This is a genomic window from Anaerovorax odorimutans DSM 5092 (genome assembly GCF_000426305.1).
Classification (GTDB): Bacteria; Bacillota; Clostridia; order Peptostreptococcales; family Anaerovoracaceae; genus Anaerovorax; species Anaerovorax odorimutans.
This window is the reverse complement of the sequence record NZ_AUFC01000019.1, coordinates 1-57,671: the sequence shown is the minus strand read 5'-3', so window position 1 is coordinate 57,671 and position 57,671 is coordinate 1. Positions and strand designations below refer to the sequence as shown.

Here is a 57,671-nt window from a genome sequence, read left to right as displayed (position 1 = left end):
TTATAGATCAATCTTCACAGGTTATTGTAATGGGACATAAGAGGCCTGACATGGATTCTTTTGGTGCAGCATTAGGCATAAGTAGAATTGCAAGAAACAGAAATAAGGAATCTGTTATAGTTATTAATTCTTATAATGACTCTCTTACACAAATGTATAACAGAGCTGTAACGGAAGGTGAATATAAATTTGTTAATAGTGAAAATGCTCTAACTTTGGTAGATAAAGATACGTTGATTGTAGTAGTGGATTGCCATAGACCAAGTCTTGTGGAATGTTCAGATCTTTTGAATAAATCTGATAAACTTGTTGTTATAGATCATCACAGAAAGACAGAAGGATTTATAGATAATGCTACATTAACATATATGGAAGCATATGCATCATCCACATGTGAACTTGTTACAGAGATTTTGCAATACGTTGGAGACAAGAAAGAAATTGATAAACTAGAAGCAGAAGCACTTTTAGCAGGTATTACAGTTGATACAAACAGATTTTCAATCAAAACAGGGGTAAGAACTTTTGAAGCAGCTTCTTGGCTTAGAAGAATGGGAGCTGATACAGCAACTGTAAGGCAATTTTTCCAAACGGATTTAGATGATTTTAAGAAAAGAGCAGAGATTATTTCCAATGCTATCTTATTACCAAATGGGATTGCCATATCAAATAGCACAAGCAGGCAAGTTGACGTTCAAGTACTTAATTCACAAGCAGCAGATGAAATATTAAATATTAAAGGTATTAGAGCTAGCTTTGTGGCAGGTCAAAATGAAGAAGGTATTACTGTTATAAGTGCGAGATCATTAGGTGAAATTAATGTTCAAACTATTATGGAAAAATTGGGCGGAGGCGGAAATTTAACAAAGGCCGGAGCACAAGTAGATATTAGTGTAGAAGAAACTTTAATTAGATTACAAGAAATTATAGAAGAAATAGATTAAAGAAAAAATTAAGCTTAGGAAATTAAGACATAGGAGGTAACAATATGATCGTTATATTACAAAAAGCTGTAAAAGGTGTTGGAAAAGCAGGAGATGTTGTAAAAGTAAGTGATGGATATGCAAGAAATTTATTACTTCCAAAAGGTCTTGCTACAGAAGCTACGGAAGGAAATATTAAAAGCTTAGAAAAAGTAAAAGCTTTAAACGAAGAAAAGAGACAAGCTGAATTAGCAGAAGCAAAAAAACTTTCAGAAAAAATTGGAACTTTAAAAGTTGTTATTAAAACAAAATCAGGAGATGGGGGAAGATTATTTGGATCTATTACCACAAAAGATATTGCGGCTGCATTAGAGTCTCAGCATAAAATCAGTATAGATAAAAGAAAATTTGTTCTAGATAGTCCTATTAAGCAGATTGGTGAATTTCAAATAGATGTTAAAGTATATCCTGAAGTATCAGCTAAACTTAAGGTTGTAATTGAAGTTTAAATTACGGGGTAAGAGCAATGAATGAAAGAGTTCCACCACATAACGATGATGCAGAGAAATCTGTTATAGGTTCTGTAATACTTGATAAAGAAGCTCTTTTTGATGTTATGGAAATATTAAAACCCGAAGATTTTTATAATGAAATGCATAAAGAGATATTTGCTGCTATTTTAGAGATTTATCGAAGAAATGAACCTGTTGATACGCTTACACTTTCTGAAGAACTAAAAAAAAGGAAATCATTGGAAATGGTAGGAGGAAGAGCATATATTGCATTACTTTCATCTATGGTTCCTTCAACATCAAATGCTTCGTATTATGCTAAAATTGTAGGAGAAAAAGCTGTTTTACGAAGACTTATTGGCACTGCATCTGATATAATAGAAAAAGGCTATCAAGAAAAAATGGAGCCTGAAGAAGTTTTGGATTATGCAGAGCGGGGAATTTTTGAAATTGCTCAAACAAGACAAACAAAAGATTATCAGAATATAAAAGACGTTCTTTGGAAAAATATTAGTAAAATAGATGAACTTTCTAAAATAGAAGGAAGTTTAACAGGGTTGACTACAGGGTTTATAGATTTAGATTCAAAGACAGCAGGTCTTCAAAAATCCGATTTAATTATGTTGGCAGCAAGGCCAAGTATGGGAAAGACTGCTTTTGCATTGAATATTGCGCAGCATGCAGCAATTAAAAGTGGTGCGAAAGTTCTTATTTTTAGTTTGGAAATGGCCGCAGAACAATTAGGGCAGAGATTACTTAGTATGGAATCCAAAATTGAGATGCAGAAACTTAGAGTAGGTAATATTGAGAGGAAAGACTGGGATCAAATTAATATAGCTTTAGATACATTATCAAAAGCAAATATAAATATAGATGATACACCTGGAATTTCAGTAATGGAAATGAAAAATAAATGCAGAAGATTAAAAGCAGAAGTAGGTTTAGACTTAATTATAATTGATTATCTACAGCTTATGGCGTTAGAAGGACGAACAGAAAGTAGACAACAGGAGGTAAGTACTATTTCAAGGCTTTTAAAACAGCTTGCAAGAGAAATGGATTGTCCCGTTATAGTGCTTTCACAGTTGTCTCGTGCACCTGAACAGAGAGCAGATCATAGACCTATTCTTTCAGATTTAAGAGAATCAGGTTCTATTGAGCAAGATGCGGATATTGTAATGTTTTTATACAGAGATGAATATTATAATCCAGAGACTACTGATAAACCAAATATTTGTGAAGTAATTATTGCTAAGCAAAGAGGAGGTGAAACAGGTATTGTAGAGCTCACTTGGCTTGGAAAGTATACTCGTTTCGCAGATAAAAGTAGGATTAATTCTTAGAGGAGGGAAAGTAATGTTAATTAATGAAAACATGCTTGTAAGCGAAGTTCTTGATATGAATCCTGATATTACAGAAATATTTATTCGTCATGGTTTAAACTGTTTAGGCTGTCCAGGCTCTTATAATGAGAGTTTAAAAGAGGCTGCAGATGCACATAGTGTAAATTTAGAAAACCTAGTTAAAGATTTAGATAATTATTTAGAAAATAAAAAATAGATAATAAATTTTACAAATGAAAAGGAGTGAAATATCATGCCAAGTTTAGCAGTTGTTGGTTCTCAATGGGGTGATGAAGGAAAAGGAAAGATTATAGATTATCTTGCTAATAAGGCAGATATGGTAGTAAGAGGACAAGGTGGAAATAATGCAGGGCATACAGTTGTATTAGGTGATAAAAAATATGCATTGCATTTAATTCCTTCTGGTATATTAAACGATAATGCAGTGAACATTATTGGAAATGGCGTAGTTTTTGATCCGGAAGGGTTTTTTAATGAAATTGAAGGACTTGAAAAGGATGGTATTGATGTAAGTAAGATTTATGTCAGTGACAGAGCGCATATTGTTTTTTCATATCATAAGGTATTAGATGCACTTTATGAATCTGCAAGAGGCAAGGATGATATAGGAACAACAAAAAAAGGAATTGGTCCTTGCTATATGGATAAGATTGAAAGAAGTGGAATAAGAGTTTGCGATATGCTTGATGAAAAAAGTTTTAAAGATAAACTTTCTGCTCAAATAGATAGAAAAAATCAAGTAATAACAAAGCTTTTTGGTCAAGATCCTTTGAATAAAGAAGAAATAATTGAAAAGTACACAGCATATGCAAAGATGTTAAAACCGTATATTAAAGACACAGGTGTTATGGTTTATGAAAGCATTAAATCAGGGAAAAAAGTACTTTTTGAGGGAGCACAGGGTTCCTTATTGGATGTTGATTTAGGTACTTATCCGTATGTAACAAGTTCACATCCTACATCAGGTGGATTTACTTCAGGATCTGGTATTGGTGCTGGATCAATAGATGCAGTGCTTGGTATTACAAAAGCATATACAACCAGAGTAGGAAAAGGACCTTTTGTTACAGAAGAGGATAATGAAACAGGAAACAAAATAAGAGAACTGGGACATGAATATGGTGTAACTACTGGAAGACCAAGGAGATGTGGATGGTTTGATGGTGTTGTTGTAAAATATTCTGCAAGAATTAATGGTATGACAGGTATTTCATTAATGCTTTTAGATGTACTTGATCAGTTTGATACAATAAAGCTTTGCTATAAATATGAGAGGAACGGAGAAATTATAGAGAACTTTCCGGCAAGTCTTGATATATTGGAAGAATGTAATCCGGTATATAAAGAATTACCTGGATGGAAATGTGACATTTCTCAATGCAGAAATTACGATGATCTTCCAAATGAAGCCAAAAATTATATAAAAGAAATTGAAAATACTGTAGGCGTCCCCGTTAAAATTATTTCGGTAGGACCTAGAAGAGATCAAACAATAATAAGAGAAGAAATATTCTAGCCTTTGGCTAGAGTTTTCTCTTTATAATAGAATTTTTTCTTATTATTAGAAAAAATTCTAAAAACAAGAAAAATAATAAAGCTTTAAAGATAAGGAAAATAAAAATGAATTTTATAAGAGAACAAATAAATGATTATTATTTACGTGATACACATGTGGAAAATATATTTATTAATGAATATATGGCGGGTGCACCAGGAGATTATGTCAAAGTATATTTATTTGCATTAATGTATGCAGGTCATGATATGCATATGAATAATGAAGCTATAGCAAAGCAATTAAATATGGCAATCGAGGATGTTTTAAAAGCATGGTCATACTGGGAGAATATGGGCGTAATAAAAAAGCATTATGAAAAACCAACGGATAAGTTACATTATAAAATTGAATTTTTAAGTTTAAAAGACAGAATCTACATAAAAGGGCTAAAAGATAAAAAGTCTGATGAAAATTTACCTGAAGATATAAAAGATTTCCTCGGAAATGATGAAATAAAAAGTATGTATAAGGAGATAGAAAGAATCACTGGCAGAATGTTTGAAGGAAAAGAATTGACAGAAATTTTAGCGTGGATTAATGATTATAACGTATCTCCTGAGATTATTATTTATGCTTATGCATATTGTGTAAAAAAAAGAAAACACAGTAATCATAAATATATAGCAGCCATAGTTAAAAAATGGGCTGATGAAGGACTTAAAAATGTTGAGCAGGTGGAGGCATATTTAGAGGAAACGGATAATAGACATTATTTATACAAAAGAGTCCTTAAAGCTTTAGGTTTTATGCGTAATCCAACTGAAGGAGAAAAAGCCATAATTGATAGTTGGTTGGATGAAATGAATTTTGGAATAGAAAAAATTTTAGAAGCATGTAATAAAACAACAGGAATATCTAATCCTAATTTGAATTATATTAATAGTATATTAAAAGCATGGCATAGTGGTAATACTAAGCCTATAGTACAGAATGAAAATAGCAGAGTTGAGTCAAAACCAAATAATATTAGTTTGGTTATGAAATCATATGAGGAAACAAGAGAAAGAAATAAGGCAAGGGCAAATGCTAGGCGTGAAGAAGTATATTTCTTAATTCCAGAAATTAAAGAAATTGAAGAAGAAAGCAGAGAGATTGGAATTCAAATTTCAAAAGTTATGCTTTCAGGTGCTTTTGATACAAAATCAAAAATTAAATCTTTAAAACAAAAGGCTGAGAATTTAAATAATGAGAAAGCGTATTTATTAACAGAAAATAATTTTAAAATAGATTATATGGATATAGAATATGATTGTGATATGTGTAAAGACACAGGAATAAAAGATACAGGAGAAAGATGTAGTTGTTTTTCTAAGAGACTGGATGAAATTCAAAAAATGTTTTGATAAAATTATAAAAATTTAGTATAATAATTAATGGTTAGTCATAACAAACACATATGGAAGATACCTCATTAAAGATGGTATGGAGGTAACATATGCAGGGTAATTATAAAAAAATTTTAGATAGATTGATAAATATATTTAATAAAAAAAATAAAACTGATATTACAAAAGAAAAAGAGACAAGGGATATGAGCCAGACTCATGTCCCTAATTTTGATATAAAAAATAAAGTTTTCAAAGAGCATCCTGAATGGGAAGGTATAACTAAAGAACGTCTTAAAGCAGAGATTGAAAAAGATATTGAAGAAAAGATAAAACGTATTTCTGATATAAAGTATTCTGACGAAGTAATGAAAATTGAAAGCAGATTAAATAAAAATGAAAATATAGAAATTAAGATAAAGGAAAGAAGAAAAAAAAGAAAAAATAATTCTGTTAAAGAGCCTAGTGTAATTTTGGACCAACGGATAGATAGAATTTTTAATGTATTTGAAAAAGCTAAAAATATTATTTTAAATTCTTATAATAAAGCTTCCATAAGCTCAGCCAAATTTGTGACGAAAATATCAAAGACTAAAAGATGTAAAATTACTTTAAAGAATATAACTAAAATTTACTATAAATTAAGTAAAAAAGAGAAATTCATATCAAGTAAACTAGCTAACTTTATAGAAAAAGCAGATATTAATATTAATAAGCTGGAAGATTTTTTATCATTAAAGTACGATTTCATTTTATGGCAGATTGAAAGAGGTATATATTATGCCGAAAATCATAAAAGAAAAGTAATAATGTATACTGTAACAGGAATTGTATGCGTTATATCAATTACTTCATTAATTGGGAGCCTGACTGCTTATGAATACATGTATAATGGTAAAATTCTTGGAGTTGTTAAAAATCAAGAAGATGTTTACAAAACTATTGATGCCATTGGGAATAAACTAAATTTTGAACATAATGCAGAAATAAAAATAGATAAAAATGAGGATATTACTTTTAATAAAGTTTTTTTATTGGGAAAGGAAATAGATGATAAAGAAGACGTTCTTAACAGATTGACATATATGAAGGACATGAAAGTTAAAGGGTATTCTATTTGTATTAATGATAAGAAGATTGTAATATTACAAAGCAAAAAGCTAATCGAAGATGTTTTAAATACAATAGAAAATATGTATGTATCACAAGATGAAAATATTGAATATGAAAATATTGGATTTAAAGAAAATGTTACAATAAAAAAAGTAAATACAAATTTAGGAGAACTACAAAATAAAAAAGAAGTCTTAAATTATCTTTTAACAGGACAAAAGGAAAAGAAAATACATGTGGTAGAACAAGGTCAGACTATATCTGGAATTGCTAAAATTTATGGATTAAAGCAAAAAGATTTATTAGCATCAAATCCTGATATAGATCCAGAAAAAATATTTATTGGCCAGGAGATTACATTAACGCAGAATAAACCTTTATTAACAGTACAAACACAAGAAGTGGTTACCTATAATGAAGCTATACCTTATGAAATAGCATATGAAGATGTATCTACCAAATATGAAGGTGAGAATACAGTAAAAATGCAAGGTTCAAATGGTGAAAAAGAAGTGGTAGCCAGAATAATAAAAAATAATGGCGTAGAAGTTGATAAAAAAGAGATAAGTTCAAGTATTATAAAAGAACCTGTATCACAGATAGTGTTAAGGGGAACTAAAAAATTACCTCCACTTGTAGGAACAGGGACTTTTATTTATCCAGTAAGAGGAACAATTACATCAAGATTTGGCCCTAGATGGGGTGGATTTCATCCTGCAATAGATATTGGTGCATCCACAGGTACACCTATTAAAGCTTCAGATGGAGGTAAAGTAATTTTTTCAGGTTACAGCGGATCTTACGGATATATGATAAAAATCGATCATGGGGGTAATAAAGTTACTCTTTATGCTCATTGCAGTAAGATTTTTGTAAAAGTTGGTGATAGAGTTTATCAAGGTCAGCATATTGCAAATGTGGGAAGTACAGGAAACAGTACAGGACCTCATGTGCATTTTGAAGTACAAATTAACGGGCAGCAAAAAAATCCATTAAATTATTTATAAACTACTTTAATCAGATTGAGTGATAATTAAACTTCCTAAGTGTTTATCATCTTTTATAATAACTTCACCGCGTCTTGTAAGATAAGTTATTACATTAAATTTATCTAATAATTTAATTGTACTGTGAATAGGTGTTTGAAGATAGGCACAAGTAATAACAGCATAAGTTGGTTTTGTAGATATAAGTAAAGGTTTGAGATATTCATTAGGTATACCATGATGTGGTATTTTTACTACGTCATAAATGGTGTTATTCTCTTTAATAAATTCTTTTAGGCGTTCGCTTTCAGCATCGCCTGTAAATAAAAAACAGCAGCCTAAATATTGCAATTTTGTAATTATGGAATAATCATTTGATTTTTTATAATGTTGTTTTTTAGGAGCTAAAAGAGTAAAAATAGCAGGCTTAATATAGATGGTCATATTATGATGCAATAGTATAGGTTCTTTTTTCATTTCTTTTAAAGTTTCTTGATAAGCTTTATATTGTGGAGTGTTTACTTTATAGTCGGGTTGAATTATTATTTCAACGGGAATTCTTTTTATTATTTCAGAGGCTCCGCCTATGTGATCACGATCCATATGAGTTAAGATTAAATAGTTAATACAACTTATACCTTTGTCCTGAAGTAATTCACAAATATAATCTCCGTTTTCCGTAAAGCTTGTATCAATCATAATTATTTTTCCGTTTATTTCAATAAGAATACAATCTGATTTACCCAAATCGAAAAAAGTAATTTTCATATTAAAGTCTCCTTTAAAAAAGTTTGTATTACACATACTATGAAAAACTATGAGACGTGTGAATAATAAAAAAAGCCAGAAGAATCCGGCTTTTTTTTGATCTAAAATTGTAATTATGAATTATTTAAAAATATTTCGTAATTTAAAAGCCCATGGCCTTGAGAATTACGGCTTTCTTTTTTTAAAGGTAAACATTTTTTCATCAATATTTTTTTTACTTCATGTGGTTTTAAATAAGGCATTGAAGAATACAGACAAGCTGCTACTCCGCTTACTATTGGTGTAGCCATGGATGTTCCTGATTGAACCGCATAACCTTTCGGATTTTTATTGCTTAATGATGTAATATCAACGCCTGGAGCTACTAAATCGGGTTTAATATATCCCGCATGTGTAGGTCCTTTACTTGAAAATTTGGCTACAGCAGGTGGAAATCCTGTGGCACCTACAGTAATTACATAAGGGCTTATTCCAGGTGAATTGATAGTGCATTTTTCAGGGCCGTTATTACCTGCTGCCGCAATAACTGTTATACCATGTTTTACAGCGGCTTCAGCACCTTTTACTAAAGGATCATCTTCACAGTTTTCATCTACTGTAATGCCTAAGGATAAATTTATTACCTTTATATTATAACGTTTTCGGTTATTTATTACCCATTGTAAACCGGCCAAAATATCAGAAGCAGTTCCATTTCCCATGTCATCTAGTGCTTTTACGGCAATTAAATTAGCACAAGGTGAAGTACCAATATATTTCCTTGATGAATATCCATTTCCTAATGCAATTCCTGCTACGTGAGTTCCATGACCATCATCATCATAAGGTATTTCTTTTTTTCCTATAAAATCCTTAAAAGCAATAATTCGGTTTATAGGCTTTATTAAATCATAGTGAGGGGCTACTCCTGTGTCAATTATGGCTATTCCGACACCTTTACCTCTTGAAGAGTAGAAGGTTGAAGCAGAATTTCCTTGTGAAATGTCTTGCTTAAGTTTGTAAATCGGTGTTTTTGATACAGCTACATCATCATATATTCTGCTGATCATTTTATTATGGGCAATATTTTTGCGATTTTCCTGTGGAATTTCCACAGCAACTGCATTAATAAAAGGTAATTCATATTTAATATGACCATAATATTTAGCAATACAGTCCTTTATTTCTGATATAGTTCTATTTGAATATATAATAACGGAAGTAAAATTCGTTTCATTTTCTGACATTATAATCACTCCAATATATAAATTAATCTATATTATGCAAATAATTAATATATCGTGAAAAGGGATTTTATCTGAATTTTTGACTAATTGGTTTTAGTTTGATATAATGGCACGTAGGGTATTATTCAGCAAACAGGGGAGGTTAATATGGACTTAAAAAAAGTACTAATAATAGAAGATGAAAAATCTATATCAGATATAATAAAATTTAATTTAATAAAAGAAGGATTTGAAGTTGAAACTTCTTATGATGGTAAAGATGGTCTTAACAAAGCAGAAACTTTAAATCCTGATTTGATTTTATTGGATGTTATGCTGCCTATGCTTGATGGATTTCAAGTTTGTAAAAAAGTAAGACAAACAAGTTCTGTACCAATTTTAATGCTTACGGCAAAAGAAGAAGAAGTGGATAAAGTACTGGGGCTTGAACTTGGTGCTGATGATTATATAACGAAGCCATTTGGTATGAGAGAATTGGTAGCAAGAATAAAAGCTAATATAAGGCGTACGGATTTAATTGATAAGCTTAAAAAAGAGCCTTCTAATATTAAAGATTTCGGCACTCTCGCAATAGATTTAAATAGATATGAAGTTAGAAAAAATGATTTGCCGCTTGAGCTGACACTTAGAGAGTTTGAACTTTTAAAGTACTTAGCAGAAAGAGAAAATAAAGTTTTTTCAAGAGAACAATTGCTTGAAGAAGTTTGGGGTTATGAATACTATGGAGATATTCGTACTGTAGATGTTACAGTACGAAGACTTAGAGAAAAATTAGAAGATGATTCTAGTGATCCTAAGTATATTATGACAAAAAGAGGAATTGGATACTACTTTAGGAGGCCATAACGCATGATTTGGAAAAAAACATGGAGTAGTATTCGATGGAAAATTGTTTTTATATATTTTCTTCTTGTTTTTATTGCTACAACTATAATAGGAATATTCATTATGAACCAGCTGGAATCTTATTATATGGATTCGGTAAGAGATAATTTGACAAGGATAGTTCATAAAAGCGGAATGATTACTTCACTGAGTGAGTATGATGATCTTAATAAACATAAAGATGAAATTCAAGATAATATTGATGCTTGGACAAAAGGGTTTGAGGGAGAAATTTTTGTTGTAAACGATGATTACCAAATTATAGCATCCAATAACGAAAATGTTATAGAAAGCAATGCAATTGATCTACTAGATAAAAATGTTGTTGTGCAGGGTCTAAATGGTGAAAAAGCGGAATCTAATGGCTTGACTACAACACAAAAACAAACAAAAAATTTAGGATTTCCCATATCAAACTTAGATACAAAAGGAGTTTTATATCTTAGATCTGATTTAACAAGTATTTATAAAACAATTAACAGGTCAAAAGAAATATTTGTTAAAGCAATGGTATTGGCCCTTTTTATTACAGTTGTATTAGGTTTTATTATCGCTAAGAGTATTACTGTACCTATCAATGATGTAACAGAAAAAGCAGAAAAGATGGCGCAGGGTGATTTCAGTCAGGAGGTTAGTGTTAAATCTGATGATGAAATAGGCCGCCTTGCGGAGATGTTTAATTTTCTCAGGATGCAGCTTACTCTTACACTTTCAGAGATTTCAAATGAAAAAACTAAACTTGAAACAATATTAAGATATATGACAGATGGTCTTATTGCTGTTAGTTTAACAGGTAATATTATTCATGCAAATCCGGCAGCAATGAAAATGCTGCATATTAGCGAAGATGATATAAAAAATAAAAATTATGATGATATAATTAAAGATTACAATAGTAATTTAATTTTGGAAAATCTTATGAAAAACAGTGAAGGCAGCGGAAGCGAGGAGAATTTTGATTATACTGGATGTACCTTCGCAGTAAGATACGGTAAATTTAAAGATGAAAATGATCTTGATGTAGGAATTATTATGATGATACAGGATATTACAGCAAGGCAGAAATTAGAAAATATGCAAATGGATTTTGTTGCCAATGTATCACATGAATTAAAAACACCTCTGACATCTATTAAAAGTTATACTGAAACACTAATGGATGGTGGTGTTGAGGATAAAGAAATAGCACAAAGTTTTTTGAAAATTATAGATGTAGAAGCGGATCGAATGAATCGCTTAGTGAAAGATTTATTACAGCTTTCAAGATTGGATTATCAACAGGAAAAACTGTTTAAAAAGGATAGTAATCTTATTAGTTTACTAAAATCTGTTGTTACAAAAGTAGAACTTACTGTAAAAAACAAAAACCAACACTTAAACTGTATTTTTGATATTAATTCCAAAGTTATGGTTGTAATTGATAAAGATAGAATGGAACAAGTATTTTTAAATGTATTGAGCAATGCTATTAAATATACTCAAGACGGTGGAAGAATAGATATAGATGTTATAAAAAAGGATTCTAAAGCTGAAATAATTATAACCGATAATGGAATCGGAATTTCTGAAGCAGAAATTCCTCGTGTCTTTGAACGTTTTTACAGAGTTGATAAAGCTCGCTCCAGAGCAATGGGAGGAACCGGATTGGGACTTGCTATTTCAAAACAAATAGTAGAAGAACATAATGGAGGAATTACAATAGAAAGTAAAGAAGGAAAAGGTACTAAAGCTATAATTATTTTACCCCTTGCACCTATGAGAGGAATTCGAAATATAGAATAAATTAATACACCTCCTAATATATTAGAAAAAAGGAGGTGTTTTTTATGGAAAATCATATAGTCAGCATAGATAATAGAGAAAGAATTACCATAACAGAAGTTTCGGATGTAGAGAGTTTTAATGAGCAAAGTATTTTAGTTTTATTAGAAAGTGGTGGAATTTTAATTAAAGGGGAAGGGTTGCATATACAAAAGTTGGATTTAGAAGAGGGTAAGGCAATTATTACAGGCAGTATTATGTCGGCCGTATATACAGAGAAAAAGGATAAACAGGATAAAGGATTCCTGAGAAAAATATTAAAATGACAGGCATAAATAAACTCATTATAGATCAAGTTTTTGAATTTTTAATTATGTTATATGCAGGAATGACTATAATGATATTTTATGAAATTTTTGATTGGATAAAATATAAAACAAAGCCTCGTAAAGTAGTATTATTTATTGAAGATATATTATTTTGGATTTTTGCGGCTTTAATCATTTCTTCATTTCTATATTATTGTAGTTATGGCAAAATAAGTATTCATGCTTTTATTGCTTTTGGAGTAGGTGTATTCTTGTGGAAAAAGTGTTTTTATGGTATAATAAAACATTAAAATGATCATGATTGATTATTCATAGGAGATAAGTAATTTATGCTAACACGAAAGAAAAGACGTAGCCGTGAATTTAAAGATACAAGTAGAGTTATTGACATGGCTGAAGCTCGTGAAGACAGACGGCGTAAAAGAAAAGAACTTTCAAAGACAAAAGCAAAAGGCAAGAATAAAAAATACGTAAAAACAGGACGTGCAGCTGTTAAAACAGCAAGGAAAAGGTTAATTTATACTGTTATTTTCATTTTGATAATAACAGTAGTTGGAATGTCTGCATATAGTTTAATTTCTTTAAGAATGAATGAAGCACAATTGAAAGCGGAAAATAAAAAACTAAATAAAGAAAAAGATAAACTTGAATACGAGTTGTCTCAGATAGACAGTGATGAATATATTGAACAACAGGCAAGGCAAATGTTAAGAATGATAAAACCGGGAGAAATTTTATATGTTATTCCCGATAATACAAAAAAATCTACAAGCAGCGGAATTATACCGGAATAGGAGCTTTAATGATAAAAGAAGTAATTATTGTAGAAGGAAGAGATGATGAGGCCTCTATCAGTAGAGCAGTTGAAGCTACTACGATTGCAACTCATGGATTTGGTATAAAAAAAGAAACATTTGATTTAATAGAAAAAGCATATATTGAAAGAGGTCTTATTATATTTACAGATCCTGATTTTGCAGGAGAAAAGATAAGGAAAAGGTTACAAGAAAAGTTCCCTAAAAGTAAACATGCATATTTAACTCGAAATGAAGCTAATAAAAATGGAGATATTGGAATTGAAAATGCAACTGCAGAGAGTATTATTGAAGCTCTTTCAAAAGCGAGATGTACAATTATTGAAAATAAAATTGAATTTACAATGCAGGATATGATAAAATATAAGCTTGCAGGAGCGTCTGAAGCTTCAAAAAATCGAGAGGGGATAGGTAAAATTTTAGGTATTGGATATGGCAATGCTAAAGAATTTGTTAATAGATTAAATCAATATGGGGTAAAAAGAGAGGAATTTGAGAAAATATGGACAAGCTTTATGCACCAAAAACCATAAAAGCAATAAAAGATAAGCATGGATTTAAACTCTCTAAAAGTTTAGGTCAAAATTTTTTAACTGATAAAAATATAATTGAAAAAATAATAGAAGGTTCTTTAATTTGTGATAAAGATCTAGTGATTGAAATCGGGCCAGGAGTAGGAGTATTGACTACTTTCGCTGCTAAAGAAGCGGCCAAAGTAATTGCGGTTGAAATTGATAAAAATCTTATTCCTATTTTAAAAGAAACATTAAAAGAATATGATAATATTGAAGTTATCAATAAAGATATATTAAAGACTAATTTATCAGAAATAATAGAAGAAAATAAAAATCAAAGTATCAGTGGTGTAAAAATAATCGGTAATTTACCTTATTATATTACAACGCCTATTATTATGAAAATATTAGAAGATGGAGTAGAAGCAGACAGCATTACAATAATGCTTCAAAAAGAAGTTGCAGAGCGTATTAAGGCTGCACCGGGTTCAAGAATATATGGAGCTATTTCTGTAGCAGTTCAATATTACTGCAGTGTTTCTCATATAGCAAATGTGCCTAAGGAGGTATTTATACCTCAGCCAAAGGTAGATTCTTCTGTAATTCGTTTAGATATAAGAAAGGAAAAACCGGTTAATTTAATAAGTGAGAAAACGTTTTTTAATGTAATTAAGTCAGGGTTCGGTCAGAGAAGAAAGACACTTCTTAATTCTTTAACAGGCATTTATGGTATGTCAAAAGAAGAAATTTTACAAATTTTAAAAGCCTCAGATATAGAACCAAGCAGAAGAGCAGAAACTTTGAATATTACAGAATTTGCAAATATTGCGAATGAAATAGATAAAAAATGTAAATCATTTACAGACTAATTAAAATAGAAAAGGTGATAAAATGAAAAGGTTTTTTGAAAAGTATTTGCACAATTCAATTGCTTTATGTATAGTATTAGCAATTGTTTTAAATTTTTTAATAGAAACAATAAGCAGACATTCAGCATTAAAGTGTTTAGAATATATTATTGGATCTCCCATGACCTTTTTCTTCAATTCTTTTATTATATTTGTAACATTTTCTGTTGCATTTTTAGTGAAAAGAAGGATTTTTATATATGTGATTGTTTCTACAATATGGATGGGTCTTGGCATTACAAACGGAGTGATTTTAGATACGAGAATGACACCTTTTACGGTTAAAGACCTTGCTTTAGCTGATGCAGGGCTGGCTTTAATTACGAATTATTTGAGTGTATCTGAGATAATTACAATAATAGCCAGTTTTGTGGCAGTTGCAATTATCTTAATACTTATATATATTTTTGCACCAAAACATAAGCAAAAGATTGATTTTAGAAAATCCATAGCAGGAATATTTGCTCTTGTTATTTTAATGGCCGGAGCTACTAATCTAGCAATTGATAGAAATTGGGTTTCTATATACTTTGGAAATTTAGGCTATGCATACAGAGATTATGGTTTTCCGTATTGTTTTGTAAACACTTGGTTAAATACCGGAATTGATTCACCAAAAGGTTACTCATCTGATACAATTTTAAGTATATTTGATCCTGATGAACTTTCTATGAATCAAACTAAGGAAAATAATAATGACAGTAAAGATTTCCCCAATATTATAATGTTACAGCTGGAATCTTTCTTTGATCCTACATACGAAAAGAATTTGACTTTCTCTCAAGATCCTGTTCCGTATTTCAGGGAATTAAAAGAGAAATATTCATCAGGATTTTTAACGGTACCATCTATTGGAGCAGGCACTGCTAATACAGAATTTGAAGTATTATCAGGGATGAGAGTAAGATTCTTTGGTCCCGGAGAATATCCGTATAAATCTATATTAAAAAAATCAACTTGCGAAACCCTTTGTTATGATTTGAAAAATTTAGGATATTCAGCACATGCTATTCATAACCACAGAGGTGCTTTTTACGGAAGAAATATAGTCTTTCCAAAGATGGGATTTGATACATTTACTTCTCTTGAATATATGAATAATGTTTCTAAAACTGCTAAAAATTGGGCAAAGGACGATGTTTTAACAGGAGAAATAAAATCGGCATTAGATTCTACGGAGGGTAAAGATTTTATATATACTATATCAGTACAAGGACATGGCCAGTATCCAACAAAAAAAATGATAGATAATCCATCAGTTACTGTTTCAGGAATAAAGACAAAAGGAGAAACTTATGCTTATGAATATTATTTAGAACAGATACATGAGATGGATCAATTTATAAAACAATTAACGGATATGCTGTCAAATTATAATGAAAAGACAGTTTTAGTAATGTACGGAGACCATCTTCCACCGCTTACTATTTCAGATAATGATTTAAAAAACGGTAATGTTTATCAGACCCAATATGTTATTTGGAGTAATTTTAATATGAAGGCCATAGATAAAGATCTTTATGCATATCAGCTTGGTTCGGAAGTTTTAAACAGGCTTTCCATACATGAAGGTGTTTTAACTAAATATCATCAAAATCATAAAGAAGATAAAGATTATATGGAAAATTTAAAAGCTTTGCAATATGATATGCTTTATGGTAAACATTATATATACGGTGGAGAAAATCCATTTAAACCCACTGATCTAAAAATGGGTGTAAATGATATAAAGATTGATGAAGTTGTGGAAATTGGCGGAAAATACTATATAAGAGGTCAATATTTTACTCCTTTCAGTAAAATCTCAATGGACGGAGAAGTATTAGATACAATATTCTTAGGTCCAACTATATTAGGATTATTAGAAGACGTGGATCCAGATGACGTAAGTAAAATGAAAGTCAGTCAAGTAGAAAAGAATAAAGAGATTTTAAGTACAACAGAATAAAATATTAATAAAAATAAGCAAGCAAAATATTTGCTTGCTTATTTAAGTTAAAGAAATACACTTATATTAAATTAAAAATTTCATATAAAAAAGCGTCATTCAAATTTTTTTGTTGCATCTAAATATTTCATTAAGATTCCAATATTAGCATAATATATGGAATATTTATCATCTTTTTTTACTTCTATAAGACCTGCCTGTACAAGCTTTTTTATGTGTTGGGAAATAGTAGCCTGGGAGTAATCAAAGGCAGCAACAACATCTTTATTACATACTCTTGTTCTTTCTCTGTTACATTTCATAATAAATCTGTATATTTTTATTCTTGCGGGATGTGCTAAGGCATCAGATACTTTTGCAACTAGCAGTATTTCTTCTTCCTGCATATCATCAGCTTCTTTTCTAAGTCTCATTTTTTGCTCCTTTTTTATAATTTAAATAATCGTTTATTGCCGATTTACTTTTAAATTATAAAATATATTACATTTTTCGTCAAGAATCTCTACTTAGAAAAAATAATCTCTGCTTTTTCTCCAGGTTTTAATTTAGTATCTTTAGAAAGAAGTAATTTTATTTTTACGCTTTCTTTATTTTTATTGGCAGTAGTTTGAAAATCTTTAGGAGTATACTCACTTGTAACATCAATATATCTTACCTTAGATTTTTGAATTTTTCCTGAGTATTTAAAAGATATATTTTGATCATATTGTATTTTATTAATAAGTTCTTTTGGTAAATAAAAGACAAGGTATTTTTCATCATCCACTGAAATATCAGCTAAATTATATCCCGGTGAAATAATATCACCTAACACGTAATTTTTAGACATAACAATACCGCTTTTTGCTGCTGTTATAGTATATTTTTCTAATTTTTCTTGTGCTTGTTGAATTTGATTTTCAATATTTTCAATATCTAATTGCATTGTTGATTCAGATAAATTGTTTTCGGCATTATTAAGTTTTGCTTTTGCTGTATCAACAGAATAAGAAGCTAAGTCTGAAGAAAGTTTCGCATTTTCTAATTCGTTTTTTGAAATGGCTCCATCATTATAAAGAGATAATGCTCGTTCATAATCTTCCTGTGCTTTTTCTGCTTCAGCATTGGCAGTATTATAATTGGAATTTGCTATATTTATTTCATTTTGTGCGCTATTATTTTCATTAGTATTTTTTTTCATATCATTAAGAGATAGTATTGTTTTTTCTAAATTTATTTTAAGCTGTTTAAGAGAGTATTCATAATCAGCTTTATCTATAATTGCAATAATATCACCCTTATTAATATTTTGTCCCAGTTCTATAGGCATTTCTATAATCTTACCTGATACTTCCGATGTACTAGGAAGCATGGTTGCTTCCACTTCAGCTGTCAATTTAATATTGTTTTTATTTAAAAAGAGTACTATTAATATAGCAATTACAATTAATAGAACAATTAAAATAAATATCTTTTTTTTCATTTCGATACCTCCATTTAAATTCTTCGATATTTTTTTAAGAGTAAAGTATTCATTATAATAAATACAGAACTGAAACCTATTAGTATTAAAATATCTAATGTAATATAAGAAAAACCATTACCATTAATCATTACTTGATTTAGAGCGTCTGCCACATAATAAAGGGGCATAAATTTACCGATAAAACTCCAAGTGGGGGAAAGATCAAATAAACCTGAAAAAAATATTTGAGGAACAATAATTATAGGAATAAATTGAACCATTTGAAATTCACTAGCAGCAGCTGTGGAAATTAAAATCCCTAAAGTTAAAGCTGTCATAGCAGACAATAATGTAATTAACAGAACAAGCCAGATTGATCCTACCATCATAACATCTAAAATATATACTACAAATAGAGTAATTAAAAGCGATTGAAATATTGTAAGTATACCAAAGCCTATTGCGTAACCACATACAATTTCAAATCGTTTAATAGGTGTAGATAAAAGTTTCTCTAAAGTTCCGGTAGTTCTTTCTTTAAGAAATGATATCCCCGAAATCAAAAATACAAAAAAGAAAACTAAAATTCCTATTAATGCTCCTCCGAAGTTATCAAACATAGCTAGATCTGATGAGCCATATACATAATTAACTTCTGTTTTCAAGTCAGGTCTGTTTTGAGTTTGATTCAATTTTGAAGCTTCTAAAATTGTAAGAACAGCATTTGATTTCTGAGAATTACTTCCATCAATATTAATATTTAATTTTCCGCTGATCATATTGACTGTGGCTATAATATCTCCATTTTCTAAGGCTTTCTGGCTTGAATTTTCATTATATCTAATTGTTTTTATATTATTTTTATATAAATTTTCAACATAATTTTGGGGTGCATTAATTATACCCACTGTAAAATCTGTATCAGACGTATCTAAAATGAGGTATACGAGAGTTAACATGAGAAGAGGTGCTGCCAATACTAGCATTAAAGTTCTTTTATCATGTTTAAGCTGAGTTAATATACGTATCGCGATGATTTTACTCTTCAATTTCTCCACCTCCATAATAAATAAAGGCTTCTTCAATACTTTTCACCCCTATTTGTTTTTGCAATTCTGCAGGTGATCCTTGTGCAATTAAAAGACCATCTCTCATCATGGCTAATTGATGGCATTTTTCTGCTTCATCCATAACATGGGTTGTGACTAGTATAGTAACACCGGCAGATGTCATTTTATATAATTCATTCCAAATACTTTTACGTAATAGTGGATCAATACCAACAGTTGGTTCATCTAAAATCAGTACTTTAGGATTGTGAATAATGGACATAGCAAGAGAAAGCCGTCTTTTCATTCCTCCTGAAAAGGCCTTTACAGGTTTATTCATGTGGTCCGAAAGATTTACTAAATCCATCACTTCTATTAATCTTTTTTTTACTTCTTTAGAATCCATGTTGTAGAGAGAAGCAAAAAAAGCTAAGTTTTCCGCAGCAGACATATCCGAATATAATGCATCTGATTGTGCCATATAACCAATTTTATTCATTAATAAAAGCTTTGGCATTTTTTCCCCGAGAACAAATGTATCTCCGCTACTTGATTCTGTAATTCCAGATATTATTTTTACCGTTGTAGTTTTTCCACATCCAGAAGGACCAAGAAGCCCAAATATACAGCCGTAAGGAACATTAAAAGAGATATTCTTCAATACTTGTTTATTTCCAAAATATTTATTTACTTTATCTAAAACAATACAATCAGAATTATTCATAAATTATATAGTCCTTTCTTTTAAAATACCCCTTGATAACCAACAACATATTGTAATAATATTAGAATATCCTAAAAAGCATAAAATTAAAATAAACAATAATATAAAATATGTTGGATGTAAATGAAAATAAAGGAAAGAAGGTGTTATTTTACAGATGGATTCACAAAAAGTGGTAATTACTAAAAATAAAATAAAAAATGCTTTTTTTCAAATTTATGAAGATAAAAAATTAGAAAAAATAAGTATTAAGGAAATAACAGATTTAGCAAATTTAAATAGAGGAACTTTTTATGTTTATTATAAAGATATTTATGATTTATTAGAAAAGATAGAAAATGAATACTTTGAAGAAATAAAAAAGAGAGCGGATTTTATAATATCTGCATTAATCAGTGGAGATGAGATTAAAATTCCTGATTTTAAATTTTTGCAAAAAAATAAGAAATATATTAAAATTTTATTAGGTAAAAGCGGCTCACTTATGAATTATAAGATAAAGACATTAGCAAAAAATATATTAAAAGAAAAAGTTTCTTACACAGATAAAGACAAAGGAACAAAATTAGATTATGTATTGGAATATATCGCTTCTGCACAAATTGGGTTAATAATTTATTGGATACAAAATGACTTAGAATTTCCAATTGAAGACTTAATATTGCTTGTAAGAAAAGTAAGCTTAAATGGGCCGATTACATATGTAAAGCAATTAAATTGATTTTATAAAAATAGAAAGGTATAAAATGAAAAATAAAATAAGGAAAAAACTTACAGAATTAGTTGATGAAAAATATAAAAAATTTCATAGTGGTTTAATCCCTGGAATTAATAATCTTTTAGGAGTACGTATACCTGATCAAAGAAAAATTGCGAAAGAAATGGTTAAAGGTGATTGGAAAATTTATTTAGATAAAAATTTAATAGATTATAAGGATGAATATTATGAAGAAATTATGATACAAGGTCTTATAATTGGAAATGCCAAAATGACTATTGGAGAAATGCTGAAATATACTGCTGATTTTATTCCTAAGATAAATAATTGGGGTATATGTGACAGCTTTTGCAGCAGTTTGAAAAAAACTAAGAAACACAGAAAAGAAGTATGGGAATTCTTACAGCCCTATTTGAAATCAAATAAAATCTTTGAAATCCGTTTTGGTGTTGTTATGCTATTAGATTATTATATAGTTGATGATTATATAGATCAGGTATTGATTACATTAGATATAATAAAAAATGATGGATATTATGTAAAAATGGCAGTTGCATGGGCACTTTCAGTTTGTTATGTAAAATATCCAGAGAAAACTATTATATATTTAAATAATAATAATTTAGATGATTTTACGTATAATAAAGCTTTGCAAAAAATAATTGAATCTTTACGGGTGGATAAAGATTCAAAAGATTTAATCAGAAGTATGAAAAGAAGCTAAAATTTATTTGTATTTTTTTTCTAGATTCAACAGATAACTTTTTATATGTAATCCACCGGCATATCCGATTAATGAACCATTTGAACCGATAACACGATGACACGGAATAATAATAGCTATAGGATTTCTGTTATTTGCCATGCCAACAGCACGGCAGGCTTTTGGTTTGCCAATCATAGCAGCAATTTCTTTATAGCTCCTTGTTTCTCCATATGGAATTTGTAAAAGAGCTTGCCAATCTTTTTTCATAAACTCAGTACCAGCTGGAGCTAAAGGTAAATCAAACTCCTTTCGCTTCCCGGAAAAGTATTCTTCAAGTTGTTTTTTAGCTTCTTTTAATAATGGAGTTTCGTTTATTATATATTCATTATTAATATCAAGATCTTGAAAAAAAAGATTATCTATATAACCATTTGATTCTGTGATACCAATATTACCTAATGGTGAATTATAAAAAATAATATTTCCCATAAAATACCTCTCTGATTTTAATAATTAAGTATCTAATTTTGCGAAACGCTGTAAAGCATGCTTCATGTTATCATGAGTTGTAATAGTAATTAAATGTACTAATTCTTCAGGCGACTCTTTCATTCCATCACGTAACCAATTTTCCACTAAACCTGCGAAAGCAACAGTATAAAAATGAGCAATAAAATTTTTATGGTAATCAGACACAGTTAATCCTTCAGCTAATTCATTAACAATAGTTAATGAAAAGCTGTAAATATCATTATAAAAAAATTGTTTTAAATGGTCATGACCTAGTGAATTTAAAGTACAAAGAGCAATAGCTTCATTTTTTTGAATATATCTTAAAAGTAGAATAAGACCATCATCCCATGTCAAGCAGCTATCATTTTGTTTTAAAAGAATAAGAGCTTCTTGATGATACATCCACGCAAGAAGATCATAAATATCATGAAAATGATAATAAAAAGTTTGACGATTTACACCACAATCATCAGTAATCTCTTTTATGCTGATTTTATTTAAAGGCTTTGTCGCCATTAATTTTTTTAATGACTCAGCCATTATTTTTTTTGTCATTTCAGTTAAAACAGAACTTGCCACAATACACCTCCTAATTTATTAATACTATTAATTTTAAATCTTCATGTAATAGTATAAAGAATATCAATATTATTGTAAAGATAATCGTTAATTGTTAGACAATTCATATTAAATGTTTAAGTTTTAGACAGCCATAAAACACTGTAGATTTCAATAATTACTATAAAAACATATAATAAAAAAGTGCTTATAAGACATCAGAAAAAGGAGACGAAAATTAATGAAAAGAATATTATGTGCAGGTATAGCAACTCTCTTAATTTTCAGTAGCAGTTCTATGGTTTTTTCATTAGAACCTAAAACTGAGACCACAGAAACTTCTACAGAAAATAGTACAGAAGATAACACAGAAAATACCTCGAAGAGTGCCATTACCTATAACTTAGATTTTAGTGAAGATGAAACTAAATTGTCATTAGATGAAGCAAAGAAATTAATGATAACAAGCAGTTCGGGAATTGAGACGGCAAAGATAAATTTAGCAGGAGATAAGGCAAAAACGGAAAATTATTACCATACCATATCCAATATACGAAGACTTGAAAACGCATATAATGGGCTAGATTATGCATTATCTAAGATGGCAGTTCAAATGTCACAGCCGGGGTATACTCCTACAGTGGAACAACAAATTGGATATATAACCGCAAAGCAGAAATATGATGAATTATATTCACCATCCAAAACGCAGAAAGATATGGCTAGATTGGCGGCAACCTTTGCAAAAGATCAAAGTCAGCGAAATTATGAAGCGGCTTTAAATTCTATTGAATCAGAAACTATTAAGACTTACTTTCAAACATTACAGGCAAAAGATGCATTAAGAATTTATAAGGATAATGTAAGTGTACAAGAAACAATTTTAAAAAATACAAAAATACAAAAAGAAGTAGGCACTTTAGCTAAACAAGATGTATTATCAGCAGAAGTTGCTTTAGATCAAGCTAAGCTTGACTGTGCAAATATGGAAAAAACTTATTCCTTAGCAAGAATGTCGCTTAATAAATACTTTGGATTTGATTTAATGAAAAATGTTACATTAATTGATAATTTAAGCAACGTAACGCCAAGTGAGATTCCTTTAGATACTGCAATAAAAGATGCAGAAAAGAATAGAAATGAAATTTTGGCAGCAGATTTTTTAAAGGAATTAAAGACACTTAATTTAAAAGAAGTAGGTAGTAATTACTCACAAAGTGGTCCTGATTATTTACAAGCAAAAGCAGAACTTATGTCTGCTGAAAAAACAAGCAAGGATGCACCTCTTCTTATTGAAATGGATGTAAAAAATAAATATATGACTATGAAAAATGGAGCGAAACAAATTGAAGTTGGAAAGTTGAATGTTGATAAGGCTAAGGAAACATTTCGATTGGCACAACTTACTTATAATGCAGGTATGCTGACATTGCCAGATATGCAATCGGCACAGTTAGGTGCTTTCAAAGCAGAATTAGAATATTCAAAGAGCCTTCTTGAATATCAGCTTGCAATCATGGATTATGAAAAATCAATGACAGTGGGAACTTATACTGTACCGTTATAAATTATTAAAAAAGTAACCTTAGAAGGAGATAGGGGATAAAGATGATTGATGGTTTATATAAAATTACATTAAAAAGTCCATTGGGATTAAAATACGGAAAAATGATTATAGAATCACAAGATAATGAATTAAGTGGTACTTTAGAAATATTGAATAATATAAATCAAATTAAAGGTAGGATACTTTCCGTAGATGATTTTGAGATTTATGGTGAAATAAAAACTCCTGTAGGTCATGTCAATTATAAATTAGAAGGTAAAATGATTAAAGAGGATTTTAAAGGTATAGTAAAATCTTCAAAAGGATTAATGAAATTAAAAGGCGATAAACAAGGAAAGGAATAACATATATGGGAAATAGTGATGTAAGCAAAGTAAAATCGTTTAATAAAAAGAAGTTATTTATTTTTAGTATTATTGTTTTAGTTATTGCTTTATGTTTGGTTTATTTTTTAACAAATAAAGATATATCAGAAGATGAAGAATTAATTGTACAAGGCAGTTTAGAAACCACAGAGACTGATTTAAATTCAAAATTAGCAGGTATTGTTGATCAGGTACTGGTTCAAGAAGGTGACAAAGTAAAGAAGGGAGACACACTTATAGTTATTTCCAGCGATACTATTGAAGCTAAGAAAAAACAAGCTGAAGCAGCAAAGCTCGCAGCAGAGGCACAAGCCGAGAAAGCAGCAAATGGTGCGAGAAGTCAAGAAGTTGCACAAGCAAAAGCAGCATATGATTATGCAGAAAAAACTTATAACAGGATAAAAACACTTTATGATGAAGATGCCATACCTGCGGCTAAATATGATGAAATATATGCACAATATATTTCTGCAAAACAAACATATGATATGGCTGTTCAGGGTGCAAGAGAGGAAGATAAATTGGCAGCAAATGCACAAGTTGCACAAGCAGATGCTGCAATTGCGGAGGTGAACTCATATCTAGAAGATGCAGTAATCAAAGCCTCTATGGACGGAACGGTAACTTCTTTAAATGTAAATCAAGGAAATCTTATCTCTACAGGAATGCCCTTGTTAACGTTAACAAGCGATGAGAAGCCTTGGGTAGAAATAAATGTAAAAGAAACAGATCTTTCAATGGTTAAGGAAGGAAAAGAAGTAAAAGTGACATTGACAGCTTATCCCGGTGAGGAATTTAAAGGAGTAGTAAAAAACATTAATAAAAATCCGGACTTTGCAACGAAAAGAGCTACAAATAATAATGGAGATTTTGATATACTTTCTTATGGTGTAAAAATTGAACTTTCAGATATGGAACAAGAAGTATATCCAGGGTTAACTGCAATGGTTGATCTAGGGAAAAAGACCGGTGAATAACAATGAATAATAAAATTGATAATATACGAAAATATTTTTATCTTTATAAGAAAAGGCATCCTAGACTGGTTATGACAATTCTTATGTTTATTATTATTCCTCTTGCTACAGGTACTATATTAGGATATGAAATGAGTGATAATGTGGCATCTTCCATACCTACTGTAGTAGTTGATCATGATAATTCTGATTTTAGCAGAGATTATTTAAGATATATAGACGAAAGTGAATCTTTTAATATTATAGAATATGCACAAAAAGATGAAAGAGTAGAGCAATTGATAGAAGAAAGCAAAGCTTTTGTAGGAGTTATAATACCCCAAAATTTTTATTCAGATATGATAGAAGGAAAAGCACCTAAAATTCTTAATATATATGATGGTTCCACAATGGCGGTTGTTGGTGTATCGAAACCATCTATGACGGAAATTGTTATGACGGTAAAAGCTGCTTATATGAAGAAAATTTATGAAGGAAAACAATCCGTTGTACCTACACAAGTTATGAATCAGGTTGTTCCAATTCAAGTTACTTATAGAGAATTGTACAATCCTACTAGAAATTTCAGAAACTTTTTGCTTCCGGGGATGTTAGTGGGATTAATTCAAGTAGGGATTGCCATAATGGGATCGGAAAGAGGTTTTGAAAATCAAAGGAAAGAAATCTCTTTTTTATCTAATATTAAATTAATTATTGGTTGGGGTTTTATGGGAGCAATTTCAATTTTCCTATGCCTAATAGTTCAATTCTTATTTTACGATATGCCGTATAAAGGAACTTTAGCTGGAGGAGTTTTATTAACTATATTGTTTTCTATATGTATCACAGCATTAGGATATATTGTAGGATCTTTTCTCAGCGATAGAACTTTTGCTACTCAAGTTTCAGCTTTAACTGTACTGCCTACTACGTTTTTAGGAGGGTATACTTGGCCGGTTATAGGTATGCCAGTAGCATTTCAATGGATATCAAAATTTCTTCCCTTTACTTATTATGGTGATGCGGTAAGAGAATTATGTTTAAGGCCCATGGAATTTCATCATTTATTACCTGATATGATTTTTATGGTAAAATTTATAATAGCAGAATTACTCATACTGTATCTGGTTAAACGTTTTACAACCCACAAAGAAGAAATGGAAGAAGATGAGTGGGGGGTAGTATTATGATTATGTTTGATAATTTTAAAGAATGGTTTAAACGTGTAAAACCATATTTCATTTTACTTTTTATACCAATATTATTTACACTTTTATTTGGTGAGGCTATGAGTCCAATTTTTGTAGAGGATATTCCTATAGGAATTTATGATATGGATAATTCTCCTTCATCAAAGGATGTGATAGATCAATTTTATGATTGTCCTGTTTTTGATATTGAAAAAAATTATGACGATATGAAAAAGTTGGAAGAAGATTTAATGATGAGTCGTATAAGAGGAGCTGTAGTTATTCCAAAAGAATTTGGCGAAGATTTAAAAGGTAAAAAGGGAGCAGAAGCATTAGTTTTAATTGATTCTACTAATATTGTTATAGGTAATAATCTTAAAGCTTTTGCAGTTACTGTTTTTTCTACCATAAATGCAGGTATACAGCTTAAAACCCTTGAAGCGGGGGAAATGGTTCCATATCAGGCGGAGCAGAATATATATACTTTAAGTGTTGTAGATAGAACACTTTATAATCCTCAAGTGGGTTATCTTTATTATTTATATGCAGGATTTTTAGCAATTTTAATTCAGCAGTCATTTCTATCAGTAACACCTTCAATTTTACTAATGGAGAAATCTAGATTAAAAAAATTACCTGAGGATCCGAGAGTCAAAAAAGTACAAGTGGCCAGAATGTCAAGAGTAATAGGAATGTATGCTGTTGTAAGCATGATTAGTATGCTGGCTTGTTTGTTAATCGTAAATAAACTATATAGTTATCCATTGTATGGAAGCTTATGGCTTACTTTATTATTACATGTGATCTTTATTGCTTGTTTGGTAGGTGTTTCTTTAGTAATAGCGGCTATTTTTGATGATGTTACCCATTGTGCGCAATTTACCATGTTTCTCACTATTCCTACTCTTTTAAGCTGTGGTTACAGCTGGCCTGAATATATGATGGCAAAGGGTTTTGCGCCTGCTATGAAAGCTTTATGGCCGTTGTATTATTATAGTAATCCCTTAAAGGATATAATGTTAAAAGGCGTAGACTTTGAAGTAATAGGACATTATGTTATTGGTAGTATTATTTTTGCTGCTGTTTGGATTCCTGTAGGTTTATTGTTCTATAATCATAAGTTAAAAATTATAAGACAAATCGAGAGAAAAATATAATTTAATTATCATTTTTCACATAATATTTATCAAAAGTTATTACAGCAAAATACTTTGGATTGATGTCTTTTATCTTTTTTTCAAGAGTTTCCTTCAATTCCAATTGTGTTAATTTGCATTTTGAGGATATAACCACATCAAAGACAATATTTGTATGAGTATAGCCAGATACAATTCTAAGATCATGTATATCAAGGACTCCCACAATGGGCTCAATTATATTTTTAATTTTTTCTTTAAGTTCAAACACTAGGGGGTCTTTGGTATCTACAGGATCCATATGGGCAACAAGGTTGATCTTCAAATCCTTATTTACACTTTTTTCAATATTATCTATAATATCATGACTGGCGATAAGATCACCGTATGCATCTACTTCAACGTGAACAGAGGCAAATATTCTGCCGGGTCCATAATCGTGAACTGCTAAATCATGTATTCCCAATACTTCATCATAGGAATTAATTCTTTTTTCTATTTCATTAACGAGTTCTGAATCAGGAGCCTGACCGAGAAGGGGACTGGAAGTTTCTTTAATAAGCTGTATACCTGAATACATTATAAATAAGGCTACAAGACAGCCCATATATCCATCTAGTTGAAGATTTGTGAGCCTGGCGATAATAATACTGATCAATACAGCACTGGTGGCAATTACATCATTTTTACTGTCAGTACCTGTTGCTTTTAAAGCAGAGGAGTTAATTTCTTTTCCTGTTTTAATATTAAACAAACATTGCCAAATTTTAATCAAGATAGATATTATTAAAATTATAACAGTAATAATACTAAATTTTAGAGGGTCAGGATGTAATATTTTATCAAAAGATGATGTTAAAAGTTTAAATCCTAAAATTATTATTATAAAAGATATAAAAAGTCCTGTTAAATATTCTATTCTTGCATGACCGTAGGGATGTTCCTCATCTTCAGGCATCGCTGCCAATTTAAAACCTATTAACGTAATTATTGAAGAAGAAGCATCAGCTAAATTATTAATACCATCTGCAATGATAGCTATACTACTTACAAAAAATCCAATTGATAGCTTCATTATACATAAAAGTAAATTAGAAAAAATACCAACGGCACCAGCAAGTTTTCCATAGCTTTCTCTGACTTTAGGATCTTTAACATTTTCATAATTTTTTATAAAAGTTTTTATTAATAACTTTCTCATAAATCCTCCTTTTAAATACCTAAATTTTCATTTATTGTTTAATTGTAACATACTTTTTATTTTGTATGAAATATTGCTTTAGAATATTGATGGATATTAATAGTCAATAGCATTAAGAATATCAAATTACCAATATATGAAATTAGAAAGCTTTAATTTCGTAATTTAATCTTTTTTATTCCTGTTTAACCCATTATAAAAATATGATAAAATAAAAGTATAAGATTAGCATAAGCTGATTTGTTTCTACCATATTATTATGACTAGATAAAGTACGATAATAATTTGCACTTTTTTATAAAATATATTAAGCAATTATTTAAAAAATTAATAGATAATAAGACGATTGGAGTAAAGTATTAGAAATGGATACATACAAAATGAAATTTAATACTATAATCTTTGATTTGGACGGTACACTTCTTAATACAATAGATGATTTAGTGGAAAATGTTAATCTAGTTTTAAAACAGCAAGGCTATCCTGTAAGGACATTTACAGAGATTAAAAGTTTTATAGGTGATGGAATTTTTATGTTAATCACAAGAGCTTTGCCTAAAGATTCAACTAGGCAGGAAATTCTAAGATGCTTTGATATATTCACAAATTATTATTTAACAAATATGTATAATCATTCAAAACCTTATGATGGAATTATTGAACTGTTAAAAGAATTAAAATTACGCAATATTAAAACAGCTGTTGTTTCTAATAAATTAGATCAAGCAACCCAAAAAATGTGTCAACATTATTTTGGAGATTTAATCTCTGTTGCTATTGGAGATAATAAAGAAAGAAAAAGGAAACCGGAACCGGATAATGTACTGGAAGCCTTAAAACAGATTGGATCGACTCAAGAAGAATCTGTTTATGTTGGTGATACAAAAATAGATGTGGAAACAGCAAGAAATTCAAAATTACCTGTAGTAGGTGTATCATGGGGATATAGGGGAAGAGATGAGTTGTCAGAAGCCAAGGCAGACTATATTATTGATGAGCCATGGCAGTTATTAGAATATATGATAAACTAAATAAGACAAGTGTTATTACTTGTCCTGTTTAGATATTTCGTTTAAAGCCCTTGCAAATTGATCTGGACATGAAGTTGATTTATGACCACAGGTTATTCCTGATAATTTTTCTTTAATTTCATCCATTGTCATTCCTTCAGTTAATTTTGCAATTCCTTTTAGATTCCCGTTGCATCCGCCTTTAAAACTTACATTCTTCACTACTTTTCCATCAAGTTCAAATTGGATATAAGAAGAGCAAGTTCCTTTGGTTTTATATGTGTAAGTCATTTTTATTCCTTTCCTTAAAAATACTTATAGATCAATTAAAACTAGTCTATTATTATATACCATGAATATTTTTGACATAAACAGTTTTTAAATTAATTATTCTATAATTAAGAATTCATTTATTCTTAAAATCATAAAATAAATGTTAGGAGCTGAAAATAATATTTTTTAACAGGGAAGGGAGAACATTATGGAATGTAAAGAAATAGCATATGAACCGTTACCTTATGCTTATAATGCATTAGAACCATATTTAAGTGAGGAATTGTTAAGAGAACATCATGATGTGTTATATAAAAAGTATGTAGACAATTTAAATAAGGTTATAAAGAACAATCCTGAGCTGTGTGGGTTATCAAGTGAGCAGTTAATATTGATGCTGCCTAATTTACCTGCTGACATTTCCAAGGCAATATATAATTTTGCTGGTGGAGTATATAATCATCAACAATATTTTGAAATGATGACTCCACCTCCAAATGAAAGACCGACGGGAGAGTTAATGGCAGTAATAAATAAACATTTTGGAAGTTTTGATAATTTTCAGGAAGCTTTTAAACGTAAAGCTATGCAAGTATTTGGATCAGGATGGACGTGGCTTGCAGTAAACCAATCAGGTGAATTGGAAATTGTAAATACTACAAATCAAGGAACTCCATTTTCTCTGAATATGGCACCCATTATAGGAATTGATATTTGGGAACATGCGTATTGTATTCAATATAAAGCAAATAGATCAGATTATATTGGTGCCTGGCTTAAAGTAGCAAACTGGAAAAAAGCTTCAGAAATGTTTGCCGGGTATTAATTAAAAAAATATAGAAGAATAAATTTAGAGGTTTATAATGAGAGAAGATGAAATATTAACGGCATTGATAGAAGATAAAATAGAACAATGTGGTGACTATTATATGGTCACCAATTCTTCTTTTTTAGATATAAGGCAAAGAAGTTTAGCTGAAACTGTATGCAGAAAATACAAAAATCAGAATTATATTTTCTACGGAGGATATATTGAGGCAGAAAGATGTATTGCTATGTTTCTTCCTGAGTATATTGATGCTTTTAATGAAGAGGAATTAAATAATTATTTTAAAGAAGAAAAAGAGAGTAATCCTCTTACAGTTCTAAGAATAACACATAATAGTTACAAACAGCTTTCACATAGGGATTATTTAGGATCTTTATTAGGGCTTGGTATTAAACGTGAAATGATTGGAGATATATTGGTAAATGAAAGTGGAGCAGATGTAATTGTATTAAAAGAAATCAGCAATTTTTTATTAATAAATTTTAATAAAACAGGAAATATAAATGTTGAACTGGAATTAATTTCAGCAGAAGATATAAATATTCCAAAAGCGAGAATCGAAGAAAAAAAGGACACCGTAGCATCCTTACGTTTAGATAATGTTATAGCATCAGCTTTTAATTTAAATCGCACAAAATCATGTGAGGCAATTAAAAGCGGTATAGTATTTATAAATGGTCTCCAAATTAATAAGCCTGACCGTATCATTAAAGAAGGGGACAAGCTGGTATTACGCGGAAAGGGAAAAGTAATTTTAAAAAGTATAAGCGGGGTCACCAGAAAAAATAGAATTTTAATTGTTATTAAAAAATATATTTAATTCTTATTATTTTTTCTTATTCTTCATCTACAGTCATTCTAATTGCGCTTAATACAATAGTTGCTGCACCTACACATGTTGAAACTACTCCAAGGACAAAGGTTGCTCTTGCTAATGCTTTCATTTGTAATTCCTCCTTTATATTTTGTGAATTTATATACATGTATATATTATAACATGTATATATGGAAGTTAAAAGAAATTCTGGCAACATAGATTTCATTATTTAGAATTATAAATTTATTTTTCTTTTACATATATTAATTTAATATTTGAACCGCTAACTTTATCTGCTCTTATTTCAAATAAATCTAATGATTTGATAAAAGGTGTAAATTTAGTATAACCAAAATTTCTAACATCAAAATCAGGATATCTTTTCTGAAGCTTATTTCCAATATCCCCTATAAACATCCATTCGTCTTCATCGGAATTTTCTTTGACTATAGTAATAATTGAATTCTTTATTTCATCAAAACGCTTTCTCTTATAATCTTCCGAGTTATTTGACAGAGGTTTTTTAGATGTTAATTTTGGTTCATTTGCTAAAGATATTAAATCTAAATATTTAAATTTATTACAAGCAGAAATAAAAGCTTTTGGAGTTTTACTTTCACCCATTCCAACTACATTCATGCCAGATTCTCTTAATCTGGAAGCTAATCTTGTAAAATCACTGTCACTGGAAACTAGGCAAAATCCTTCTACATTCCCTGAATATAGTATATCCATAGCATCTATAATCATTGCAGAATCGGTAGCATTTTTTCCTGTGGTATAACCGTATTGTTGAATTGGCGTTATAGAATGCTCCAATAATACTTTTTTCCATGTGGAAAAACATGGTTTTGTCCAATCTCCGTAAATTCTTTTATAAGTTGCTACCCCATCGTTGGAAATCTCATCTAAGATAATTTTTACATATCTATCTGAGATGTTATCTGCATCAATTAAGACAGCATATCTTTTGTCATTTTGCATATTATCAATTACTTCTCCTTTAATCCAATAAATGTTATTATAAAATAACTATAACATGAGTTTGTTATTTTAACAAATGTCATCTTTCAATTATTTAAGTAATCTTTCAATTATATTACATTATTAAGGCAATATTGTAAAAATAGTAGACAAACTATGATAAAAAGTCATAAAATATACTAATAAACGTTAATAATTGTCAAAGGGAAAAGGGTCGATTGAAAATGAATAAAAAAAGGATTATACTAACTGTAATAGTTTTAGCGGTACTTTTAATAGCCAGCTGTATAAGTGTATATGCACAAGATAATTCTATAATATTGCAAATTGATGGGGAAAAAATTACTACGGATGTAGCACCTGTAATAAAAAGTGACAGAACATTAGTCCCTGCCAGAGCTGTTTTTGAAGCAATAGGAGGAACTGTATATTGGGAGAAAGAAAAACCCTCAGATATTGGAATTGAATATAAACAAAAACGTGTTGATTTAAAAATAAATTCAAATATTGCATATGTAGATGGGGAAAAAAAGATTTTAGATGTACCGGCACAGCTAGTTAATGATAGAACTTTGATACCAGTACGTTTTGTTTCTGAATCATTAAAGTTTGATGTGGAATGGGATGGTAAAACCAGAACGGTTTCTCTTATATCACCATCAGAAGGAAAAGAAAATGAACAAAAAGACAATGAAGATAAATCTAATGAGTTATTGGGAGAAATCACGGGAATTAATTTTGCAGAGAATGATAATAAACATAGAATTACAATAACGGCAAATGAACCTATTTTACAATATTCACAAGACACCCTGACAAATCCAAATAGATTTTTTATAGATATTTCTAACTTTGGATTGAATACCAAAGTTACAGATATAACAGTTGATAATGCAATTTCTGTTATAAAAAATGTTCGTTCCGGCTTTGATGAAAATGAAGGGAGAACTCGTATTGTTGTTGATCTAAAGGAACTGACAAATCCGGTTATATCTTTTTCCCAAGATAAAAAAAGTATATATTTGGATTTTGCAAAATTAAAATTTGACCCTATGGGAGACGGTAAATTAGTTGTTATGCTTGATCCGGGACATGGGAAATCAACAGCAGGCAAGAGAAGCTGTGATGAATCACTTATGGAATATGAATTTAACCGTGATATAGCAAATCGAATACGTCCGCTTTTAGAAGCTGAGGGGATAGAAGTATTATTTACAGTAGAAGATGATACAGATCCATCTTTAAAAGACAGGTGTTCAGTTGCAAATACTTCTGATGCAGATATATATGTAAGTATTCATGCAAATGCTTTTGGAAATGGTGATTGGAATAAAGTAAAAGGTTGGGAAATTTATGTTTATAAAAAGGGTGGTATTGCTGAGGAACTAGCAAAATCAATTCAAGATGAAACTATTAAAAGTGTAGATATACAAAACAGGGGTCTTAAAGAAGCAGAGTTTTATGTCATAAAATATACTGATATGCCGGCCGTACTCATAGAACATGGTTTTTATACAAATTTGGAAGAAGTAGAATTATTAAAATCTCCGGAATTTAGACAGAAATTGGCAGAAGCTGATGCTAATGGAATTATTAATTTCTTTAAACCTTATAAAGAATAAAACTAAATTAAATTTATTAATAAATTACATAATATAAAAGTCTCGCTATTAGTAACGAGACTTTTTGTTTTTTATAATAAAATGTTTTTAAGCATTAAATGTTTGATTAACTGATAGAGGTTCGATTAATTCTATATCATTAAATCGTTCAACAAAATAGTTTAGTGTAAATTGATTAGCAAATAAAATAAGAGGTCTTTCAAAATGGTCGAAAACTAACATGCAGCGAGAGTCTAATTTACTTTTTAATGCTTTTAGATCGTCTGTTTTAACCCAACGAGCTATGGTGAAGTCTAAACTATTCATACGAATATCAGCATTGTATTCATTTTTTAGACGATATTCAAAAACTTCAAATTGCAGAGCACCTACAGCACCAAGTATTACTTCATTATATTCATTTTTATAAACTTGAATAGCACCTTCTTGTGCCAGCTGTGATACACCCTTTTGAAAATGTTTAGCCTTTAATGAATTAATAGGGCTTACAAGGGAAAACAATTCGGCAGGGAAGGTTGGAAGTGGTTCAAAAAATATTTTTTCTTTACTTGTTGTTAATGTGTCACCAATTTGATAAGTTCCTGTATCATATATTCCTATTATATCACCTGCATAAGCTTTATCTATTGTTTCACGCTCATTAGCCATAAGATGTGTTGATTGAGTAAGCTTTATAGGTTTTCCTGTTCTTGTGAGTGTTACTGTCATACCACGCTCAAAAGTTCCTGAACAAATACGTAAAAATGCAAGTCTGTCTCTATGTGCAGGATTCATATTGGCTTGTATTTTAAAAATAAATCCATTAAAAGTATCATCGCCAGGATCAACTTCGCCCGTTAATGTTTTTCGCATGCCAGGAGCAGGAGATATATCAAGAAAATGATTTAAAAATGTTGTTACTCCAAAATCTGCTAATGCAGAACCAAAGAAGACAGGAGAGAGCTTTCCTTCTTTTATCTTATCTAGATCATACGTATTGCCTGCACCATCAATCAATTCAATTTCATTTCTCAAATTATCCAAGTTATTAGAGTATAAAAGTTCGTCCAATTCTTTGCTGAAAACACCTTCTTCTCCAAGTTTTATTGATTTATTTTTACGAAATAGATGAATTTCATTTGTTAAACGATCATAAATGCCTTCAAAATCAGGACCATTGCCTATCGGCCATGTTACTGCAACAGAAGGCAGACCTAGTACTTCTTCCAATTCTTCCATAGATTCCAATGGATCTTTTGATAAGCGATCAAGCTTATTTATAAAAGTAAAGATTGGGATACCACGCATACTACATACTTTAAACAGCTTTTTTGTTTGAGCCTCAATTCCCTTCGCCGCATCAATAACCATAACAGCACTATCTACAGAAGTCAAAATACGATAAGTATCTTCTCCGAAATCGTTATGACCGGGAGTATCCATGATTGATATTACTTTATCTTTATAGTTAAACTGCATTACAGAGGAAGTTACTGAGATTCCACGTTGTTTTTCTATTTCCATCCAATCAGATGTGGCGGATTTTGAGTTTTTTCGAGCTTTAACCGTACCTGCCTCGCGAATAGCTCCGCCATGCAGTAATAGCTTTTCCGTAAGTGTGGTTTTTCCTGCATCTGGGTGGGAGATAATACCAAAAATACGGCGTTTTTGATATGCAGATATTAAATCTTGATTTATCATTTATTTTTTTATTATCCTTTCTAATACAGATTATATTATTTTAACAGAAAAGAGTTTTTTATGCAATAAATGTAATTATTGATATTCTCATTCCATATTTATTATAATTTTATTAAAATTATTGACAGTGTATTATAACATATAGTACACTTTGACTGTTAAGCAAATAATAAAAAGAGATTTGGGAAAACTATTTCGTAGTAAGGGGATTAATGATATGAGAAAATTTAAACAGTTACAAATAACTAATAGCTTAAATATAATTGCAGTAATTTATGCTGTTTTAATCATTTGGCTGGGAGATTACATATTATTTGTTCTTGCAGGGGATAATTATAATTTTATAGCTGAGTTTATTCCTAGAGTAGTAAAAACATTTTTAATATATTTACCTTTTGGTTTATTTTTTAAATTTACTAAGAATACTTTAAAAATAAAAGATATATTTCACGGACTAATTCCGTCATGCTTAGTAGGATGGATTGTTTCAATTTTTCTTTGGGGATGTTATTATTATGAAAATTTTACTTACATCATTTATGATAAGATTGGTGAAGTAAATATAGGCATGGAAATTTTATTATTAATCTCTCCAATTATTGTTACTTTATTAATGTTTGGGGTTTATTTTATAAGTAATAAAATTTATAGAAATATATATGAATGAGTTTCTTTTTATGAATAAATTTATACTGTGAATTTTTTATGAATTTTTTTTAATATTACATAATTATAAAATTAAAAAAACCTTGAAATCATGTAGTTTCAAGGTTTTTTATTTGGTACACCATCAGGGGTTCGAACCCTGGACACCCTGATTAAGAGTCAGGTGCTCTACCAACTGAGCTAATGATGCATAATATCCTGCTTTTAGGAACATTTAAAATAATAACATATAGAGTATAAGCTGTCAACAAATATTTTCAATAACAATAGCAAAAAAATACAACTTTAAAATATTAAAAGATAAATAAAAAATTAAACAGGAAAATATAAAATTTTTTTATTATATACCTTTATCCAACAATATATTATATACCTTTTTAAATTCTAAAGTATTTTAATAGTGCAAAAAAAATAAGACAAAATATTTGTCTTATTTTTGTAACATTATATAATACTCACAATTTATAAAAAACTATTTATCCCAAAGTTTGTCTGCAATTTTTTCCCAATTATTTGCAGTTTCAATACATTTATTTGTTAATTCATCAACATCCTCAGGATTTTGAAGGTCAGTAGATGAAGCACCTGATTTATGTACCATATCAGCTAGTCTTCCCACATTATCTAAAAGAGGGCACGGTCTTAAATGATTTTCATTAAAAGGCTGGTTTTGTCTATACTGCATAAATAATGGAGATTGTAGAGCTTCAAGTAAAGTTTTTTCTTTAATATTAGAGTCTGCATAATGGATAAATGCGCATGGCTCAATATCCCCATTTGCATTTATATGTAAATAGCAGCGCCCTCCAGCAATGCATCCATCTACGTATTCTCCGTCATTCCAAAAATCCATTGTAAAAATTGGTTTTTTACTTCGAAAGTCTCTTACTTGGTGGTACATGTATTCACGTTGCTCGGCAGTTGCCATTAAATCAGTAACAGCATCTGTACCTACAGGCATATATGTAAAAATCCATCCGAATTTGCAGCCTCTTTTTATCATTTCATCAAAATAAGCTTCACTTCCAATTATTTCAGCATTTTGTCTATGATAACAAGTAGAAAACCCAAACGGAAGTTTCTTAGCTTTTAATATATCCATGGCTTTAATAACTTTTGCATAGGTGCCTTTTCCTCTTCTCATATCGGTTTCTTTTTCAAAACCTTCTACACTGATTGCAGGAATAAAATTCTTAACCCTAAGCATTTCATCAGCAAAAGCTTCATCAATTAAAGTTCCATTAGTAAATGACAAAAAAACGCTGTCATTATGTTTTTCACACAGTTTTATAACAATATCTTTACGAACCAGTGGTTCGCCTCCTGTAAATATAAACATATGCATGCCAAGTTCTTTACCTTGCGTTATAATATCGTCAAGCATATCAAAGTCCATGGAAAGTTTATCACCATATTCAGCAGCCCAACAACCTGTGCAGTGTAAATTGCAAGCAGAAGTAGGATCCATAAGTAAAGTCCATGGAACATTACAATTATATTCTTTTTCAGCTTCATGTTTTCTTCGGCAGCCTAAAACTACAGAATTTACAATAAAATTTTCAAAAAGCTTTTTTCTAACGTCTTTATCTATATCAGTAAAAAGACTTTTCATAAGAATATTCCAATTATTATCAGGATCTGCTAAAGCTTTTCGAACAAGTTTCTCGGCAGAGGCAAAGCTTTTGTCCTTGTCAAGTTTTTCTACCCAATTTAATATTTTGGGGATATTTTCTTCTGGATTGTTATCCAAATAACCAATTATTTTTTTTAATCCAAATGCTTCAATTTTTTCTTTTACCTTTACCTTACTCACGAGAAATTCCTCCTTCTTTTTAGCTCATTACATCATATTCACTATTATTAATATTATCATTGATTAGACAAAAAATATTTAGACAAAGATAAAAATATGTATAAAAATTCCTAATTTTTCCTAGAATATATAAAATAGCATTGAACAAAATAATGATTAAGGAGGGATGAGAAATGAAAAAGAATAAAAAACAAAATACTGAAATGACAAATTCAACAAACAAATCTGAAGGAAAGAGCAGAAAAAACGCTAAGTCAAAAGCTACTAACAATGTACAGAATTGTGAAAACATGACTAATTCAGATTATTAGAATTATGAATTAATATCATTTAGTAAAATTAATAGCATGGAAACCTCGTAAAATTAAAAGCGCCAACTTTGGTTGGCGTCATGCTATTATATATTTTAAATCTCTCTTATAATATAGAGGGCGGGTTTTTCCCCGCTCTTTTTATTTATTAAAAAAATAGGAAATGTAAATTCAAAATTGATTCAATAATAAAAAATTTAGAATAAAAGCTGAAATACAAATAAAAATCTTTTGTATGATATATTCTTTGAGAATATTGTAAAAACATATCAAAATTAACTTTGAATTAACTTAATTAGTACTGAAAATACTTAAGATAGGGTTTTTTTGTTTTGATTTTATTTGTTATGATTGATATTAAGCTTTATGTGTATTATAATTATGAAAAGTGAATGAATTTTAGAAATTCGGGTACTACATATGGGCGAAAAAACAAATATTTTCATAAGTATAATTGAATATTTTAAAAATTTAGGCGTTCCATTATCAATTTTGATATTGATCGCTATTTTCATATTGATTATATTAGTTGGTTTTTTTTGGGTTATATTAAGACAAGCTAGACTGTGGTATTGGAAAGTAAATACACAGGTAGAAATTTTAAAAAATATAGAAGAAAAGGTAAATAGTGTAGAGTTAAAAGTATGTAATAAAGAAATACTACAGAAAATAGAACAAATATTGGAAAAACAACAGTATAAAAAAGAGATAAAATCAAATAAAGAATTTCTTGATATAGAAAATTATGACAATGAAAATGATTATATTGTTAAAAAAACAAAGGTAAAGCAGGTATTTCCTTCTAAAAAAGCAGAAAATATGGGAAAATCAGGCAGAGTTTATACAATAGAAGAATTGGAAAAACAAATAAAAGAATAAAGTTAGATAATGGAGGATAATTATATGTATTGTAAAAAGTGTAATAATTTACTTGACGATACAGACCAATTTTGTAAAATATGCGGTTTAAAAGTAACAAGAGAAAAATTGGATACAGAAGATACAGACTCAGAAGAAGAAATCAGCGTTAATCCTTCATATAATAAATTCGAAAACGAAGATAATATAATTGAAGAGCCAGATAAAGAAGATGAGCTGCAAAAACAAAATATAGAAAAAGAAGAATCAAGTTTACCTAAAGAAGAGGCTGATGGAGCAGTTGAAAAAATTAGACCAGAAGATGAATTTTCTTGGAATATATATGATTTCCCAAAACCAAAGAAAACAGAGGCAATTGATTTTAAATGGGGACCGGATCCGTATGAAAATATAAGAGCAAAAAAAATAGAACCGGAAAATAAAGAAAATGAATCAAATAATGATTTTTTATTTTTTGTGGATGAGAATGAGAATTCAAAAGATAAATATGATATAGAAAAGGATAGTACAAAAGAAATAAACGGTATTTATAATGATATACATATAAAAGACACAGAAGAAAAGAACAGAAAAGTTGAAGAAACAGAATTATTATCTAGTGAAGAAAATGATACAAATTTAATTAATAATGAAGCTAAAAGCAGTAAAGATACTATAAAAATAGAAAAAGAATTGATAAAAAAAGAAATAAAGGCACATAATGACATTTCAGAAATAAAAATGCATAAAGATAAAAATATATTTTTTAATAATCAAAAAGAAGAATTGAAAAATATAAATGAAAATGAATTTTTTACATTTAATAAAAAAAATGAAGAATTTCAAAAACTTTTAGATAAAGAATATGAAAGAATAAGAAAGAATTCAGAACATAGATATAAGGAACATAATTCAAATATACTTGCAAGTAATACAATAGAAAATATTAATTATGAAACTTTTAATATTTCACCAGATATTTTAAATGAAAATGAATCAATTAATAATAACACAAATAATAAAATTAAAGACAGTAAAAAAGAAATGATAGAAGAAGATTTAGATTCTTCTGATATTGAATTTAAATTACATAATTTTGATAATGAATCTTTAGAAGAAATGAAGATGGCAAGAGAAAATTTCTTTAGAAGTTTTGAAACAGAAGAAACAAAAGAAACAGAAGAATTGTTAGAAGTTAATAAAACGGTTAAGGATAATATAAATAAAACAACAGATGAAATTCTTGTAAAAGAAGAAAATGAAAAGAAGAAAAATGAAATACTAAATAATGAAATAAATGATAAAAAGGCAGACAATGAAAATAGTGAAACCGTAATTAATAAAGAGAATGAACCTGGCAATTTATCAGGCAATACAATTAAAAATAATATTGAAACAGAAGAAACAGAAAAAAGTAAAAAAGGAAATATTTTTTTAAAAATACTTCTAGTAATAATTATTTTAATTTTAATTTTAGAAATTTCATTTTTAGGAATTAAATTTATTGCTCCAAATAGTAAAGCTTCAAAATTTATAACAGAAAAAGAATTGAAGGTAGTTCAATTTATTTCTGATTTAGGGAATAATACAAAAAATGAAACGGATAATAAAACAAATGAAGAAGATGATTCTCAAATAAATAATGAAGGTAATACTACTAAGCAGGATAGCGAATCAGAATTAGATTCTAGTCCTGAAGCAGATAAATCCGTTTTGATTGAAAATCAAAAAGATAAAAACCAAAATATTCTTGAAGTTAAGGCGAATGACTCTTTAAAGTATATCTCAGGAACAGACTATGGCCTCTCAGATATAAATAATTCAAAACCTATTGAAAATAATATATGGATGAAATCTGAGAATGGAAAAGATCTTTATTATGATAATGAAATCGTAGGGACTTTGATACAATTTGACTCTAAATGGGTAGATTATTTAAATAATGCAAATAATGAAGTCTTTGAATTAATAAAAAGTGGTAGTCAAGCAGAGGAAAATGCAAGAACCTTTTCTAAAGTGGGTAAAGTTAAAGAAACTTTTAACTTATTGGAAATCGGAGAGATTAGAAAAGGAGAAAATGGTTATTATACATGGTGTCATGAAGAAATTGAAATTCAAGAAAATGGAAACTTAAATTCTAAAAGTTATAATTGGATATACCATTTAGAAGTAGTAGGGGACAAGATTCAAATAGTAAATTATTATAAATTTTAATTAATAATATAAAAGGAGAGAGGAATATGTCAACCAAATCAAGATTTCAAAGAGATCAAATAACTACAGGAAACCCTGCGTTTTCCATGTCAAGATCCACCCTTGAAACTGCATTTTATGGAAATAATGTAAGGAAAGTTATAGACTTAAAAGAAGTTTATGAAATGGCTAAAAATACATGTGGAACTATAATCACGGATATGCCTGTATATTGTCCCGAAAAAATTGGTTTACCTGACGATGCAAAAATTTTACTTTTTAATGATGGAACTACAGTCGGTAGATTTGCTGGAGCTAGGGTAATTCTTGGAGAAAAGGGAGTAGACGAGGCTGAAATAGCAAAGGTGTTGAGAGAAGCGGTTTATAACACGAGATATAAAAATATGTTACATACCGAATCTTATATTGGGTTAGATACAGATTTTATTGTAAAGGCAAACTTGCTTATTCCGGAAACTTATGAAAATACACTATATAACTGGTTATTAAATTTTCAATATATAAATGATTTTTATAATGATATGTTCGCAAACTCCAAGCCAGTTGGAAATGAACCGGATATTTTTATACTTTCTGATCCTGATTTTTCCCATCCAAAATTTCCTGACGGTTTAGCGTATTTTGATCCGGAACATAATTGTGCCTGCTTATTAGGGTTGAGATATTTTGGCGAACATAAAAAAGGAACTTTGACTTTAGCTTGGAGTATAGCAAATAGAAATGGATATGCATCATGCCATGGTGGATTAAAAAGAATGATAAGAAAAGATGGCCAAAAACATGTTATGGGTGTTTTTGGGCTATCAGGTTCGGGAAAATCAACGATAACACATGCAAAGCATAATGGTAAATATGATGTTACCGTATTACATGATGATGCTTATATTATTTCTAGTGAAAATGGATCAACAGTAGCGCTTGAACCATCTTATTTTGATAAAACTCAAGATTATCCTCTTACTTCAGAAGATAACAAGTATCTTATTACAGCGCAAAATTGCGGAGCTACAATTGATGCAGACGGTAAATTAGTACTTGTAACAGAAGACATCAGAAATGGTAATGGAAGAGCTATTAAATCAAAGTTATGGGCTGCTAACAGAGTTGACAAAATGGATGAACCCATTAATACTATTGTTTGGCTAATGAAGGATAATACCCTTCCTCCTGTTATTAAAATTGAAGATCCAACATTAGCTTCGGTAATGGGAGCAACACTTGCAACAAAGAGAACAAGTGCGGAAAAAATAGCTGAAGGTGTAGATAAGAATGCGTTAGTATTCGAACCTTATGCAAACCCGTTTAGAACTTATGCTCTTTCTGAGGATTATGAAAAATTTAAATACTTATTTGAAAAAAGAGGAGTACAGTGTTTCATTATTAATACAGGATTTTTCCTTGATAAAAAAATTCCTAAAGAAGTGACAATAGAAATAATAGAAAATATTGTTGATGAAACTGCTGAATTTAAGGAGTTTGGCCCGTTTACCGGATTTAAAACTATGGATGTGGAAGGATTTAGCCCAGATTTTAGTAATAAAGAGTATACAGAGCTTGTAATTAAAAGCATGAATAACAGGTTGAATTATTTAGATTCATTAGAAGAAGTAAAAGGTGGAAGAGATGCACTTCCTGAGGCTGCAAAGAAGGCTATAGAAAACGTTATTAAATAAGGATAAAAGGTTAATGAGGTGATTCTTTGAAAAAGAAAAAATTTGGTTTAGGTATAGCCATAATAATATTATTTGTTATTCTGTCTGGATTTGGTGGTTTAGTTAGATTTTTAACAGATTATATGTGGTTTAAAGAATTAGGCTATACAAGTGTATTTTTTAAACAGTTATTTACACAATTAAAGATTGGGATTCCAAGCTTTATAATTATTTCCATATTAACGTATATTTATTTAAGAGCTTTAAAAAAGGGATATTATAAAAAGGTTGATACTGTAGAGTCTACTTCAGTAAGTGAAAAAGCTTTAAATAGAATTACATTAGGATTTGGAGCTATTTTTGGTATTTTTGTAACATTAGCTACAGTAACCAGACTTTGGTTTGAAATATTAAAATTCTATAACAGTACATCTTTTAATATTGCAGATCCTATTTTCAATATGGATGTATCATTTTATATTTTTAAATTAGAATTTATAAGGCAAATCAATCAAATTTCAATTGGAATTGTAGTAGCGTTTGTATTACTGACTGTAGTTTATTACTTTATATTACTTTCATTAAGACGTCCAAAAATATTTGATCCGCAAAATGATAATTCGTATGAATATGAAGAGCAAGAAGATGCGGCTAGAAGATATAATTCTTTTGGAGGTGTATTTGGAGATGCTTTTGATAAATTTGGTCAAGCAATGAATGGAGGCCTTGGACAAAAACCTAAAAAGCATTTTAATGACAATAACTTAAAAGAACTTTTTAATATTGCATCATCGCAGCTCACCGTACTGGGGATTATATTTTTTATTATGGTTGGCGCAAACTTTTATTTAAAGCAATATAATTTATTATATTCACAAACCGGTGTTCTTTACGGTGCGGGATATACTGATATAAATATTACTCTATGGGTATACAGACTTCTTATGGTTCTTTCCTTTATAGCAGCGGTAATGTTTGTAGTAGGTGTTAAAAAAAGAAAGTTTAGAACTATTTTAGTTGTTCCTGTAATAATGATTTTAATTGGAGCAGTAGGCTCAGGAGCAGCATTGTTAGTACAAAACTTGATAGTTTCACCTGATGAAATAAATAAAGAAGGTCAATATTTAGAAAATAATATACACTTTACTCAGTCCGCCTATGACTTGCAAGATGTAGTTGTAAAAGCCTTTGCTGCTGATAATACACTTACCAAACAAGATATTCAAAACAATATGGGTACAATTTCTAATATCCGTATTAATGATTATGAACCTGCTAAAAAATTCTATAATCAAACTCAAAGTATAAGGTTATATTATTCTTTCTATGACGTTGATGTAGATAGATATATGGTCAACGGTGAATATACACAGACCTTCTTGTCTGCAAGAGAAATAGACGAAAACCAGATTAGAAAAGAATGGCTTAATGCACATCTTAAATATACACATGGTTACGGAATTACTTTATCAAGAGTAGATAAGGTAACTGCCAGCGGACAGCCGGATATGCTTATTGACAGTATTCCACCGGTTTCTGAAGTAGAAGAAATAAATATAACTAGACCTGAAATTTATTTTGGAGAATTAACAAATAATTATATACTTACAAATACAGGGGAAAAAGAATTTGATTATCCAAATGGAGATAACAATAAATATGCAACTTATGAAGGCAATGCAGGGATTAAATTAAATTTATTTAACAGAGTGTTATTTGCCATTCGTGAGCAAAGTTTAAAACTTCTTGTTTCCACAAATATTGACAGTGATTCTAAAATAATAATAAATAGGAACATTATGGATAGAATTGAAAAAATCATGCCATTTCTTGATTATGATAATGATCCGTATATTGTCACAGTAGGAGGAAAACTCTATTGGATGATAGATGCATATACAACAAGTAGCTATTATCCATATTCAGAACCTTTTGACCCGGAAAAAAGCCGCATTAATTATATTAGAAATTCTGTCAAAATAGTTATTGATGCTTACAATGGTGATGTAAATTATTATATTGTTGATGATAATGATCCTATTGCTAAGACTTATGCACAAATTTATCCAAAATTATTTAAGTCTTTTGATCAAATGCCGGAAGAATTACGTGCACATATCAGATATCCTAATACGTTATTTAATATACAAGCAAATGTTTACAAACGTTATCATATGAATGATGTTAAGGTATTTTATCAAGATGAAGACTTATGGGCAGTATCAAATGAGATTTATGGAACAAAAGAAGTTCCTATGTCGGCGAATTATTATATTATGAAACTTCCGGGTGAAGATAAGGTGGAATTTATTAATTCAGTACCATATACACCAAGAGGTAAGAAAAATATGACAGGTCTTTTGGTAGCAAGAAATGATGGTGAACATTACGGAGAGCTGATTATATATAAATTACCAAAAGATAAAATTATATATGGTCCAATGCAGATAGAGGCTCAGATAGATCAGCATACAGAAATATCAAAAGAATTTTCTCTTTGGAATTCTTCGGGATCTACGTATACAAGAGGAAATATGTTTGTTATTCCAATAGAACAGTCCTTATTGTATGTAGAACCAGTATATTTAGAAGCATCAAATTCAAGTTTACCTGAAGTAAAGAGAGTAATTGTTGCATATGGAGACCGAATTGCTTATGAGCCGACTTTAGCTGAAGCTCTTGATACACTTTTTGGAGATGGTTCAGGAGTAAATTTAACAGGAAATGATAACAAAATAGAAAAGACAGAAGATGAAGAACTTAGTGTTAATGAGATTATTTCCCTTGCAAATGAAGCATTTAAAAATGCAACGGCTGCACAGCAAAATGGCGATTGGGCGACTTACGGGCAATATTTAAAACAGCTGGAAAAATATTTAAATCTTTTGTCACCAGATTCAAATGAGAATACAGGAAATAATTCGGAGGAATAATTAAAATATAAACAAAAACTCGCTATTGCGAGTTTTTGTTTATGCAGATTTTTTGCAAATTATAAAAATAACTGGAAAAACTATAATTTGCAAGGTATAATTAAATGTTAACAGGCAAAAAACAGATATGTTCTATAAACAAATATAAAGGGACTTAATTTATAAATATTAAAAATAGCCGAAAGGAGTAAAAAGTATGATGATAGATAGAATGTTATTTAACATTCCAAAAGAAAAACATTCAAAAGAAGAAATAACTGAATTATTGAATCTTCATCCAGAGATTAAATTTGTATCTCTTGTGGGACTGGACATTGGAGGACATGACACAGATGAAAAAATTCCGGTGCATTTATTTATAAAGGATATGGATAAATTTTTAGTTCATGGTGTTCAAACTGATGGCTCTAGTGTTGTACTTCCTAAAATTGCAGCTTTAAATAATGCAAAAGTAGATATTATACCTGACTTAGATGTAAATTGGTATGTAGACTATAATTATAATTTTCTCACAGAAGATACAAAACTTCCCGTGGGAACATTGAGAATTCCATCTTTTTTAGTACATAATGATACTGCAGAAGTTGGATCAAGAGTAATGCTTAGAAAAGCAGTAGAAACTTTTAAACAAGGATTGATACAGCTTTTAAGAGAAAATCCATATGTCTTAGAAGATTTAGACATAGATTCAGCTGATGAAATAGAAGATTTAGTTTTAACTGCTGCCACAGAACTTGAATTTTGGGTTAGAACTCCAGAAGATAAAGCAGATAAAGAGCAGCTTTCCACTTCACAAGAATTAAAAGAACAATATTGGCAAAGAACAAGAGGTCCTGTAAGAACTGCTTTAGAAAAATCATTGATTATTTTAGATAAATATGGGTTTGAAGTGGAAATGGGACATAAAGAGGTTGGCGGAATTCCGGCTAAACTTGGAAGTTCCGGAGAATATGATCATATATTAGAACAACTGGAGATTGATTGGAAATATAGTACTGCACTGCAAGCAGCAGATAACGAAATGCAAATTAAATATATCGTAAAAGATATATTTAGGGCGCATGGTCTTGAAGTAACTTTTATGGCAAAACCAATTGAAGGTGTTGCCGGAAGCGGTGAACATACACATATGGGAGTTGCGGCAAAATTAAAAAGCGGAAAAATGATAAGTTTATTTGCGCCAAAAGATGCAAAAAAAGAATTTATGAATCCAATTGGATTTGGCGCGCTTATGGGAATGTTAAAAAATTATGAGGTAATGAATCCGTTTGTTACGGCAACAAATGATGCAATTAATAGATTAAAGCCGGGATTTGAAGCACCTATTTGCATAGTAACCTCTATAGGACATACGGCTGAAAATCCTTCAAGAAACAGAACTGTATTAATTGGTCTTGTGCGAGATCAAAATAATCCTCTGTCAACAAGGTTTGAACTTCGCTCACCAAATCCGAAGAGTAATACTTATCTAGTATTAGCTACAGGATATTTAGCTATGCTTGATGGTATTAAAGTTGCATTAGAAGACGGAAAAACCTCTAAGGAACTAGAGGAAATTCTTTCTAAAAAACACGGAGAAGAAGCTTTTTATCTAGAAAAAGACAGAGTATATAGAAGTGAAAAAGATGTGTTTGATGAATATAGTGAAGAAGAAAGAAACAAAATATTTGGTAAAGCACCTGCAACAGTTTGGGAAAACATATCCGCTTTTGATAAATACCCTGATAAGGTGGGAATATTAATGAGAGGTGGGGTCTTTGACGATATTACATTAGCCTCATATAAAGAAGCGGCTACAGCACAATGGGCAACAGAGCTGCATAACAGAATTATTCCAAATACCATGCAGTTAGTAAGAGAATGTAGAAAGGGCCATCTTGATAATGATTGTACAGATTATGATATGTACAATTGGAATAGAATTCAAAAACTAAGAGTTTATCTGGGACAAGATAAGATGACAGAAAAATGTTTATTAACGAGAATAAAAAATGCATTAGATGAGAAAAAATATGATGATGCATCAGAATTACAGATTGAAATGCAAGAAAAAGTACAGGAATTAACGGATATATATATAGAATATAAAAAGAATTTACTCTAGGGAGATGGAAAAATGTTAGATATAAAAAGAATCAGAGAAGATTTTGAGAATGTTAAGAAAGCGGTAGAATCAAGAGGTCAAGGTGATTTCGGTATTGATAAGGTTATCGAATTAGATGAAAAAAGAAGAGCCATATTAGCTAAGGTTGAACAGATGAAAAACAAACAAAACCTCGATTCTAAACAAATTCCAAAGCTTAAAAAAGAGGGTAAGGATACTACAGAATTAATGGCTGAGATGAAACGCCTTTCTGATGAAATTAAAAGTTTAGATGCAGAATTGAGTGAAGTAGAGGATGAACTTAAAACAGCACTTCTTAATATACCAAATACACCGCATCCAAGTGTTCCTATTGGGAAAGATGACTCGGACAATTTAGAAATAAGAAAAGTAGGAACTCCAAGAAAGTTTGATTTTGAATATAAGGCCCATTGGGATGTGGGAGCTGATTTAGGTATTCTTGATTTTGAAAGAGCAGCAAAGATTGCAGGTGCTAGATTTACCGTTTATAAGGGTTTAGGTGCCAGACTTGAACGTTCTATTATTAATTTCATGTTAAATTTGCATACACAAGATCATGGGTATACAGAAATATTACCACCGTTTATGGTAAATAGAGATGCTATGACAGGTACAGGTCAGCTTCCGAAATTTGAAGACGATATGTTTTGGGTACCGGCGAAAGATTTCTTTTTAATTCCTACAGCAGAAGTTCCTGTTACTAATCTTCATATGAATGAGATTGTTGATTCTGAGGAACTTCCAATATATTATACTGCTTATACACCATGTTTCAGAAAAGAAGCAGGTTCTGCAGGAAGAGATACACGAGGATTAATTAGACAACATCAATTTAATAAAGTTGAATTAGTTAAATTTGTTAAGCCGGAGAATTCATATAATGAGTTGGAATCTTTACTTTTAGCAGCAGAAGAAGTTCTAAAGAAACTTGAAATCCCATATAGAGTTGTAAAACTTAGCACGGGAGATCTTGGATTTTCTTCAGCAATGACATATGATATTGAAGTTTGGATGCCTAGTTATGGAAGATATGTTGAAATTTCCTCTTGTAGTAATTTTGAAAATTATCAGGCAAGAAGAGGAAATATAAGATTTAGACCAGAAGCTAAGGGTAAACCAGAATTTGTTCATACACTAAATGGCTCAGGATTAGCTGTAGGCAGGACTTGTGCTGCCATATTGGAAAATTATCAGCAGGAAGATGGTTCAGTAATAATTCCTGAAGCTTTAAGACCTTATATGGGTATTGATAAAATTATAGGTAAGTAATATTTATTAAAAGGAATGGTGAAATATGCCTTTAAATATAAATGTTGGAGATATAATCGAATTAAAAAAGAAACATCCATGTGGAGGCAATAGCTTTGAAGTAAAGCGTACAGGTATGGATTTTAGAATTAAGTGTATCACATGTGGCACAGAAGTATGGCTGAAAAGACATGATTTAGAAAAAAGAGTGAAAAAGATAAAAGCAAAGGAAGGTAAAGAGACTTGAACACGATAGCAGTAATATTTATAATTTATTTAGCTCTTATGGTAGCAATAGGATTTATATTTTACAATAAGACAAAGAATATATCAGATTATACTCTAGGTGGTAGAAAGTTAAACAGTTGGGTAACAGCAATGTCAGCACAAGCTTCAGACATGAGTGGATGGTTGTTAATTGGATTACCCGGATTAGCATATGGTATATGGGCAGGTACATCTGAAGCAATATGGACAGCTGTTGGGCTAGCCATAGGTACATATCTAAATTGGCTGTTTGTAGCGAAGAGATTAAGAAAATATACAGAAACATCATCAAATTCTATTACCATCCCAGATTTTTTTGAAAATCGCTTTAGAGATACCAAACATATATTAAGAGTTGTATCATCAGTGTTTATAGTTATCTTTTTTCTTATTTATACGGCGGCACAATTTTCGGCAGGAGCTAAGTTATTTTCAACAGTATTTGGCCTTGATTATACAATTGGCCTAATAATAGGTGCATTAATTATTTTATCATATACTGCACTTGGCGGATTTTCAGCAGTTTGTTGGACAGATACAATTCAAGGTACAATCATGTTTTTTGCATTGATTATAGTACCCGTAATTGCAATAGCAGATATGGGAGGATCGGGAGAAGTTGCTGCAAGGCTTGCACAATTAACACCGGAAAAGTTGGGATTTTTCCCTATGGATGGAGATTCTGTAAATGTACTGCTTCTTGCATCAGCCCTTGGATGGGGGTTAGGATATTTTGGTCAACCACATATTTTAGTTAGATTTATGGCTATTGAATCGCCTGACAATATTAAAAAATCAAGAATTATAGCCATGACATGGGTAATAATTACTCTAAGTACAGCAGTAATTATCGGAATGGTAGGTAAAGCAATGCTTCCTGATTTAAAAGATGGTGAAACCATATATATGACTATGATTCATTTAATGTTTAATGAAGTGGTTTCAGGGCTGCTTTTAACTGCAATACTAGCAGCAATTATGAGTACCGCAAGTTCTCAACTCTTGGTAACCGCATCTTCTGTATCCAAAGACCTTTACGGACTTATTTCTAAAAACAATGTAGATGAAATGGGTATGGTCTGGATTAGCAGAATTACGGTAGTTTTGGTTGCCGCAATAGCTATTTTACTGGCTCTTGATCCAAACAGCTCCGTATTTGGACTTGTATCTTGCGCTTGGGGAGGCTTTGGATCTGCTTTTGGACCCCTTATTTTATTCTCTTTGTTTTGGAAAAGAACAACAAAGCAGGGCGCTATTGCAGGAATGATTATTGGCGGTGCTGTGGATTTAATTTGGTACTATATGAAATCGGTGGGAGGAATATTCAGCATTTATGAAATTATTCCGGGCTTTATTGCATCTTCAATTGCTATTATTTTAATAAGTCTTGCAACCAAGCTTCCTAAAGAAATTGAAGAAGAATTCAATGCATCAAAATGTTAAACTTTGATTGAAAAATATTCTTAAATACATAAAAATTCTATTTGACATTATAAAAATTTTTATGTATACTAAACGCAATAGATTTAAAATTCTAAATGCAATGACGGAGTTTTTAATTCTGAAAAAACGTTACAGAGAGTCGGTGGCAGCTGAAAACCGATACGTAAAAAGGATTATATCTCGCTCCTGAGCAGGGTTCCCTAACGGTTATCTATTAAGGAATCACGGAAGACCCCGTTATCAAGGTCAAGGATTTGTTGGAATCTAAAGAGTGGACTGTATTTGACAGTAACTAGGGTGGTACCGCGGTAGTATTATATCGTCCCTGAGGTTTATTATTAAACTTCAGGGATTTTTTAATATATAGGAAATATCTCTTTTAGATATAAATAAATAAAAACTACAATTTAAATAAAATTGAAGAGAGCAGATGTATTTTTAAAAGCTTTCATATATAAAAATTTCAATTTTGTAGTAAGTAATACCAAATATCCTGGGACCTGTAAGTTAAATTGAATTACAGATAACTTTCATTTTATTTTGAAAGTAAGTTTCCGCTTAATTAAAGGAGGATTTAAAATGGGAATGAAAATGATTAAAATTTTTGACACTACGCTTAGAGATGGAGAGCAGTCACCAGGTTGCAGTATGAATCTAAAAGAAAAAATAGAGATGGCAAAACAATTAGAACGAATGAAAGTCGATATAATTGAGGCAGGATTTGCAATTTCATCACCGGGAGATTTTCTGTCTGTAAAAACAATAGCAGAAACTATTAAAGATTGTAGGGTGGCAAGCCTGGCAAGAACAGTAAAAGGAGATATTGACAGAGCCTGGGAGGCTTTAAAAGATGCAGCTGCACCGAGAATTCATACATTTATAGCAACATCACCACTTCATATGGAATATAAATTACAGATGACGCCAGATGAAGTTTATGAAAGAGCTATTGAAATGGTAAAACATGCAAAGGGATACTGCAGTGATATTGAATTCTCAGCTGAAGATGCCACTAGAAGTAATCCTCAATTTTTAGCTAAAGTTATAGAGGGAGTTATTAAAGCTGGAGCCACTACTATCAATTTGCCTGATACAGTAGGGTATACTACTCCCGATGAACATTATGAATTTTTTATGAATCTTAGAAAACTTGCACCTTCATTAGATAATGTGACTATATCAGCACATTGTCATAATGATCTTGGCCTTGGAGTTGCTAATTCTCTTGCAGCTATTAAAGCAGGAGTAACACAAATAGAATGTACGATCAATGGAATAGGAGAAAGAGCAGGAAATTCTGCAATGGAAGAACTTGTTATGGCATTGCATACAAGAAAAGATATGCTGGATGCTGATACAAGAATTGTAACAACGGAAATCATGCGTTCATCCAGTCTGTTAAGCAGAATTACAGGTGTAAAGGTACAGCCTAATAAGGCGATAGTTGGTGAGAATGCATTTGCACACGAATCAGGTATACACCAGCATGGTGTTTTGAATAATAGAGAAACGTATGAAATTATGACACCAGAATCTGTTGGACTTAATGCCAATAATATGGTACTTGGAAAACATTCAGGTAAACATGCCTTTAAAAATAAAGTAAAAGCCTTGGGTTATGATTTATCAGATGAAGATATCGATATTACTTTTAAAAAGTTTAAAGTTCTTGCTGATAAGAAAAAGCAAGTATATGATAGGGATATTGAAGTACTTATTGATAAGGAATCAGTTCAAGTTCCTAAAACATTTAGTGTTGACAAGTTTGTGATTAACAGCGGAAACAGTATTACTTCAACAGCAGTAGTAAAAATGATGAAAGAAGGCAAATTTATCGAAAGAGTTTCAACTGGTGATGGCCCAGTTGATGCAGCTTTTAAAGCTATCGAAAAAATTGTGGGAATGTCTTTAAAATTAGAAGATTACGAATTAAAATCAGTAACAGAAGGAAAAGATGCGCAAGGAGATGCTCTTGTAAAAATAAGTAATGAAGAAGGTACTGTCTTTGCAGGAAGAGGTCTTTCTACAGATGTAATTGAAGCAAGCATTTATGCTTATGTAAATGCTGTAAATAAAATGATATATGATGAGGAAAACCATAAAAAAATGAGGGAGGTAAATTAATATGGCAATGACTATGACTCAGAAAATTTTAGCTGCGCATGCAGGGCTAAAAGAAGTAAAACCTGGTCAGTTTATCGAAGCTAATTTAGACATTGTTTTGGCTAATGATATTACAGGACCGGTGGCAATTAAAGAATTTAATAAAATGGGAGCAAAGGGTGTTTTTGATATAAATAAAGTAGTATTAGTTCCGGATCATTTTACACCAAATAAAGATATCAAAGCGGCAGAGCAATGTAAAATGCTAAGAGAATTTGCAGGTAAACAAGATATAGAAAATTATTTTGAAGTTGGTGAAATGGGTATTGAGCATGCTCTTTTACCTGAAAAAGGATTGGTCGTTGCAGGAGATGTTGTCATTGGAGCAGATTCACATACTTGCACATACGGGGCATTAGGAGCTTTTTCCACAGGTATTGGTTCTACAGACATGGCAGCTGGGATGGCAAGAGGAAAGGCATGGTTTAAAGTACCTTCAGCTATTAAATTTGAACTTGTTGGAAAGCCATCAAAATGGGTAAGCGGTAAGGATGTTATCCTTCATATTATTGGTATGATTGGAGTAGATGGTGCCCTTTATAAATCTATGGAATTTATGGGATCGGGATTAAAGAATCTTTCCATGGATGACAGACTCGCTATGGCTAATATGGCTATTGAAGCAGGAGCAAAAAATGGAATCTTTATGGTAGATGAAAAGACAAAAGAATATATGAAGCAGCATAGAAATAAAAATAAAGCATTTAAGAAAAGTATGAAGGTTTATAAACCAGATAAAAATGCTGTTTATGATGAAACGTATGTGATTGATTTGGCAGCAATCAGACCAACTGTTGCTTTTCCGCATCTTCCTGAAAACACAAAGAAAATTGATGAAGTCGGTAATGTAAAAATAGATCAAGTTGTTATTGGTTCATGTACAAATGGAAGAATGGAAGATATGAAAGTAACAGCTAAAATATTAAAAGGTAAAAAGGTTGCTAAAAATGTAAGATGTATTATTTTCCCGGGAACACAACAAATATATCTTGATTGTATTAAAGCTGGATATGCAGAAATATTTGTTAAAGCAGGAGCGGTTTTCTCTACTCCAACATGCGGACCATGCCTTGGAGGTCATATGGGGATTCTTGCAGCAGGAGAAAGAGCTGTTGCCACAACAAACAGAAACTTTGTAGGCAGAATGGGTCACGTGGATTCTGAAGTTTATCTTGCAAGTCCGGCTGTAGCAGCAGCATCAGCGGTAAAAGGATGTATTGCAAATCCAGAAGAATTTTAAAATTAGGATATTTTAATTAAAAGAAAGGAATAGTTTAAAATGGGAAAAGTTTTTAAATATGGTGAAAACGTAGATACAGATGTAATAATTCCGGCAAGACACTTAAACACATCGGAGCCGTCAGAACTGGCATCTCATTGTATGGAGGATATCGATGCAGAATTTGCATCTAAAGTACAAGAAGGAGATATTATAGTAGCTGGAAAAAATTTCGGATGTGGATCGTCAAGAGAGCATGCGCCGATTGCTATTAAAGCTTCCGGTGTAAGTTGTGTTATTGCACCAACCTTTGCGAGAATTTTTTACAGGAATTCATTTAATACAGGTCTTCCAATATTAGAATGTGAAGAGGCAGCAGAGAAAATTGAAGCAGGAGATGAAGTAACGGTAGACTTTCAAACTGGTATAATAACAAATAATACAAAAAATGAAACATATCAAGCGGAACCCTTCCCCGACTTTATAACAAAGATTATAGAAAGCGGAGGCTTAGTAAATTACGTAAAAGAGAATCTATAAATAAATTAAAATAAGGAGTGATTAAAAGTCATGAACTACAAAATTGCATTAGTACCAGGAGATGGAATTGGACCAGAAGTAGTGGAACAGACTGTAAGAGTATTGGATAAAATAGGAGAAAAATATAATCATAAATTTAACTATACGACAGTATTAGCCGGAGGAGCTGCAATAGATGCTACAGGAGAATGTCTTCCTCAAGAAACAATAGATATTTGTAAAAACAGCGATGCAGTTTTTTTGGGAGCTGTAGGAGGATGGCAGTGGGATACTCTACCTGGCGATAAGAGACCGGAAAGAGCATTATTAGGATTAAGAAAAGAACTTGGATTATTTGCAAATCTGAGGCCTGCTCTTTTATTTGAAGAACTTGCAGATGCTTGTCCATTAAAAGCTGAAATAGTAAGTGGAGGAATGGATATTCTTGTTGTAAGAGAGTTAACTGGTGGAATTTATTTTGGAGAAAAAGGTTTCAAAGATACAGAGCTTGGGCCTGCGGCATATGACATAGAACTTTATTCAGAAGAAGAAGTAAAAAGAATAGCTATTGTTGCTTTTGATATGGCTATGAAAAGAGGGAAAAAGTTAACCAGTGTTGACAAGGCCAATGTATTGGAAAGTTCTAGACTTTGGAGAAGAATAGTGACAGAGGTGGCTAAAGACTACCCTGAGGTTGAACTAAATCATATGTACATTGATAATGCAGCAATGCAATTAGTTAGAAACCCTAAGCAGTTTGATGTTATTGTAACAAGCAACATATTTGGAGATATACTTTCTGATGAAGCAAGTATGATTACAGGATCTATAGGTATGCTACCATCTGCGAGTCTTGCAAAAGGTAATTTTGGAATGTATGAACCTGTACATGGCTCTGCACCTGATATTGCAGGGCAAAATAAAGCGAATCCAATGGCTACTATTTTATCAAGTGCTATGATGCTTCGTTATACTTTTGGATTATCTAAGGAGGCTGATGATATAGAAAATGCGGTTAAATCTGTATTAAAAGCTGGATATAGAACGCCGGATATTATGGTAGATGGCATGAAACCTATAGGAACAAAAGAAACCGGTGACTTGATTGTAAATGCCATATAATTAATATGATAATTAATTAACGAGATAAACAATATAATAATATAACGAAAACGACAAGCATAATTTTAAGTTTGTCGTTTTCTTTATATACATATTTTTATATAAATAACCCATACCCCTTATAGCAAAACAATAGCTTTTTATATTTGAACAGTAATTATGTTTACACACCAATTTAGAAATAGTTATTATAGATATGAATAAAGTAGTTTGAAAATGGTAATATTAGAATTGTAGTTTATCTAGGAATGTATTGTTTTAACCTTTTTTAAAATAATTTTAAATAATTATGAAAAAACGGTTGACATATGTTATTGTGTTTGGTAATATAGTTAAGCTATCAAAAACGAAATTACCAAGTAAACTAAACAAAAATAAAAAAGTTGAAAAAGTAGTTGACAAAGATAGCAAGATGAGATATACTAAAAAAGTTCGCTAGACGCGGACGAGCGTTGAGAAGTCAACGGAGCTCTTTCTTAAAAGAAGCTAAGCCATGTCACAGATTACAATTGTATTTGTAATTACTGACGAAGGACATTTATTCATTTGATTAGCAAAGAATAATAAGTCCGTTGAACCTTGAAAACTCCATAGTGTAGAAATTTAGTCAAAGAGGACTTTAAGTAGTTCTCGAAAGAGACTAAAGTACAAACAATCAGCAAAGATTGGTAAGATGAATTCATAAACGAATGAGTCAACGTACAATTTCTTTAAAAAACAATAATTCTAGATTCGTATAACAAATATGAAGATAGAAAATGAAACGCGATGCGTTTTACTGAACCAGATTTTAAAGCTTCGGCTTTTAAATACAACTTTAATTAAGAGTTTGATCCTGGC

General features: G+C 30.4%; 53 protein-coding genes, 1 tRNA gene and 1 other annotated feature (1 of these 55 running past the window's edge). Of the genes, 40 read left to right on the top strand and 14 right to left on the bottom strand.

Going from position 1 to position 57,671, the window contains the following annotated elements; genetic code table 11:
* The 7 genes from K292_RS0108390 to K292_RS17855 all read left to right on the top strand — a co-directional run.
* Positions 1 to 944, top strand: partial view of a DHH family phosphoesterase gene (locus tag K292_RS0108390; RefSeq protein ID WP_027399459.1) — the final stretch only. The gene continues 1,021 nt to the left of window position 1, outside the view; 944 of the gene's 1,965 nt are visible here — the last part of the coding sequence; its start codon lies beyond the left edge, outside the window; its stop codon occupies positions 942 to 944.
* Positions 945 to 988: 44 nt separating this feature from the next.
* Positions 989 to 1,432 carry a 50S ribosomal protein L9 gene (gene rplI / locus K292_RS0108385; RefSeq protein WP_027399458.1) on the top strand — a complete coding sequence of 148 codons (444 nt, stop codon included), beginning with the start codon at positions 989 to 991 and terminating at the stop codon, positions 1,430 to 1,432.
* 17 nt (positions 1,433 to 1,449) lie between these two features.
* Complete coding sequence (dnaB, locus tag K292_RS0108380; protein WP_027399457.1) at positions 1,450 to 2,778, top strand: replicative DNA helicase; 1,329 nt, start codon at positions 1,450 to 1,452, stop codon at positions 2,776 to 2,778.
* A 13-nt stretch (positions 2,779 to 2,791) separates the two neighbouring features.
* Complete coding sequence (locus K292_RS0108375) at positions 2,792 to 2,995, top strand: DUF1858 domain-containing protein (RefSeq protein ID WP_027399456.1); 204 nt, start codon at positions 2,792 to 2,794, stop codon at positions 2,993 to 2,995.
* 36 nt (positions 2,996 to 3,031) lie between these two features.
* Entirely contained in the window at positions 3,032 to 4,315 is a 1,284-nt protein-coding gene (locus tag K292_RS0108370; RefSeq protein ID WP_027399455.1) for an adenylosuccinate synthase, read from the top strand.
* A gap of 104 nt (positions 4,316 to 4,419) precedes the next feature.
* Positions 4,420 to 5,700, top strand: a complete 1,281-nt coding sequence (locus K292_RS0108365; protein WP_027399454.1) for a DnaD domain protein — start codon at positions 4,420 to 4,422, stop codon at positions 5,698 to 5,700.
* 92 nt (positions 5,701 to 5,792) lie between these two features.
* A complete protein-coding gene (locus K292_RS17855) occupies positions 5,793 to 7,802 on the top strand; it encodes a M23 family metallopeptidase (protein WP_051280543.1) in 2,010 nt (669 codons plus the stop codon).
* 6 nt (positions 7,803 to 7,808) lie between these two features.
* Here K292_RS17855 and K292_RS16520 read toward each other — a convergent pair whose 3' ends face one another.
* Together K292_RS16520 and K292_RS16515 are read right to left on the bottom strand one after the other, a co-directional pair.
* Positions 7,809 to 8,549, bottom strand: a complete 741-nt coding sequence (locus K292_RS16520; RefSeq protein WP_051280541.1) for a ComEC/Rec2 family competence protein — start codon at positions 8,547 to 8,549, stop codon at positions 7,809 to 7,811.
* A 113-nt stretch (positions 8,550 to 8,662) separates the two neighbouring features.
* Positions 8,663 to 9,775: a S8 family peptidase gene (locus K292_RS16515; protein WP_051280539.1), complete on the bottom strand. Its 1,113-nt coding sequence runs from the start codon at positions 9,773 to 9,775 to the stop codon at positions 8,663 to 8,665.
* A gap of 147 nt (positions 9,776 to 9,922) precedes the next feature.
* Between K292_RS16515 and K292_RS0108345 the strand changes: the two genes are divergently transcribed.
* The 8 genes from K292_RS0108345 to K292_RS16510 are packed head-to-tail and all read left to right on the top strand — an operon-like array spanning position 9,923 to position 16,936.
* Positions 9,923 to 10,621, top strand: coding sequence for a winged helix-turn-helix domain-containing protein (locus K292_RS0108345; RefSeq protein ID WP_027399453.1), 699 nt, complete (start codon positions 9,923 to 9,925; stop codon positions 10,619 to 10,621).
* Between the two features lie 3 nt (positions 10,622 to 10,624).
* Positions 10,625 to 12,442 carry a sensor histidine kinase gene (locus K292_RS0108340; RefSeq protein WP_027399452.1) on the top strand — a complete coding sequence of 606 codons (1,818 nt, stop codon included), beginning with the start codon at positions 10,625 to 10,627 and terminating at the stop codon, positions 12,440 to 12,442.
* A 44-nt stretch (positions 12,443 to 12,486) separates the two neighbouring features.
* Entirely contained in the window at positions 12,487 to 12,747 is a 261-nt protein-coding gene (yabP, locus tag K292_RS0108335) for a sporulation protein YabP (protein WP_037372861.1), read from the top strand.
* Positions 12,744 to 13,040, top strand: coding sequence for a spore cortex biosynthesis protein YabQ (gene yabQ / locus K292_RS0108330; RefSeq protein ID WP_027399450.1), 297 nt, complete (start codon positions 12,744 to 12,746; stop codon positions 13,038 to 13,040). Before yabP ends, yabQ begins: the two co-directional genes overlap by 4 nt.
* A 39-nt stretch (positions 13,041 to 13,079) precedes the next feature.
* Positions 13,080 to 13,544: an FtsB family cell division protein gene (locus K292_RS0108325; protein WP_027399449.1), complete on the top strand. Its 465-nt coding sequence runs from the start codon at positions 13,080 to 13,082 to the stop codon at positions 13,542 to 13,544.
* Positions 13,545 to 13,552: 8 nt separating this feature from the next.
* Positions 13,553 to 14,098 (top strand): ribonuclease M5, encoded by a 546-nt coding sequence (gene rnmV, locus K292_RS0108320; RefSeq protein ID WP_027399448.1) that lies wholly within the window; start codon positions 13,553 to 13,555, stop codon positions 14,096 to 14,098.
* Positions 14,068 to 14,949 carry a 16S rRNA (adenine(1518)-N(6)/adenine(1519)-N(6))-dimethyltransferase RsmA gene (gene rsmA / locus K292_RS0108315; RefSeq protein WP_027399447.1) on the top strand — a complete coding sequence of 294 codons (882 nt, stop codon included), beginning with the start codon at positions 14,068 to 14,070 and terminating at the stop codon, positions 14,947 to 14,949. The genes rnmV and rsmA overlap by 31 nt, the downstream gene beginning before the upstream one ends.
* Before the next feature lie 22 nt (positions 14,950 to 14,971).
* The gene (locus K292_RS16510; RefSeq protein ID WP_037372869.1) at positions 14,972 to 16,936 is read left to right on the top strand and encodes an LTA synthase family protein; all 1,965 of its coding nucleotides are present in this window, start codon (positions 14,972 to 14,974) and stop codon (positions 16,934 to 16,936) included.
* A 95-nt stretch (positions 16,937 to 17,031) separates the two neighbouring features.
* Here K292_RS16510 and K292_RS16505 read toward each other — a convergent pair whose 3' ends face one another.
* From K292_RS16505 to K292_RS0108290, 4 genes are all read right to left on the bottom strand, one after another.
* Positions 17,032 to 17,349 carry an ArsR/SmtB family transcription factor gene (locus tag K292_RS16505; protein WP_051280537.1) on the bottom strand — a complete coding sequence of 106 codons (318 nt, stop codon included), beginning with the start codon at positions 17,347 to 17,349 and terminating at the stop codon, positions 17,032 to 17,034.
* Positions 17,350 to 17,438: 89 nt separating this feature from the next.
* Positions 17,439 to 18,398, bottom strand: a complete 960-nt coding sequence (locus tag K292_RS16500) for an HlyD family secretion protein (RefSeq protein ID WP_051280535.1) — start codon at positions 18,396 to 18,398, stop codon at positions 17,439 to 17,441.
* Between the two features lie 14 nt (positions 18,399 to 18,412).
* Positions 18,413 to 19,429 carry an ABC transporter permease gene (locus K292_RS0108295; protein WP_027399446.1) on the bottom strand — a complete coding sequence of 339 codons (1,017 nt, stop codon included), beginning with the start codon at positions 19,427 to 19,429 and terminating at the stop codon, positions 18,413 to 18,415.
* Positions 19,419 to 20,153 carry an ABC transporter ATP-binding protein gene (locus tag K292_RS0108290; RefSeq protein WP_027399445.1) on the bottom strand — a complete coding sequence of 245 codons (735 nt, stop codon included), beginning with the start codon at positions 20,151 to 20,153 and terminating at the stop codon, positions 19,419 to 19,421. The genes K292_RS0108295 and K292_RS0108290 overlap by 11 nt, the downstream gene beginning before the upstream one ends.
* A gap of 157 nt (positions 20,154 to 20,310) precedes the next feature.
* On the opposite strand from K292_RS0108290, the gene K292_RS0108285 reads away from it, so the two are divergent.
* Entirely contained in the window at positions 20,311 to 20,874 is a 564-nt protein-coding gene (locus tag K292_RS0108285) for a TetR/AcrR family transcriptional regulator (RefSeq protein WP_027399444.1), read from the top strand.
* A 25-nt stretch (positions 20,875 to 20,899) separates the two neighbouring features.
* Positions 20,900 to 21,595 carry a DNA alkylation repair protein gene (locus K292_RS0108280; protein ID WP_027399443.1) on the top strand — a complete coding sequence of 232 codons (696 nt, stop codon included), beginning with the start codon at positions 20,900 to 20,902 and terminating at the stop codon, positions 21,593 to 21,595.
* Positions 21,596 to 21,598: 3 nt separating this feature from the next.
* Here K292_RS0108280 and K292_RS0108275 read toward each other — a convergent pair whose 3' ends face one another.
* Positions 21,599 to 22,066, bottom strand: a complete 468-nt coding sequence (locus K292_RS0108275) for a methylated-DNA--[protein]-cysteine S-methyltransferase (protein ID WP_027399442.1) — start codon at positions 22,064 to 22,066, stop codon at positions 21,599 to 21,601.
* A 24-nt stretch (positions 22,067 to 22,090) separates the two neighbouring features.
* Positions 22,091 to 22,669 carry a TetR/AcrR family transcriptional regulator gene (locus K292_RS0108270; RefSeq protein WP_051280533.1) on the bottom strand — a complete coding sequence of 193 codons (579 nt, stop codon included), beginning with the start codon at positions 22,667 to 22,669 and terminating at the stop codon, positions 22,091 to 22,093.
* Between the two features lie 220 nt (positions 22,670 to 22,889).
* Between K292_RS0108270 and K292_RS0108265 the strand changes: the two genes are divergently transcribed.
* From K292_RS0108265 to K292_RS0108245, 5 genes are read left to right on the top strand one after another with little or no spacing between them, the layout of a single operon-like run.
* Positions 22,890 to 24,215 (top strand): TolC family protein, encoded by a 1,326-nt coding sequence (locus tag K292_RS0108265; RefSeq protein WP_027399440.1) that lies wholly within the window; start codon positions 22,890 to 22,892, stop codon positions 24,213 to 24,215.
* 41 nt (positions 24,216 to 24,256) lie between these two features.
* Positions 24,257 to 24,559 carry a hypothetical protein gene (locus tag K292_RS0108260; protein ID WP_027399439.1) on the top strand — a complete coding sequence of 101 codons (303 nt, stop codon included), beginning with the start codon at positions 24,257 to 24,259 and terminating at the stop codon, positions 24,557 to 24,559.
* A gap of 5 nt (positions 24,560 to 24,564) precedes the next feature.
* Positions 24,565 to 25,557: an HlyD family secretion protein gene (locus K292_RS16495; RefSeq protein WP_051280532.1), complete on the top strand. Its 993-nt coding sequence runs from the start codon at positions 24,565 to 24,567 to the stop codon at positions 25,555 to 25,557.
* A gap of 2 nt (positions 25,558 to 25,559) precedes the next feature.
* The gene (locus tag K292_RS16490) at positions 25,560 to 26,726 is read left to right on the top strand and encodes an ABC transporter permease (RefSeq protein ID WP_051280530.1); all 1,167 of its coding nucleotides are present in this window, start codon (positions 25,560 to 25,562) and stop codon (positions 26,724 to 26,726) included.
* Positions 26,723 to 27,883 carry an ABC transporter permease gene (locus K292_RS0108245; RefSeq protein ID WP_027399438.1) on the top strand — a complete coding sequence of 387 codons (1,161 nt, stop codon included), beginning with the start codon at positions 26,723 to 26,725 and terminating at the stop codon, positions 27,881 to 27,883. Before K292_RS16490 ends, K292_RS0108245 begins: the two co-directional genes overlap by 4 nt.
* Before the next feature lies 1 nt (position 27,884).
* Here K292_RS0108245 and K292_RS0108240 read toward each other — a convergent pair whose 3' ends face one another.
* Entirely contained in the window at positions 27,885 to 29,063 is a 1,179-nt protein-coding gene (locus tag K292_RS0108240; RefSeq protein WP_027399437.1) for a cation diffusion facilitator family transporter, read from the bottom strand.
* Positions 29,064 to 29,428: 365 nt separating this feature from the next.
* Here K292_RS0108240 and K292_RS0108235 point away from each other — a divergent pair, with 365 nt between their 5' ends.
* A complete protein-coding gene (locus tag K292_RS0108235) occupies positions 29,429 to 30,094 on the top strand; it encodes an HAD family hydrolase (protein ID WP_051280528.1) in 666 nt (221 codons plus the stop codon).
* A gap of 15 nt (positions 30,095 to 30,109) precedes the next feature.
* Here the strand turns inward: K292_RS0108235 and K292_RS0108230 are convergent, their stop codons facing one another.
* A complete protein-coding gene (locus K292_RS0108230) occupies positions 30,110 to 30,364 on the bottom strand; it encodes a TIGR03905 family TSCPD domain-containing protein (protein ID WP_027399435.1) in 255 nt (84 codons plus the stop codon).
* A gap of 190 nt (positions 30,365 to 30,554) precedes the next feature.
* Between K292_RS0108230 and K292_RS0108225 the strand changes: the two genes are divergently transcribed.
* Together K292_RS0108225 and K292_RS0108220 are read left to right on the top strand one after the other, a co-directional pair.
* Positions 30,555 to 31,172, top strand: a complete 618-nt coding sequence (locus K292_RS0108225; protein ID WP_037372859.1) for a superoxide dismutase — start codon at positions 30,555 to 30,557, stop codon at positions 31,170 to 31,172.
* 37 nt (positions 31,173 to 31,209) lie between these two features.
* A complete protein-coding gene (locus K292_RS0108220; RefSeq protein ID WP_037372858.1) occupies positions 31,210 to 31,995 on the top strand; it encodes a YlmH family RNA-binding protein in 786 nt (261 codons plus the stop codon).
* Positions 31,996 to 32,235: 240 nt separating this feature from the next.
* Here the strand turns inward: K292_RS0108220 and K292_RS0108210 are convergent, their stop codons facing one another.
* Positions 32,236 to 32,976 carry an NYN domain-containing protein gene (locus tag K292_RS0108210; protein WP_027399432.1) on the bottom strand — a complete coding sequence of 247 codons (741 nt, stop codon included), beginning with the start codon at positions 32,974 to 32,976 and terminating at the stop codon, positions 32,236 to 32,238.
* A 224-nt stretch (positions 32,977 to 33,200) separates the two neighbouring features.
* On the opposite strand from K292_RS0108210, the gene K292_RS0108205 reads away from it, so the two are divergent.
* Entirely contained in the window at positions 33,201 to 34,598 is a 1,398-nt protein-coding gene (locus tag K292_RS0108205; protein WP_027399431.1) for an N-acetylmuramoyl-L-alanine amidase family protein, read from the top strand.
* 87 nt (positions 34,599 to 34,685) lie between these two features.
* On the opposite strand, the gene K292_RS0108200 is transcribed toward K292_RS0108205, so the two are convergent.
* The gene (locus K292_RS0108200; RefSeq protein ID WP_084145945.1) at positions 34,686 to 36,278 is read right to left on the bottom strand and encodes a peptide chain release factor 3; all 1,593 of its coding nucleotides are present in this window, start codon (positions 36,276 to 36,278) and stop codon (positions 34,686 to 34,688) included.
* A gap of 217 nt (positions 36,279 to 36,495) precedes the next feature.
* Between K292_RS0108200 and K292_RS0108195 the strand changes: the two genes are divergently transcribed.
* Entirely contained in the window at positions 36,496 to 36,945 is a 450-nt protein-coding gene (locus K292_RS0108195; RefSeq protein ID WP_027399429.1) for a hypothetical protein, read from the top strand.
* Positions 36,946 to 37,058: 113 nt separating this feature from the next.
* Here the strand turns inward: K292_RS0108195 and K292_RS0108190 are convergent.
* Positions 37,059 to 37,134 (bottom strand) — tRNA-Lys (locus K292_RS0108190).
* A 282-nt stretch (positions 37,135 to 37,416) separates the two neighbouring features.
* Positions 37,417 to 38,757: a radical SAM protein gene (locus K292_RS0108185; RefSeq protein WP_027399428.1), complete on the bottom strand. Its 1,341-nt coding sequence runs from the start codon at positions 38,755 to 38,757 to the stop codon at positions 37,417 to 37,419.
* Between the two features lie 173 nt (positions 38,758 to 38,930).
* On the opposite strand from K292_RS0108185, the gene K292_RS18610 reads away from it, so the two are divergent.
* The 13 genes from K292_RS18610 to leuB all read left to right on the top strand — a co-directional run bounded on the left by K292_RS18610 (position 38,931) and on the right by leuB (position 56,831).
* Complete coding sequence (locus tag K292_RS18610) at positions 38,931 to 39,068, top strand: hypothetical protein (RefSeq protein WP_156900505.1); 138 nt, start codon at positions 38,931 to 38,933, stop codon at positions 39,066 to 39,068.
* Positions 39,069 to 39,488: 420 nt separating this feature from the next.
* Positions 39,489 to 39,947 carry a hypothetical protein gene (locus K292_RS0108175; RefSeq protein ID WP_027399427.1) on the top strand — a complete coding sequence of 153 codons (459 nt, stop codon included), beginning with the start codon at positions 39,489 to 39,491 and terminating at the stop codon, positions 39,945 to 39,947.
* A gap of 24 nt (positions 39,948 to 39,971) precedes the next feature.
* Positions 39,972 to 42,140, top strand: a complete 2,169-nt coding sequence (locus K292_RS0108170) for a zinc ribbon domain-containing protein (RefSeq protein ID WP_027399426.1) — start codon at positions 39,972 to 39,974, stop codon at positions 42,138 to 42,140.
* 26 nt (positions 42,141 to 42,166) lie between these two features.
* On the top strand, positions 42,167 to 43,813 hold the full coding sequence (locus tag K292_RS0108165; protein WP_027399425.1) for a phosphoenolpyruvate carboxykinase (ATP): 1,647 nt from the start codon (positions 42,167 to 42,169) through the stop codon (positions 43,811 to 43,813).
* Between the two features lie 26 nt (positions 43,814 to 43,839).
* Positions 43,840 to 46,725, top strand: a complete 2,886-nt coding sequence (locus K292_RS0108160) for a UPF0182 family membrane protein (protein WP_027399424.1) — start codon at positions 43,840 to 43,842, stop codon at positions 46,723 to 46,725.
* Between the two features lie 199 nt (positions 46,726 to 46,924).
* Entirely contained in the window at positions 46,925 to 48,829 is a 1,905-nt protein-coding gene (locus tag K292_RS0108155; protein WP_027399423.1) for a type I glutamate--ammonia ligase, read from the top strand.
* Positions 48,830 to 48,841: 12 nt separating this feature from the next.
* Positions 48,842 to 50,119, top strand: coding sequence for a serine--tRNA ligase (serS, locus tag K292_RS0108150; protein ID WP_027399422.1), 1,278 nt, complete (start codon positions 48,842 to 48,844; stop codon positions 50,117 to 50,119).
* Between the two features lie 25 nt (positions 50,120 to 50,144).
* Positions 50,145 to 50,345, top strand: coding sequence for a DUF951 domain-containing protein (locus K292_RS0108145; protein WP_027399421.1), 201 nt, complete (start codon positions 50,145 to 50,147; stop codon positions 50,343 to 50,345).
* Entirely contained in the window at positions 50,342 to 51,808 is a 1,467-nt protein-coding gene (gene putP, locus K292_RS0108140; protein WP_027399420.1) for a sodium/proline symporter PutP, read from the top strand. Before K292_RS0108145 ends, putP begins: the two co-directional genes overlap by 4 nt.
* A gap of 91 nt (positions 51,809 to 51,899) precedes the next feature.
* Positions 51,900 to 52,138: a binding site (T-box leader), on the top strand.
* Between the two features lie 249 nt (positions 52,139 to 52,387).
* Complete coding sequence (locus K292_RS0108135) at positions 52,388 to 53,932, top strand: 2-isopropylmalate synthase (protein WP_027399419.1); 1,545 nt, start codon at positions 52,388 to 52,390, stop codon at positions 53,930 to 53,932.
* 1 nt (position 53,933) lies between these two features.
* Complete coding sequence (leuC, locus tag K292_RS0108130; protein ID WP_027399418.1) at positions 53,934 to 55,211, top strand: 3-isopropylmalate dehydratase large subunit; 1,278 nt, start codon at positions 53,934 to 53,936, stop codon at positions 55,209 to 55,211.
* A 39-nt stretch (positions 55,212 to 55,250) separates the two neighbouring features.
* The gene (leuD, locus tag K292_RS0108125) at positions 55,251 to 55,730 is read left to right on the top strand and encodes a 3-isopropylmalate dehydratase small subunit (protein WP_027399417.1); all 480 of its coding nucleotides are present in this window, start codon (positions 55,251 to 55,253) and stop codon (positions 55,728 to 55,730) included.
* 30 nt (positions 55,731 to 55,760) lie between these two features.
* Positions 55,761 to 56,831 (top strand): 3-isopropylmalate dehydrogenase, encoded by a 1,071-nt coding sequence (gene leuB, locus K292_RS0108120; protein WP_027399416.1) that lies wholly within the window; start codon positions 55,761 to 55,763, stop codon positions 56,829 to 56,831.
* The last annotated feature ends 840 nt before the right edge of the window (positions 56,832 to 57,671 follow it).

Coding starts and splice junctions, on each gene's coding strand:
- rplI (WP_027399458.1), top strand. CDS start 989: ATGATCGTTATATTACAAAAAGCTGTAAAAGGTGTTGGAAAAGCAGGA.
- dnaB (WP_027399457.1), top strand. CDS start 1,450: ATGAATGAAAGAGTTCCACCACATAACGATGATGCAGAGAAATCTGTT.
- K292_RS0108375 (WP_027399456.1), top strand. CDS start 2,792: ATGTTAATTAATGAAAACATGCTTGTAAGCGAAGTTCTTGATATGAAT.
- K292_RS0108370 (WP_027399455.1), top strand. CDS start 3,032: ATGCCAAGTTTAGCAGTTGTTGGTTCTCAATGGGGTGATGAAGGAAAA.
- K292_RS0108365 (WP_027399454.1), top strand. CDS start 4,420: ATGAATTTTATAAGAGAACAAATAAATGATTATTATTTACGTGATACA.
- K292_RS17855 (WP_051280543.1), top strand. CDS start 5,793: ATGCAGGGTAATTATAAAAAAATTTTAGATAGATTGATAAATATATTT.
- K292_RS16520 (WP_051280541.1), bottom strand. CDS start 8,549: ATGAAAATTACTTTTTTCGATTTGGGTAAATCAGATTGTATTCTTATT.
- K292_RS16515 (WP_051280539.1), bottom strand. CDS start 9,775: ATGTCAGAAAATGAAACGAATTTTACTTCCGTTATTATATATTCAAAT.
- K292_RS0108345 (WP_027399453.1), top strand. CDS start 9,923: ATGGACTTAAAAAAAGTACTAATAATAGAAGATGAAAAATCTATATCA.
- K292_RS0108340 (WP_027399452.1), top strand. CDS start 10,625: ATGATTTGGAAAAAAACATGGAGTAGTATTCGATGGAAAATTGTTTTT.
- yabP (WP_037372861.1), top strand. CDS start 12,487: ATGGAAAATCATATAGTCAGCATAGATAATAGAGAAAGAATTACCATA.
- yabQ (WP_027399450.1), top strand. CDS start 12,744: ATGACAGGCATAAATAAACTCATTATAGATCAAGTTTTTGAATTTTTA.
- K292_RS0108325 (WP_027399449.1), top strand. CDS start 13,080: ATGCTAACACGAAAGAAAAGACGTAGCCGTGAATTTAAAGATACAAGT.
- rnmV (WP_027399448.1), top strand. CDS start 13,553: ATGATAAAAGAAGTAATTATTGTAGAAGGAAGAGATGATGAGGCCTCT.
- rsmA (WP_027399447.1), top strand. CDS start 14,068: ATGGACAAGCTTTATGCACCAAAAACCATAAAAGCAATAAAAGATAAG.
- K292_RS16510 (WP_037372869.1), top strand. CDS start 14,972: ATGAAAAGGTTTTTTGAAAAGTATTTGCACAATTCAATTGCTTTATGT.
- K292_RS16505 (WP_051280537.1), bottom strand. CDS start 17,349: ATGAGACTTAGAAAAGAAGCTGATGATATGCAGGAAGAAGAAATACTG.
- K292_RS16500 (WP_051280535.1), bottom strand. CDS start 18,398: ATGAAAAAAAAGATATTTATTTTAATTGTTCTATTAATTGTAATTGCT.
- K292_RS0108290 (WP_027399445.1), bottom strand. CDS start 20,153: ATGAATAATTCTGATTGTATTGTTTTAGATAAAGTAAATAAATATTTT.
- K292_RS0108285 (WP_027399444.1), top strand. CDS start 20,311: ATGGATTCACAAAAAGTGGTAATTACTAAAAATAAAATAAAAAATGCT.
- K292_RS0108280 (WP_027399443.1), top strand. CDS start 20,900: ATGAAAAATAAAATAAGGAAAAAACTTACAGAATTAGTTGATGAAAAA.
- K292_RS0108275 (WP_027399442.1), bottom strand. CDS start 22,066: ATGGGAAATATTATTTTTTATAATTCACCATTAGGTAATATTGGTATC.
- K292_RS0108265 (WP_027399440.1), top strand. CDS start 22,890: ATGAAAAGAATATTATGTGCAGGTATAGCAACTCTCTTAATTTTCAGT.
- K292_RS0108260 (WP_027399439.1), top strand. CDS start 24,257: ATGATTGATGGTTTATATAAAATTACATTAAAAAGTCCATTGGGATTA.
- K292_RS16495 (WP_051280532.1), top strand. CDS start 24,565: ATGGGAAATAGTGATGTAAGCAAAGTAAAATCGTTTAATAAAAAGAAG.
- K292_RS16490 (WP_051280530.1), top strand. CDS start 25,560: ATGAATAATAAAATTGATAATATACGAAAATATTTTTATCTTTATAAG.
- K292_RS0108245 (WP_027399438.1), top strand. CDS start 26,723: ATGATTATGTTTGATAATTTTAAAGAATGGTTTAAACGTGTAAAACCA.
- K292_RS0108240 (WP_027399437.1), bottom strand. CDS start 29,063: ATGAGAAAGTTATTAATAAAAACTTTTATAAAAAATTATGAAAATGTT.
- K292_RS0108235 (WP_051280528.1), top strand. CDS start 29,429: ATGGATACATACAAAATGAAATTTAATACTATAATCTTTGATTTGGAC.
- K292_RS0108230 (WP_027399435.1), bottom strand. CDS start 30,364: ATGACTTACACATATAAAACCAAAGGAACTTGCTCTTCTTATATCCAA.
- K292_RS0108225 (WP_037372859.1), top strand. CDS start 30,555: ATGGAATGTAAAGAAATAGCATATGAACCGTTACCTTATGCTTATAAT.
- K292_RS0108220 (WP_037372858.1), top strand. CDS start 31,210: ATGAGAGAAGATGAAATATTAACGGCATTGATAGAAGATAAAATAGAA.
- K292_RS0108210 (WP_027399432.1), bottom strand. CDS start 32,976: ATGCAAAATGACAAAAGATATGCTGTCTTAATTGATGCAGATAACATC.
- K292_RS0108205 (WP_027399431.1), top strand. CDS start 33,201: ATGAATAAAAAAAGGATTATACTAACTGTAATAGTTTTAGCGGTACTT.
- K292_RS0108200 (WP_084145945.1), bottom strand. CDS start 36,278: ATGATAAATCAAGATTTAATATCTGCATATCAAAAACGCCGTATTTTT.
- K292_RS0108195 (WP_027399429.1), top strand. CDS start 36,496: ATGAGAAAATTTAAACAGTTACAAATAACTAATAGCTTAAATATAATT.
- K292_RS18610 (WP_156900505.1), top strand. CDS start 38,931: ATGAAAAAGAATAAAAAACAAAATACTGAAATGACAAATTCAACAAAC.
- K292_RS0108175 (WP_027399427.1), top strand. CDS start 39,489: ATGGGCGAAAAAACAAATATTTTCATAAGTATAATTGAATATTTTAAA.
- K292_RS0108170 (WP_027399426.1), top strand. CDS start 39,972: ATGTATTGTAAAAAGTGTAATAATTTACTTGACGATACAGACCAATTT.
- K292_RS0108165 (WP_027399425.1), top strand. CDS start 42,167: ATGTCAACCAAATCAAGATTTCAAAGAGATCAAATAACTACAGGAAAC.
- K292_RS0108155 (WP_027399423.1), top strand. CDS start 46,925: ATGATAGATAGAATGTTATTTAACATTCCAAAAGAAAAACATTCAAAA.
- serS (WP_027399422.1), top strand. CDS start 48,842: ATGTTAGATATAAAAAGAATCAGAGAAGATTTTGAGAATGTTAAGAAA.
- K292_RS0108145 (WP_027399421.1), top strand. CDS start 50,145: ATGCCTTTAAATATAAATGTTGGAGATATAATCGAATTAAAAAAGAAA.
- K292_RS0108135 (WP_027399419.1), top strand. CDS start 52,388: ATGGGAATGAAAATGATTAAAATTTTTGACACTACGCTTAGAGATGGA.
- leuC (WP_027399418.1), top strand. CDS start 53,934: ATGGCAATGACTATGACTCAGAAAATTTTAGCTGCGCATGCAGGGCTA.
- leuD (WP_027399417.1), top strand. CDS start 55,251: ATGGGAAAAGTTTTTAAATATGGTGAAAACGTAGATACAGATGTAATA.
- leuB (WP_027399416.1), top strand. CDS start 55,761: ATGAACTACAAAATTGCATTAGTACCAGGAGATGGAATTGGACCAGAA.